The organism is Sediminicola arcticus (assembly GCF_040566695.1).
Lineage (GTDB): Bacteria > Bacteroidota > Bacteroidia > Flavobacteriales > Flavobacteriaceae > Sediminicola > Sediminicola arcticus.
Genome location: NZ_JBEXAE010000001.1, coordinates 230686 through 287850 on the forward strand (window position 1 = coordinate 230686; position 57165 = coordinate 287850).

The window sequence follows — 57165 nt, forward strand, 5'->3', positions numbered from 1 at the left end:
CTCCAATGGCATAGATACCAGGAATATTTGTTTGATAGTCCAGCGTATTATCAACCTTAATGGCATTCTTTTCTATTTCCAAGCCCCAATCACCAATGGGTCCCAATTTTGGAGAAAGTCCAAACAAAGGGATATAATCATCCACCTTCAAAACAACCTCTTGACCCCCTGTTTTTTGGATGACCACAGCTTCCAAGGAATCTTCTCCCTTTAAACCAATAATTTCCCCAGGCGTTATCAGATTGATTTTTCCCTGATTCTTAAGATGCCTTACTTTTTCTACGGAATCCAAGGCTCCCCTGAACTCATTTCTACGATGTACCAAGGTGACCTCAGATGCCACATCGGTAAGGAAAATACTCCAGTCTAAGGCAGAATCACCACCTCCGGCTATGACCACTTTCCTATTTCGGTATACCTCTGGATCTTTGATCATGTAAGCTACCCCTTTATCCTCATATTTAGAGAGGTTATCCAATAAGGGTTTTCTTGGTTCAAAACTTCCCAAGCCACCTGCAATGGCCACTATGGGAGCTTGATGTTTTGTCCCCTTGTTCGTGGTCACAATAAAAGAACCATCAGGTTGCTTTTCAATGGTTTGTGCCCGTTCCCCTAAGGTAAATCCTGGCTGAAAGGGTTTGATCTGCTCCATAAGATTGGAAACCAAATCCCCTGCCAAAACCTCTGGAAATCCAGGAATATCGTAAATGGGCTTTTTAGGATAAATTTCAGAACATTGTCCTCCTGCCTGTGGTAAGGCATCTATCAAGTGGCATTTTAACTGAAGTAATCCTGCTTCAAAAACGGCAAAAAGACCCGTAGGTCCCGCGCCAATTATTAATATGTCTGTTTTAATCATGTAATCGAATTCTTAAAAACCTAAAACTAAGAAAGGGCTCGTGGATCATTTATTAAACCACATTCACTACTTCCTCAATTTGTGGTGCGTACTTTTTTATGGTCATTTCTACCCCGCTTTTTAGGGTCATTTGGTTCACAGTGCATCCAACACAGGCGCCTTCCAATTTTACTTTTACAGAAGTGTCGTTATCTATAGAGATTAGGGAGATATCTCCTCCATCACTTTGTAAAAAAGGACGTATCTCTTCCAAGGCTTTCTCCACGTTGATTTTAAGTTCTTCTGATGTCATAGTTATTTCTTTTTAACGGCCGAGCAACCTGCCATTGTAGTTATTTTGATTGCTTCTGTAGGTGGTATACTCTTGTTTCTACTTACCACTTCCTGAACAACATTCCTTGTCAATTTCTCAAAAGCTTCTTCTGTAGGGGTTGCTGTTTGCAATGCTGCAGGCCTTCCTATATCTCCAGCCTCACGAATGCTTTGTACCAAGGGAATTTCTCCCAAAAATGGCACGTTTAAATCTTCAGCTAAATGTTTGGCACCCTCTTTACCAAAGATATAATACTTGTTATTTGGTAACTCTTCCGGAGTAAAGTAGGCCATATTTTCAACAATTCCCAAAACGGGTACGTTAATGGCTTCTTGTTGAAACATGGCAACCCCTTTGCGGGCATCCGCCAGAGCAACCTCCTGGGGAGTGCTTACTACAACCGCTCCAGTTACAGGAAGGGATTGCATAATACTCAAATGTATGTCTCCTGTTCCTGGAGGAAGATCTAACAACATAAAATCTAGTTCTCCCCAATGGGCATCAAAAATCATTTGGTTCAGTGCTTTTGCGGCCATAGGCCCCCTCCAAATCACAGCTTGATTGGGCTGGGTGAAAAATCCAATAGATAGTATCTTTACCCCATAACTCTCCACGGGTTTCATCTTAGATTTTCCATCAATAGTTACAGCCATGGGTTTCTCGTTGACGACATCGAACATGATGGGAGCCGAAGGCCCATAAATATCAGCATCCAACAGACCTACCTTAAAGCCCATCTTGGCTAAGGTTACTGCCAAATTAGCTGTGACAGTAGATTTTCCAACCCCACCCTTGCCTGAAGCAACAGCAATAATATTTTGTATACCCGGTATAGCCTTCCCTTTTATCTCATTTACTTTAGGCTTTGAAGGAGCATCTACCTTAATGTTTATTTTGATCTTGGCCTTTTCATAGACCTTAGCATGAATAATCTTAAGAATTTCTACCTCTGTTTTCTTCCGTGCCTGTAAGGTTGGATTGCTAATGGTTATATCTACCTCTACCTCATCTCCAAATACCATGACATTGGTTACCGCACCACTTTCCACCATGTTCTTCCCTTCTCCTGGTACAGTAATATGTTCAAGTGCGGCAAGAATATCTTTCTTATTTAATTTCATTATAACGATTTGCTTTACAGCATTAATTAAATTGATTCTAAATTACAAAGATACGGTATAGGTATGAGATTAGAAAAGGGCATTAACTTAAAAGTAACATAGAGCGATAAAGATTTTTTATAGCAAAAAATAAGTCTCAAGACCTCCAAAATTTATCTACTGATAGTATTCACCAAGCTCTCTTGTTGGATCCCAAAAGAGCTTTTCAAAATCTATTATTTGATGCTCCTGTACCTGAATTCCTTCATTCTCCAATAATTGTTGCATTAGATTAGTGCCATCAAAATGGTGTTTACCCGTCAACAATCCTTTTCTATTGACCACTCTATGTGCCGGAATGTCTTCCATAGTGTGCGATGCATTCATGGCCCACCCTACCATACGAGCACTCCTGGCAGCGCCCAGATATTTGGCTATAGCCCCATAGGAAGTCACTCTCCCGAACGGAATTAATCGTGCCACTTCGTAGACTTTTTGAAAAAAATTTTGGTTCTCTGTGACCATATCAATTGTAGAAAAATCGGATAACCGTTATTATCAATAGTACGATCATCAGGGCACTCAAAATATAATTGGAATTCTTCGAAAATCCACTTGAGTTAGCGTCTAACTTATAAAAATAAACAGTGTATAAGTACAAGACTGCAAAGGTTCCTGATCCTGCGGCTATAATGAAGATTATAATGTCTTGCGCTTGGAACTTGATCCACCCTGAAGCGTTCCACATGGCATTGACTCCACTGTAATAGGGGATAGTCAACAAATTTAGGGCAGCCAGTAAAACGCCCTTGAAAAAACTATTCTTTTTACTGACATTAACAACCTTGACCATGTTTTTCTTATTCCTTTTTCCAGCCACATAAAAGTAAATAGCAAAAAACGCGAATACCAACAGGGCTATTTGAAGCAAAATATTAATTACCGATGGATTGTTATGAAGAAATTTGGATACGTAGACCGAAATATAAGCCTGCACCATAATCATGGATGAGACTCCAAGGCTAAAGATGATTCCATTTAGCTTACCCTTTTCAACACTGGTCTTGGCTGCATTCATATTAAGCAGTCCTGGTGGAACTGTTGCCATAAAAGCCGCAGAAAAGGTGGCAAAAAAAAGAATTATTAAATGTGTCATAGGTTATGAAACCCTAAACTTGGTATAGGTGATTGGTTTTCCCTTGCCAAGATACTGTTTTTCATAAAAAGTCTGTATTTCCAAAACTTCTTTTGGGCTTCCTTCGTTTTTATACACATCGTGGTTGGCATAAACCACCTCCAATCCCAAGCCATGTAAAAGGCCAAGGGTATATCCGTGCATAAACTCGCTATCAGTCTTAAGGTTTACCACCCCATCCTCTTTAAGGATGGATTTATATTTTTCTAAAAACTTCTGATTAGTCAGTCGATGTTTAGTGCGTTTGTATTTGATTTGTGGATCGGGGAAAGTGATCCAAATTTCAGAGATCTCATTTTCATCAAAAATCTGATCGATCAACTCAATTTGCGTCCTTATGAATGCCACATTGTTTAACTCTTCCTGCACGGCGGTCTTGGCGCCTCTCCAAAAACGTGCCCCTTTAATATCTACTCCAATAAAGTTCTTTTCAGGATCTAGTTTTGCTAAACCGAGGGTATATTCGCCCTTACCACAGCCCAATTCCAAGATAATGGGATTGTCGTTTTCAAAAAACGAGGCCCACTTGCCCTTCAGTTCAAACGTACCGTTCTCTATTTCTTCTCTACTGGGTTGAATCACATTATTAAATGATTCATTCTCCTTAAATCGCTTTAGCTTGTTTTTACTTCCCACGGAACTAAAATTTAATGATTTGGCAAAGCTAAGGAAATCTTACAATGTTTTAGATTGTGTTCTTTTGTAAATATGAAAACGTTAAAACGAATATGAATTGCCCCTCGACCTTGAATTAGGGACGAACCCAACAAGCGTATTATTCCTCTTTTCTTTTAGCCTTTTCCAGCGTAAATGAAAATTCTGAACCTACATCCAAAACACTTTCTACATAAATTTTTTCATTGTGTGCCTCTATAATGTGCTTTACTATGGCTAAACCAAGTCCAGAGCCTCCCTCACTGCGGCTTCCGCTCTTATCCACACGATAAAACCGCTCAAAGAGTCTTGGAATGTGTTGTTTAGCAATTCCCTCCCCATTATCTGTTACCCTTACAATCACCTTATTTTTTATAAGGTTTTCTACACTTACCTCCGTGGTACCGTTCTCATGACCGTACTTAATGGAATTTACGATGAGGTTGGTCACTACTTGCTGTATTTTTTCCCTGTCTGCATGCACATAAACAGAGCCTTGGTCCTCTATATCAAATGTTAGCGTTATATTTTTCTTTTCGGCCTTCATCTCCAAAAGATCAAACACTCCTTGAATAACCTCAACAATATCAAAATCTTCCAATTCTAAATGTAGGTCACCCACCTCTAATTTGGTGATCAAATCCAAATCCTTAACAATGTAAATAAGGCGTTCTACCCCTTTATTTGCCCTTTGTAAATATTTTTTTCTGACATTTTTGTCATTAACGGCCCCATCTAATAACGTTAATATGTATCCTTGAACTGTAAACAATGGCGTCTTTAATTCGTGAGACACATTGCCCAGAAAGTCCTTACGGTATTCTTCTCTTATTTTTAAAGTATCTATTTCCACTTTTTTATCCTTCGCAAATTTTTCTATTTCTTGGGTAAGGGTGCCCATATCTGTAGTGATAGTTCTGGAAGTAAGGGAAGATGATTCCAACAAAGAAACGTCATCGTAGATTTTTTTCACCCTCTTGTAGATAAATTTTTCTACCCTTAACTGTATAACAAAAAAAGAAATAAAAAAGGTAGACATTACAAAAATGAACAAAAATAGCCAATCCTGGGATTCCTTTGCCATCATGTAGGCTTCCATTAAGACTGCCAGCAAAAAAGCAACTATTAGGGCCGACCTAAAGGCAAATTTGTACGATTTTTTAAGCTTTATGGCCATTACAATACAAACTTATACCCCACTCCTTTAACAGTTTTAAAATGATCGTCCCCTATTTTTTCGCGCAGTTTTCTTATATGTACATCAATGGTGCGGCCTCCAACCACAACTTCGTTGCCCCATACCCGGTCTAAGATTACCTCCCTTTTAAAGACTTTGTTAGGTTTAGAGGTTAAGAGAGCTAAAAGTTCAAATTCCTTTCTAGGCAAAATAATCTCCTCCCCATTATTTACAATTTTATATTCTTCCCTGTTGATTACAATGTTACCTACTTTAGTAATATCATCAACTGTGTCTTCCTCATCTTTTAATCGTCTGAGTAAGGCTTTTATTTTGCTCACCAACACTTTGGGTTTAATTGGCTTGGTAATATAGTCATCTGCCCCTGCCTCAAAACCGGCCACTTGGGAATAATCTTCCCCCCTCGCAGTAAGAAATGTAATAATGACATTCTCAAGACCTGGAGTTTCGCGAATGATACCACATGCTTCTATCCCATCCATTTCTGGCATCATTACATCCATGATAATAAGATGTGGATTCTTTTTCTTTGCCTTACTTATAGCCTCAATCCCATTTTTGGCAGTATAAACCTCATATCCTTCGGCCGAAAGATTATAACTGACAATCTCCAGAATATCAGGCTCATCGTCCACTAACAGAATCCTAATGTCATTTTTTTTCATCGGTGTTGAAATTGGTTATACGCTCAAAAGTAAAGATAATCTTTGTAAAGGAATTCCAGTTAACATTGATTTAATATGGTAACCTTAATGTAACACTAACAATATAAATCTTTAACGTGGTGGTAACACCAATATTACAACATCTAGGTTTCTTTGCCACAACTTAAGAACATGAATTAATGAAATTAATACTATTATATTTTTGCTTGCTTTTTGCACTACAGATAAGTGCACAAGAAACTACAGGGAGTATTGTAGGAACCTTGACAGACAAAGAATTAAACAACGAACCTTTGCCCTTTGCAAACGTTTTAATAAAAGGAACCACTAAAGGGACCACCTCAGATTTTGATGGTCTATATGAATTGGCCAGATTGCAACCAGGCACCTATACTTTATCTTTTAGCTATTTAGGATACGAAACCGTAGAAATACCTAACGTAGAGGTAGTTGTAGGGAAAGTAACCACGGTAAATGTACCAATGGGAGCCAGTGAAGGAATGACCTTGGACGAGGTTGTCGTTACCGTTTCAGCCAAAAAAGATTCAGAGACAGCATTGTTGCTGGATCAAAAGAAAGCGGTTGAAATAAAAACGTCCATTGGAGCCCAAGAGTTGGCAAGAAAAGGAGTTTCTGATGCTGCAGGTGCTGTTGCGCAAATTTCTGGAATCTCGAAACAAGAAGGGAGCAACAACGTTTATGTGCGCGGTTTGGGAGATAGATACTTAAGCACTACTATGAATGGGTTATCCTTGCCTTCCAATAATATTAATAATAAAAATATTGATCTCAACCTTTTCTCTTCTGATATTATTGAAAGCGTAGGAGTAAGTAAAGCCTATACAAGTAAGTTTTATGGGGATTTTTCTGCTGGAAATGTAGATATTTCCTCCAAAGAATACACAGGGACAGGTTTTTTCGACGCCTCTGTAAGTACAGGTGTAAATTCTAGGGCTGCGGGACAAGATTTTGTAAAAAATGAAGGAACAGGTTATTTCGGATTTTATAACCGATATGATCACAATCCTTTTGCCGTTATTCTTTCACATGGTGTAGATCCTGTTCAGAATAACAAAATAGCCCCAGTTAATACGGGTATCGCTTTATCTTTTGGTAAATCGTATCGGGTGTTCGGTGAAGACTCAGAATCATTACTTAGCTTTTTTGGAAATGTTTCCTTTGACTCCAAGTATAGGTATTTGGAAGGAAGCCAAGCGAATTACGGCACCAACTTGGACGTTCTGTTCCCTACTGTAGAGCGCTATATTCAATCTACCACTTCTACAGCTCTTGCCAATGTTATTTTTAAGATTGACAATGATAATAAACTAAAATTCAACTCCCTTGCCGTAAATAGTTCTAGTGATGAAGTAGGTTACTATGGTACTAACGGACTAGGATTTAGTCAAGACCTAAACTCAGATAAGGGATACTTTCAATTGAACTCACAATTTAACCAAGATTTAATACTTGTAAATCAGCTTACAGGAGAACACACCTTTGATAACATTTATTTGGATTATGGTGTAGGCTACAACAGAGTATTTGCCTATGAGCCAGATCGTAAAAGGATAACTTTGAATAATTACGACCTATTGTTCGACAATGATCCTAATACTTCTCCTGATTTTGGACAACAAAATAACTTTAACAATCAGCGGTATTTCCAAAATATTGAGGATGAAGAACTCAATAGCAGAATAAATCTTTCCTACCAGATTACGCCAGCAACCAAATTAAATGTTGGATATAATGGAAGAACAAAGGAAAGGTCTTTTGACAACCAACGTTACGGTTACAAAAACATTAGTAATAATTTTAATATTACAGATGTTAATAACCTGAACTCCATTTTTAACTTGGACAACTTTGTACTTGGCCAAGGAAATGAAGGTGAGGGTTATCAAACACATGTTTTTAGACCTTTAGATCCTGTAAATACGGGATTATCTCAAACAAGTGCACCAGGAGAATTAGAAAACACCTATACTGGTAAATTGGATGTTTCTGCTGGATACGTTTCTGCTGAATTCAATTTAAATGACAAATGGTTATTTATACCAGGAATCCGTGTTGAATCCATCAACCAGAATATAGCTTATGACGTAATTAACCTTAGACCCGACTTAAATCCTGGTTCTAACGAGGTTACCGAATCTATTTATTTACCTAACCTAAATATAAAGTATACTGTAAATGAGGACCAGAACATCAGATTGTCTGGAAGTCAAACTGTTTCTTTTCCTGAATTCAAAGAAATGGCGCCTTTTGTTTATGAAGGTGTTACACAAAGAATTGGTGGAAATCCAGATGTATTAGGAAGACAAGATATTGCTACTATCAATTACAATAATGTAAAAGATGTTTCCTATTCAAACATTTTAAACCTAGATCTTAAATACGAATGGTTTTTTAGTAGGAATGAAATCCTTTCCATAGGTGCTTTTGCCAAACAAATACAAGACCCTATCAACTTGGTAGTCGCAAATGATGCAACTGGAACACAACGTTATTTTAGAACAGGTAAAAAAGCAGATGTTTTTGGAGCGGAGCTAGAATTGCGTAAAAATATCCTAATGGATGATGAGGAACAACCAGAGCTAACCTTTGGATTAAATGTTTCCTATATCCATACTAAACAGGACCTCTACAGTGAAATCAGCGGCTCTTATAGCACCACCTTTAATAGGCAAAGCGATGAATTACAAGGGTCTTCTCCCTTGATTGCCAATGCTGATTTTAATTGGAGTCCCACATTTGGGAATTATAGCCCAGTAATTAACTTGGTGGGTAATTATTTTTCCGATCGAATTTTCGCCTTGGGCTCTGGACAATTGGGTAATATCATTGAAAAAGGCATCCCCACATTGGATCTTGTTTGGAAAAATAGCTTCGGGGAACATTTAGAAGTAACCTTAAATGCCAAAAATATTTTAGATCCCACTTTCGAAATTAATAGAGAAATTGTTAATGGTGAGCGAATTATTCTCCAAGACTTTAAGCGTGGAGTAGATTTGGGGCTTTCTGTAAAATATTCCTTTTAAACCATAACACACTGATTAAAATAAAAATTAAAATTGAACAAAATGAAAACTAAATTATTTTTAAGTATTACAGTTCTTTCCGCCTTATTCATGTCTTGTGCGGAAGATGATACTTCTGATATCATCATCAACACTACTATCAACAACTCCGGAGGCCAAGGTCCTACAAATACTGAGACTATCTTGTTGAGTGGTAGTTATACAAGCGACTTGTCTTTGGATAATGCAAATACATACGTGCTAAACGGACCAGTCATCATGGAATCTGGAACTACACTTACCATTCCAGCTGGGATGACCATTAGAGCATCCGCTAATGGATCTGATGTCTATTTGGCCATTGCCCAAGGCGCACAAATAATCGCAAACGGCACTCAAAATGCACCTATAGTTTTTACTTCGGCATCTGAAAATCCGAAGGCAGGTGATTGGGGTGGACTTATCTTATTAGGTAAGGCACCAGTGAACTCTGTTTCTGGAACTGCCACATCTACCTCCGAAATTGCAGGTTTACCTTACGGAGGAACGGATATAGCTGATAATTCTGGATCTTTAAGATATGTTAGGGTACAATATTCAGGTGGTTCTGCGGACGGTCAATCTGAAAATAACGGTTTCTCATTTTACGGAGTAGGAAACGGAACTGTTGTAGAATATGTACAAATGTATGAAGGTAAAGATGACGGATTTGAATTTTTTGGTGGTACGGTGAATCTTGATTTCGTTTCTATAATTAATGCTCAAGATGATTCTTTGGATTGGACAGAGGGATGGTCTGGTACCATGAGTAATGTATACATAGAACACAATGGTGTAGCATGGGACAAAGCCATAGAGGCAGATGGATATAATACCGATATAGGTAATAACTCAAATCCTTTAACTTGGTCTTCGCCAACAGTTAATAACATCACTATTAATGGAAAAGGATCAGCAAATACTATCCAAGATGGGACTTCTGTTAGTGCTGGTAGTTACGAAGCGGTAAGATTAAGAGCTGGAACACAAGGAATCTTCAACAATATGGTGATCAATGGTTTTGGAGAAGCATTTGATTTGGACGGTGATACTGGTGCAAATCCAACTGGAACACAAGTTTCTAATGGTTTCTTAAAAGTGAACGATATTACCTTCAACGATGTAACTACTAAATTCAAGAATGATACAGGTGTTGCTTTTACAGAAGGAGAATTTATCACGGGAGATGGCAACGGAACAGGTACCGATTACAACTCATGGCGCACAGGGTGGACTTTAAGCAATTAAGCCCTTCTGTCATATAAACAAGTAAAAACGCCCCTATATGGGGCGTTTTTTGCTTTTCATCGATTATTTTTAATTTTCCCCTACAGTTACCTTATGCAAGTCGGCAAAATTAGTACCTTTAAATTATATCCCTTAAATGAAGCACTTCTACCTAATTCTTCTTTTTTTTACTACTACACTGGCCTTAAGCCAACAAAACACTAGTGCGGGTGAAATTGAAGGTCTAAGTATTTATCCCAATCCAGTGACCAACGGAAAGGTCTTCATTAAAACCAAGGATAACGCACCTAAGAAAATCATGATTTTTGATGTTTTCGGTGGGAATTTATTAGAAACTACGATCTTAGGTTCTGAATTGAACCTTACCAATTTAGATGCAGGGGTATATATGATCCGTATTTTTGAAAAAGATAAAGTTGCTACTCGAAAATTGATTGTAAAATAACAGACAACTTTTTCTAAATTTTAATTTTAATATGCTATAAATCTGATTTTTTGCACTTTGTTGTACTACTAAAAGTTAAAATACCCTCTTCACCTACAAATTTTGGCATTTCACAACAAATAGTATCCGAAATTATTCTCTTTAGCTAAATTTACAAAGCTCATCCCAAACTGGCATGTATGAAAAGAATTTACCTTACTATATTATTAACCTTTAGCTTTTTGCTTTCAGCACAAGACATGGTTGATATTAAAACTCCCAAGAATGCGGAAATCACTGGATTTAAACTTTATCCAAATCCAGCCTTTGATAACGTAGTCTATGTAACAACCAAACTAAACGACACTAAGGATATTGTAGTTTATGACGTCTTTGGGGCCGTAGTCCTAAAGGAAAGAATACTTACAAACTCTTTAAACATAGCCCGATTGATCCCTGGAGTATATGTACTTCAAATCACGGAGAATAACCAAACAATGACAAGAAAATTAGTCGTAAAATAAATAACCCCATGTAACTTAATCAATGAAGCTCCTAGAAAAGGAGCTTTTTTTATGTTACAACAACAACGGTATCCTTACTTTTGTCTTTTCAATAGTATAAATGAAATTCCGTAGTATCTTCGAAATAAAAACTTCAGACGAATTTCAGGCAAAAGCCTTAGAAGTTTTTGGCTACCAATATCAAAACAATTCTGTGTATCGTGAATTTTGTTCGCTTTTGAGTAAAAGTCAGGATAACGTGAAACATTTAAAAGACATTCCCTTTCTGCCTATTGATTTTTTTAAATCTAAAAAAATAGTCCCCCCTTCTGAACCTCCAAAAACTATTTTTACAAGTAGTGGTACCACGGGCAGTGTTACTAGTAAACATTTTGTTTTAGACACTAAAATTTACGAAGACAGCTACACCAAGGCCTTTGACCTTTTTTATGGTGACATTACCAACTATTGCGTGTTGGCGCTATTGCCTTCATATTTGGAGCGAAAGGGGTCCTCTTTAATTTATATGGTAGATGACCTTATCAAAAAAAGCAACCATCCCGAGAGTGGCTTTTATTTACATGATATTGATCTACTCAAGTCAAAAATAGAGGACATGGATAAAAAGGGGATCAAAATTCTACTTATTGGTGTTTCTTTTGCGCTCTTGGATATGGTTGAAAAATATTCTTTTCAATTAAAGCATACCATCGTAATGGAAACTGGAGGCATGAAAGGTAGGAGAAAGGAAATGATCCGGGAAGAACTGCAGGGTATATTGAAGCAAGGGTTCGGGGTAGACCATATACATTCTGAATATGGCATGACAGAGCTTTTGTCCCAAGGATATTCAAAAGGAGAAGGAATATTTAATACCCCCCCTTGGATGAAAATACTTATTAGAGATCCTGAAGATCCCATGGCCTATCTTTCTCCGGGAAAAACAGGAGGGGTTAATGTCATTGATCTTGCTAACATACACTCTTGTGCATTTATTGCCACCCAAGATTTAGGGAAGGCATATGCAGATGGGGGTTTTGAAATTTTAGGCCGCTTTGATAATTCCGATATCAGGGGATGTAATCTAATGGTGCTATAATAATGTGCCAATTCCCAACCATTAACTAACTATTGACCACCAGATGTAAACAAAGTCATGGAAATTTGTGTTCGTCAAGGGATTTCCTTTCTTAACTAATAAGAATCAAAAAACCGGTATTGAACAATAATCAATACCGGTTTTTTTTAAAGTAAATTATTGCTTCTAGTTGACCACGAGCACAAAATAATTTTTCTTCCCACGCTGCAAAAGCACGTACTTTCCATTGATCAAATCTGCAGTGGTTATAGTATAATCTTCTTTTACCTTTTCTTTGTTTACCGAAATAGAGTTTTGCTTCAATTCACGCCTTGCCTCCCCATTAGATCCTAAAAATCCTGTTTTGTCAGCGAGTGCCCCTATCATATCCAAGCCTTCCTCTATATCCTTTAAGGTTACTTCTGCCTGGGGAACACCTTCAAATACATCCAAAAATGTCTTCTCATTCAATCCTTTAAGATCTGCAGAAGTAGATTTACCAAATAAAATCTCACTGGCCTTGATGGCATTGTCTAAATCATCTTGGGAATGGACCATTAACGTAATCTCTTCTGCCAACCTTTTTTGAAGCACCCTTAAATGCGGTGCCTCCTTGTGTTCAGTTGCCAGAACTTCAATTTCCACTTTGGTCAAAAAGGTAAATATCTTTATGTACTTCTCTGCATCCTCATCAGAGGTGTTCAACCAATATTGATAAAACTTGTAGGGAGATGTCCTATTAGCATCCAACCAAATATTACCTCCTTCGGTCTTTCCGAATTTAGTTCCATCGGCCTTGGTGATCAAAGGACAGGTCAAGGCATATCCCTTACCCCCTGCAATCCTGCGAATAAGTTCCGTACCTGTGGTAATATTACCCCATTGATCGCTTCCCCCCATCTGTAAGGTACAGTTGTGTTTTTGATATAGATGCAAGAAATCATATCCTTGTACCAATTGGTAGGTAAACTCCGTAAAGGACATCCCTTCTTTGGCTTCAGCTGAAAGTCGTTTTTTAACAGAGTCTTTCGCCATCATATAGTTCACAGTGATATGCTTCCCAACATCCCTAATGAAATCCAAGAAAGAAAAGTCTTTCATCCAATCATAATTATTTACTAGGATGGCAGCATTGTCCTCATTACTCTTAAAATCCAAAAAACGAGATAATTGTTCTTTCAACGCATTTTGGTTATGACGTAATGTAGCCTCATCTAAGAGATTTCTTTCCACTGACTTTCCCGAAGGATCCCCAATCATTCCTGTGGCACCACCAACCAGAGCAAAGGGCTTATGCCCTGCCAATTGAAAATGTCGTAAAAGCATCACCCCTACAAGATGTCCAATGTGCAAGGAATCGGCCGTGGGATCAATGCCCACATAGGCAGACTGCATGCCACTTAACAAATGTTCCTCAGTTCCGGGCATTACATCATGCAACATTCCCCTCCATTTTATTTCCTCTATAAAATTTAAAGCCATGCTTGTCTCTTATTTTTTTAACAATAGCTGCAAATATAAAGGGTATCAACTTCTTTTAATAGGTATTAGGTTCAAAAAATAGAGAACAACTAAAAATGTAACCCTCTATCTGTACTGCTACCAGCACACTTATTATTGAAGTAAGAAATTAAAAGCTTTGTGGATTATTGCCTAAATTTGGATTATGGTGTTAGTTACAGGAGGAACGGGCTTGGTAGGTTCCCATTTATTGCTCAAATTATTGGAACAAGGGGTTAAGGTAAGAGCAATCCACCGAGTGGAAAGCGATCTTTCTAGAGTAGAAAAAATATTTTCATATTACGATAGCCCATCCTCGAAGTTCTTCGATAAAATTGAATGGGTAGTCGCAGATATTAATACTATTCCCGATCTAGAAAAAGCTTTTGAAGGGGTTTCCCAGGTGTACCATTGCGCAGCATTAATCTCCTTTGATCCCAATGATTATGAACAGTTGCACAAGGTAAATGTAGAAGGAACCGCAAATATCGTTAACCTTTGCATTTCAAATAATATTGAAAAATTATGCTATGTCAGTTCTATCGCTGCAATTGGAAAAAGCATCGATAATCATGAGGCTACGGAAGAAAACGACTGGTACCAGCCACATGCAAGTGTATATTCCATAACTAAAACAGCTGCCGAATTAGAAGTATGGAGAGGTTCTCAAGAAAATGTTCCTGTAGTGATCATCAATCCCGGAATAATCCTAGGGCCTGGTTTTTGGAAGTCAGGAAGCGGGACGTTGTTCCAAAGAGCGAGTAAAGCGCCAAAATACTTTCCTCCGGGCGGATCTGGTTTTATAGCTGTTTCTGATGTAGTTAACATTATGACAAATTTGATGAAATCGGACACACAAAACGAACGCTTCATTGTCATCTCAAAAAATTTAAGCTATCAAGAAATCTTACAAAAACTAACCCATGCCATAAAAAAAGATCCTCCAAATAAACAAATTCCCTTTTGGACATTGGAAATCCTTTGGCGATTAGATTGGTTTTGGTGCCTCATTGCAAATAGGAAAAGACAGGTAACAAGCGCTTCTGTATACTCCCTAAAAAACAGGGAGTTTTATTCTAATACCAAGTTGGTGGAGCGTCTGGATTATACCTTTGCATCCTTGGAGGAGACCATTCTGTTCTCTACCAAAATCTTTAACGAAGAGCATCCTGTTCCTTAGGCATTACATCTGAAGTAGGTTTATTTTGTAGGTCTTTCGCTTTATCATTTGCCTTCCTTATACTATCTGCCTTTATCTTTTGAACTTCTTCCATTTTTTTCTGGACAGATTCCAGTCGGGAATCTACTTCAGCATAAATGGCCACATAATCTGCTGGCATAGAAGCATAGTATAGATTGTTCTCTACAAATTGAATGCTATCTACACTGTATTTGGTGTAAAGATACTCCATGGTCTCTATCTTATTTTTAACCAAAATAGCCGTACTTGTATTCTTTGCCGCTGTGAGAATAGCAAGATCATAAAGTATATCAGCCATTTTTTCCTTAGAGATCAATTGCTCTGGTTCCTGGACGACCTTTTCTCCACAAGAGATAAGGCACACACAAAAAATATATAATACCGCTTTCTTCATCACTACCTATCAAAGGTTAATCGTTGTGCATTTTTTAACTCTGAAAAATTGCCTTGCTCATAGGCCAAATGGCCATTAACAAAAGTATGGGTTATTTTAGAGCTGAAGGTTTCCCCTTCAAATGGTGACCAACCACATTTATAAACAATATTTTCTTTCTTCACCTTCCATGGATCATGAAGATCAACCACCACCAGATCAGCAAAATATCCTTCTCTTAGGAAGCCTCTTTTTTTCAATTGGAACAATTTTGCTGGATTGTGACACATCTTTTCTACCATTTTTTCCAAAGAAATTATTCCCCTATGATAATTTTCTAACATAGCAGGAAGGGCGTGTTGTACCAAAGGCCCGCCAGATGGGGCATTGGCATAAACATTATCTTTTTCCTCCATGGTATGCGGCGCATGATCTGTTGCTATCACATCTATTCTGTCATCCAAAAGAGCTTCCCATAATTGTGTCCTATCCCCTTCTGTTTTTACAGCGGGATTCCATTTGATAAAGGATCCTTTTTTATCATAATCTTTATCATTAAACCAAAGATGATGAATACAAACTTCTGCTGTAATTTTCTTTTGTTCTAACGGTATATCATTACGGAAAAGTGATATTTCAATCCCAGTGGATAAATGAAAAACGTGTAATCTTGCACCAGTTTCTTTGGCCAACTTAATGGCCTTGGAAGATGAGAGGTAACAGGCCTCTGCACTTCTAATCACCGGATGATACTTCATGGGGATATCATCCCCATATTCCTCCTTGTATCTAGCTAAATTAGCTCTTATGGTTCCCTCATCCTCACAATGAGCAGAGATGACCATTTCGGTGTTTCTAAATATTTTCTCTAAGACCAATTCGTTATCTACCAACATATTCCCAGTAGATGATCCCAGAAACAACTTTACACCCGAACAGGCATTTTTATCAAGCCTTTTGAGTTCCTCTAAATTATCATTTGTTCCTCCAAATAAAAAAGAATAGTTGGCATAGGCGGAATTGGCCGCTATAGCAAATTTCTTTTCGAGCTCTTCAATGGTAGTTGTCTGTGGATTGGTGTTTGGCTGTTCCATAAAGGAGGTAATCCCTCCAGCTATTGCAGCCCTACTTTCCGTAGCTATATTTCCCTTATGTGTCAGTCCTGGTTCCCTAAAATGTACCTGATCATCAATAATTCCAGGAAATAGATACTTGCCCTTCAAGTCAATTACCTTGGCATTTGGCTCGCTAATATCTCCGCTTATTTTTAGGATGAACTGACCTTCCAATAATAAATCACCTTCCATGATGGCATTTTCATTTACCATCTTCACATTCTTCAAAAGCGTCTTACCCATACTAAAATTTATGTGGTTGAAATATACTTCTTAGCTTCATTTTTAAAACCCCGGAAATAGCTTCCCCTACTATAGATGAGCTCATTTTTGATTTTCCCTTTACCCTATCTGTAAAAATAATGGAGATCTCTTCTATTTTATATTTTTTAAGGTGTGCCCTAAATTTCATTTCTATCTGAAAGGCATACCCAACGAACTTTACTGCATCCAAATCTATAGTTTCCAAGACTTTACGTCTATAGCAAACAAAACCAGCTGTAGGATCGTGCACCTGCATCCCCGTTATCAGTTTTACATAAAATGATGCTCCATAGGACAGCAACATTCTATACAATGGCCAGTTCACTACGTTTACTCCCTTTTTATATCGGGAACCCACCACTACATCTGCTCCATTGACACAGGCCCTATACAATCGGGGAAGGTCATCTGGACGATGCGAAAAATCTGCATCCATTTCAAAAATAAAATCGTATTTGTGGGCAATTGCCCATTTAAATCCGTGAATATACGCCGTTCCTAGTCCGGATTTCTCTTTCCTCACCTCCAAAAAAAGCCTATTTTGAAATTGCTCTTTCAATTCTCTGACCTTATCTGCCGTGCCATCCGGAGAATTATCATCTACAATTAATACATGAAATTTTTTTTCAAGCGCAAAAACAGCTTTTATAATCGCTTCAATGTTTTCTATTTCATTGAAAGTGGGTATGATAACTAAACTGTCTTCCATTAATTACGGTAATTTGGACAAAAATAGTATTTTAAACCCTCATAAGAAATCCCTGATGTGTTTTATGATATTTTTAAATCCATTGAACAATGTAATAATTTGTAATTTTGAACCGTTTAAAAATTGGAATGATACCGAAGCTACCTAAAACTCTTCTTTATTTATTAATTGCCCTGTTTGCCATCAACATGGCTCAGAGCTATTTTACGGAACTCATTTTTGACGAGGCATATTACTGGTACTATGCTCAAAATATGGCATGGGGTTACTTTGATCACCCTCCCATGGTAGCCCTAATGATTAAATTAAGCAGTTTCTTTTTTAATGATGAACTTGGTGTTCGCTTTGTAAGTTGCCTCCTATCCGTTGCTACTTTTTTGATCTTATGGCAATTGATAGATCATCCAAAAAAAGAGCGGTATGGGGTTCAGTTTTTTGTTCTGGTATTTTCAATGACTCTGATCAATGCCTATGGCTTTTTTACATTACCTGACACCCCTTTTCTTTTTTTTACCGCTTTGTTCTTGCTTGTTTATAAAAAATTTATAAACAAACCATCCGTTTTATTAGCGTTAGGACTGGGTATAGTCATGGCGGCATTAATGTACAGTAAATACCATGCCGTATTGGTTATTATTTTTACGTTACTCTCCAATATGAAGCTGGTGTTTAATAAATATGCATGGTTATCTGTGGTAGTTGCCCTTATTTGTTATACCCCACATTTTTTATGGTTGTATGAAAACGAATTTGTTTCCATAAAATATCATCTGTATGAACGCCCTAACAGGGCGTATGAATTTGGAGATTTCACCTTAGGGTACTTTGTTAACTTGGTGGCTCTATTTGGACTGACCTTTCCTTGGATCTATAAATCCCTTTTTAAAACTAGAGCCAAAGACCAATTCACCAAAGCACTATTATATTTAACGTATGGTGTCTTGGTATTCTTTTTCGTTTCTAGTTTTAATCGAAGAATACAGACACAATGGATCATTGTCATTTCTATACCTATGGCCATTATGGCATTTAATTATCTGTTGGAAAACGAGAATGCAAAAAAATGGATCTATCGTATGGGTATGGCTAATATTGCTATACTCTTGTTTTTAAGAGTTGGTTTGATATACGAGCCGTTATTCCCAATTGTTTATGAAACCCACGGTAATTCGAAATGGGTGAGCGAAATTAAATCTCAGATTGGAGATATGTCAGTAGTTTTTGAAAATTCCTATAGAAATGCGCCTATGTATGCCTTTTATTCAGGAAGTGAAACCTATTCCCTCAACAATATTATGTATCGCCAAAACCAATACAGTATTGATAATTCCGAATCCAAGATTCAACACAAAAAAATACTTTATGTTTCCAAATACACCGATAACGGTGATATTTCATTCCAATGGGCAGATGGAACAAAAAGTTACGGAAATTTTATAGACAACTTTGAATCTTTTCGAAAATTAAGAAGTTATGTAACCGAAAAGGATATTAAAATTAAAGAAGATAAGGAGCTTACATTAAAAGTTTTCAATCCTTATGAAATGAACATACCTCTTGAAAAAATAAAGTTAGGGATAGCCTACCTTAATGATTACAGACAAGTCATGGAAACGTTACCTTTACTTACAACGCAAAGAGGAGAGAAAACCGTTTTTATAAAGGCCAAGGATACCACAAGGTTTATATTTAAACTGCCCAAATCCAAAATGGAAGATCCTGGATTCTTCAAAATCACCATCTCAGAGAATGGACTTTATATGGGAATCAACGGTGATAATATTAAATTAGATTAATGGAACCAACACTACGACTTATAGACACCACCGATTGGATCACCTTGGTCCTTTTTACCAGTGTTTTTTTTGTAGTAATAGGGAAGAGTTTTTTTTATAATAGGTTCATTAATTTTATCATACTTCCCTTTAATAATAAGTACGTGATCATGTACAATAAAAAGGACAGACTGATCAATTGGTTTCACATATTCCTGACGCTTTTCCAACTTTTTAATTTCGCCCTATTTATATACTTTTCCCGAAGAATCGTCTTTCAATTGGACAACGGCGCCTATCCTTTTATTTATGTTTTAATTTTAGGAATGTTAGGACTCTTCTTGCTTATAAAAGTACTCCTACAACTATTCAATGCCTTTATCTTTAATATTACATCGACAATTAGCGAATTGATATTTAAAAAACTTACTTACCTCAATTATAGCGGAATTATCATGTTTCTTGCCAACGTTATTTTGACATATGCCCTGAAAGACTCAAAAACTGTTATTTATGTAAGCATGGCCCTTGTCTTGCTAATTAATTTAATAGGATGGATCACCATAATAAGAAATCATCAATTTTACATTACTAGCAATATTTTCTATTTTATTTTGTACCTTTGCACTCTCGAAATTGCACCTTTTGTGATAATTGGAAGCTACCTAAAAGATTGATGCTTATGAAAGTAAAGACGATTTTGGTTTCGCAGCCAGAACCGAAAATGGAGAACTCCCCATATTCACGACTTATTGAAAAAGAAAAAGTTAAGGTCGATTTTAGACCTTTCATCCACGTGGAAGGAGTTGATGCTAAAAGTGTTAGGCAACAAAAAATTGATTTAAATAGTTTTTCTGCCATCATACTTACAAGCCGAAACTCAGTTGATCATTTTTTTCGGATAGCCGATGAAATGCGTTTCAAAGTTCCGGATACGATGAAGTATTTTTGCCAATCTGAAGCCGTTGCGTACTACTTGCAAAAATATGTTGTTTATAGAAAACGAAAAATATATGTTGGCAAAATGAATTTTGTGGACATAACCCCATTGTTAAAAAAATACAAAAACGAAAATTTTTTACTTCCATCATCTGATGTATTAAAACCAATTGTCCCTGAACTCATGAATAGCATGGAGTTAAACTGGACAAGAGGGATTTTTTACAAAACAGTCATCAGCGATCTTTCAGACCTTAGGGACGTTTACTATGATATATTAGTATTCTTTAGCCCTTCAGGAATTGAATCGCTTTTAAAGAATTTTCCGGATTTCAAACAAAACGAAACAAGAATCGCCGTTTTTGGAAATTCAACTGTAAATGCTGCAACAGAAGCAGGTCTAAGGATAGACATAAAGGCACCTACGCCCGAAACACCTTCCATGACCATGGCATTGCAGAAGTATATCACTACAATAAACAAGAAATAAAAAAAGCCTCATTTCTGAGGCTTTTTTTATTTATAATGCATATCGTTGTGGTCCGCCGCGCCTAATCTCCTCATTAGCACTGGACTCAAATTTCTTAAAATTTTCTCTAAACGCATTAGCCAATTTAAACGCTGTTTTATAATAAGACTGATCATTGTTCCAAGTTGTCCTAGGACTTAATACGGAGGCTGGCACTCCTGGACATTCCCTAGGCTGGGCCACACCAAAAATAGAATGTATGTGGTACGTATCATAGCTGTACATACCCAACTCTCCATTTAAGGCAGCTTGGATCATAGCCCGCGTATATTTCAATTTCATACGAGTACCCACACCATAAGGACCACCGGTCCAACCTGTATTTACTAACCACACATTAACTCCTGACTCCTGCATCTTATTACTCAACATTTCGGCATACTTGGCCGGGTGCAAAGGCATAAAAGGAGCACCAAAACAGGCAGAAAATGATGGAATTGGTTCGACCACCCCATCTTCTGTACCTGCAACCTTAGCCGTATAACCAGACATAAAGTGGTACGCAGCCTGACTTGGAGTTAATTTTGAAATCGGGGGTAAAACACCAAAGGCATCCGCTGTTAAAAAAAATATATTTTTTGGGTTATGACCAATAGAAGGCTCTTGGATATTATCAATATGGTAGATAGGATAACTTACACGGGTGTTTTGTGTAATGGAAATATCATCAAAGTCTACCTCCCCATTACTATTCATAACTACATTTTCTAGTAAGGCTCCTTTTTTGATCGCTCTAAAAATATCTGGCTCATTTTCCTCTGAAAGATTGATGACTTTGGCATAGCATCCTCCTTCAAAATTAAAAACGGTATTTCCAGCAGTCCAACCATGCTCATCATCTCCTATAAGCTTTCTATTGGGATCTGCCGATAATGTTGTTTTTCCAGTACCAGACAATCCAAAAAAGATAGCGGTATCTCCGTCCTCACCAACATTTGAAGAACAGTGCATAGGCATGGTGTTCTTGTCGACAGGAAGAATAAAGTTCAATGCAGAAAATATGCCTTTCTTAATTTCTCCTGTATATCCAGTACCACCAATCAAGGCTATTTTTTTTGTAAAGTTTAAAATAGCAAAATTATGTTGACGAGTACCATCTACTTCAGCATCAGCCATAAATCCAGGAGCATTAATCACGGTCCACTCAGGAGTAAACCCAACAAGATCTTTTTCTTCTGGTCTAAGGAACATGTTGTAAGCAAACAAACTAGACCAAGGGTATTCTGCTATAACTCTAATATTTGTTCTGTAATCTGTATCTGCGCAAGCATAACAATCCCTAACGTATAGTTCCTTTTTGTTTAAATATGAAATAACCTTGTTATATAAAGCATCAAATTTATCAGAATCAAAAGGAATATTGATATTTCCCCACCACACTTTTTCTTCGGTAATGGCATCTTTAACAATAAAACGGTCCATGGGAGACCTCCCAGTAAATTCCCCGGTATTTATTGCAAGAGCCCCTGAGGATGCCTCTTCCCCCATTCCCTTTTCCAAGGAGATGGCATGAAGTTTTGAAGGAGATAATTGATAGTAAATATGATCACTTTCAATCCCATAATCTTTTAACGAAATCGATTTCGTCAATTGGTCAGAACTATTCATAATTTTTTTGGTAGTTTATAAACTTACGCAAAGCTATAAAAAATTAAAACGAAAGTCCTGTAAATCAACTTTTATTCAATCCCTTTGTCGAAAAATACGAATCCCTAATAGAATCCATCCAAAAATTAATAAACTCCCACCTATTGGTGTTAAAAATGCTATTTTTTTGAAATCAAACGCGGTTAACTCATTTGTTGCTAAAGAATAAATAGAACCGGAAAACAATAGTACACCTCCAATTATAAGATAAAAAATAGCTTTTTTAGAAGAAGAAGTAATAAAATTAGTACTACCCAAAAACAATAAGAGCAAGGCATGGTACATTTGATAGGTAACCCCTGTTGAAAATGTTTCCACATTTTCCTTTGACACTAACTTTTCTAAGCCGTGAGCCCCAAATGCACCTAAGATTACAGCAGTTAAACCCAAAATAACCCCCACTACTAAAATTGTTTTGTTCATAACTTATTTCTGTATATTTGTTGTTTTTATAACAAATCAATACTTTAGTATCCATACTAATTTACAAAAGTAAGGAAACAGATGTTGAGAAAGATACTTGTAATTGGAGCTGGCAAATCTACCTCCTATTTATTGGATTATTTATTGGAAAAAGCAGAAAGTGAAAAACTTCAGATAACTATTGGAGACCTGCATCCAGAACATATAAATGAAGCAGTAAAAAACCATCCACATTGTACGGTTGTAACCTTGGATATATTTCAAGAAGATGAGCGGCACAAAGCCATAAAAAATGCAGATATTGTGATTTCTATGTTACCTGCCAGGTATCATATAAAAGTGGCCGAAGATTGTTTGAACTTTGGAAAACATTTAGTAACTGCATCCTATATAAGTGATGAGCTCCTAAAACTAGATCAGCAGGTAAAAGACAAAGGTCTTGTATTTATGAACGAGATTGGACTTGATCCCGGCGTTGACCATATGAGCGCCATGCAAGTAATTGACCGTATACGGAACAAAGGAGGCAAGCTCTTATTATTCGAATCCTTTTGTGGAGGATTAGTTGCCCCTGAAAGTGATACCAATTTGTGGAATTACAAATTTACATGGAACCCACGAAATGTAGTGGTTGCCGGACAGGGAGGTACTGCCAAATTTATCCAAGAAGGCACCTATAAATACATTCCCTATCATAAATTGTTCAGAAGAACTGAGTTTATGAACATAGAAGGGTACGGTAAATTTGAAGCCTACGCTAATAGGGACTCTCTTAAGTATCGGGAAATTTACAGCCTAAACGATGTACTTACACTTTACCGAGGCACTATACGAAGGGTAGGTTTTTCTAGAGCCTGGAATATGTTCGTGCAATTGGGAATGACCGATGACAGTTACACTATTGAGGATTCCAAAGGGATGTCTTATCGCGAATTTATAAATTTATTTTTACCCTACTCTCCCACAGATACGGTAGAGTTAAAACTTAGACTCTATTTGAAAATAGATCAAGACGATATTATGTGGAACAAGCTTTTGGAATTGAACATATTTGACAGTACTAGGACTATTCCTTTAAAAAATGCCACCCCAGCAGAAATCTTACAATATATTTTAGAAGACAGGTGGACGTTAGGCAATGAGGATAAAGACATGATCGTGATGTACCATAAATTTGGATACGAAATAGACGGAGTAAAGAGACAGATAGATTCCAATATGGTGGTGTTGGGCGAAAATAGAACGCATACCGCCATGGCAAAAACTGTTGGACTGCCCGTAGCGATGGCTACCCTCTTAATTTTAAATAAAAAAATCACAACTCCCGGGGTACAGATACCTATTAATAAAGAAGTGTATGAACCCATTTTAGATGAATTGACGAAATACGGTATCAATTTTAAAGAGCACGACGTCTCCTACCTAGGCTATAATCCAGATTCCATAGCAGGTTAGGATCTATAACTAAATAGTTATATTTACCATCATATTGAAACTAAAAAATGAAATCTACCGAAGAGAATATAAAAATTGATGGTATTGACAAAAAGATACTTCGGTTCCTCATGGACGATGCCCGCAAACCCATTTTAGAAATTGCACGGCATATTGGTATATCCGGGGCGGCTATCCATCAGCGCCTAAGAAAATTGGAAGCCTCAGGACTCATCGCTGGATCAAAATTTATCGTAAACCCTAAAGTTTTGGGATATACCACTATGGCATACATTGGCATTTATCTGGACAAGGCCATGAGCAACCCCTTGGCAGTAAAAGAATTAGAGAAGATTCCAGAAGTGTTGGAATGTCACTACACTACAGGTAATTGGTCTATTCTCATAAAAGTACTATGCAGGGACAACGAACATTTAATGAACGTTCTCAATAGGGATATCCAACAAATTGAAGGGGTATCACGGACGGAGACTTTCATATCTTTGAACCAACAGATAGACAGACAAATAACCATATAAAAAAAGACGCTGAAACAGCGTCTTTTTAAGTTTTACAATTGGATAGGAACTATTAATCCCGTCCACCAAGAACTTGAAGTCCCCAATAGACTAAGGTTGCCAAAGATCCAATAGCAGCAACTAAATACGTGCGTGCTGCCCATTTTAAGGCATCCTCTGAGCCCTTATATTCTTCTTGACTCAACATATTCTTATTCTTTAACCAAGCAAGGGCACGGTTACTAGCATCATACTCAACAGGCAAGGTTATAAAACTGAACACGGTGGCGAAACCCATCATCACCAATCCAGCAACGGCCACCCAATATCCAAAACCTATACCGGCAGCGGCGCCCAACATAATTCCTCCAAAAACCACCCAAGTAGACATACCAGAAGTAACACTTACAACAGGCACCAGTTTAGACCGCATGGTTAACCATTCATAGGCCGTGGCGTGCTGCACAGCATGGCCACATTCGTGGGCTGCAACAGCAGCAGCAGAAGCATTTCTCTGATTATATACACTTTCGCTCAAATTCACTGTTTTATTGGCCGGATTGTAATGATCAGTTAACATTCCTGGGGTGGAAATAACTTTTACATCTCTTATACCATGATCGGCCAACATTTTTTCTGCAATTTCTGCACCACTCATTCCATTGCGCAAATGCACTTTGGAATAATACTTAAATTTTTTCTTTAGTTTATTACTTACCAACCAGCTCACCAAGGCAATAGCACCCAAAATAATATAATACATCAACATACTTCTGTCTTTTTAATGATAAATATAGTAAAGATTCCTTTTCCTAATATCAGTTAATACTTCTTTATCTATAATCAAAAACCCCGCCAATTAATGACGGGGTTCAAATTCTGACAAAATGTACTTTCTATACCTCAACCGCTTGCCAATTAAAGGCTTCAATAATCTCCTTATACATCACTTTCCCTTCTACAATATTCAACCCTTTTTGGAGAGAAATATCCCTTCTGCAAGCCTCTTCCCAACCTAAATTGGCCAATTTTAAGATGTAGGGCAAAGTAACATTGGTCAAGGCCATGGTTGACGTATAGGGAACTGCGCCGGGCATGTTGGCCACGCAGTAATGTACTACATCATCTATAATATATATTGGATTCTCATGGGTTGTTGGCCTGGTAGTCTCTACACATCCTCCTTGGTCTACGGCAACATCCACAATTACAGTGCCTGGACGCATTTCCTTAAGCATATCCCTAGTTATAAGGTACGGGGCCTTAGCACCTCTAAGCAGGACTCCCCCGATAATTAGATCATGATCCTTTATATGTTTTCTAATATTAAATTCGTTTGAAAATTCCGTTACCACATGGCTAGGCATTACATCATTGACATAACGCAAACGTTTCATATTAACATCCAAAATAGTAACATGCGCTCCTAATCCGGCTGCCATTTTAGCAGCCTGTATCCCCACAACACCAGCACCAAGCACCAAAACTCTTCCCGGTGCCACTCCAGGAACTCCGCCTAGTAGCACACCACGACCTTTTTCTGGTTTCTCAAGGTATTTTGCGCCTTGTTGAATAGCCATTCTACCGGCAACTTCAGACATGGGTGTCAACAATGGTAATGTACCATCTTCATCTTCCACGGTTTCATAAGCAATGCAAATTCCCTTACGATCTATCATCGCTTGAGTAAGTTTTTCGCTGGACGCAAAGTGAAAATAGGTAAATATAACCTGCCCCTTACGAATAAGACTATACTCCTCTTTTATAGGCTCTTTAACCTTAACAATCATATCACTCATGGCATATACCTGACCAATGGTATCCAAAACAATAGCTCCTGCATGCTGATAATCCGCATTAAAAAAACCACTTCCATCACCAGCACCTGATTGTACATAGACTGTATGGTTGTTTTTTACCAATTCGAAAACCCCGGCTGGTGTTATTCCCACTCTGCTTTCGTTATTTTTGATTTCTTTTGGAATACCTACTTTCATTTTTCTATTATTTTATAACAATTAGGAAAAAAATAAGCTGGTAAGTAAAGGGCTTTATTCTTTCCAATCAATTATGATTATTATACTCCCAAAAATGGAACAATTAATTAACATATAAAAAGAAAATCGATTAAATAAGGGGGTTGTATGCCAAATAACATAAATATATAATCATATACCCCTAAAAGATAGGGGGTGTATATTATATATATAATAAATAATTCGAATTTTATTTAAAATAAGGGGGTTACTTGTATTTTAATTTTAATATAATAACTATAAAAACCAATAGACCAGTCACACTATTTGCCAAGATGATTGAAAGGCTTTCAATTTGGATTCCGTAAATGAACCATAGAACTACCCCCATAAAAAAACTGAGGTACATGGTAAGCGAAATATCCTTAGTTGCTTTCTGATTCCATGCCTTATAGACTTGTGGTACAAAAGAAGTGGTGGTCAATACAGCTGCAGCCAATCCTATTATTTCAATTTTATCGATCATAATATTAGTATACTTTGAATATACAAAAGAGTTTTATCCATTGGCGTTCTCCCATGGATAAAATTAATTGCACGTACAGACCAATCGCTGTCTTACAACAAGAGGCTACCCTACAACATTGACTATTTTTCCTGGAACTATTATTACTTTCTTAGGAGTGCGACCTTGCAGTTGTTCTTTTGTTTTTTCATGTGCCATAACGGCCAACTCAATATCGGCTGTAGACATATCTGTGGGAAGCTCCATTTTAAAACGCATCTTCCCATTGAAGGAGATTGGATATTCCTTACTGCTCTCTACCAGGTATTTTCCTTCATATATTGGAAAAGCTGTTGTTGCAATAGATACTGTATGCCCTAATTTGCTCCATAATTCTTCTGCAATGTGGGGTGCGTATGGAGAAATTAAAATGGACAAAGGTTCCAATATTGACCTACTTGTACATTTTTGGAAAGTCAACTCATTTACGCAGATCATAAAACTGGAAACTGAAGTGTTGAAAGAGAAATTTTCAATATCCTCCTCTACTTTTTTAATGGTCTTGTGCAACGTCTTTAAACTTTCTGCTGTTGCCTCTTCTTCAGTTACATTGAATGCTCCTTCTGCACCCGTATGGTGTAGTCGCCACATTTTTTTCAAAAAGCTATGCACCCCAGTTATACCGGCCGTATTCCAGGGCTTTGACTGTTCCAAAGGCCCTAGAAACATTTCGTACAAACGAAGGGAGTCTGCCCCATAATCTTCACATATACTATCTGGACTGATTACGTTATATTTAGATTTAGACATTTTTTCAACCTCTCTACCAACAATGTAGACACCGTCTTCCAAAAGAAATTTAGCGTCTTTAAAGTCGGCATAAAGCAGATTTTCCTTGAACTTTATCAAATCTAATTCATCTGAAGGGTTCACTAAGGAAACATCTACATGAAGTGGCTGCACCACCCTGTCACCAATTAAATTTTTTGATACCAGAGTATTCTCACCTTCAACCCTATAAACAAAGGCACTGGTGCCTGTAATCATTCCTTGGTTAATGAGTTTCTGTGCAAATTCTTCTTTGGGTACCACCCCCTTATCAAAAAGAAATTTTTGCCAAAAACGGGAATATAATAAATGTCCGGTAGCATGTTCACTTCCGCCTATATAAAGATCCACATCCTGCCAATAGTTGATGGCATCCTGTGAGAATATCTCATTTTTATTATTGGGATCCATATAACGATTAAAATAGAAAGAGCTCCCAGCCCAACCAGGCATGGTATTCAATTCTAAAGGGAACACCGTCTTATGGTCTATCATCTTATTGCTAACTACCGTATTTTCTTCTTTGTTCCATGCCCAAGTAGTAGCGTTACCCAATGGTGGTTCTCCAGTTTCTGTGGGTAGGTATTTTACAACTTCAGGTAGTTGTATGGGTAGGTGTTTTGTTTCAATCATTTGTGGCATTCCATCTACATAGTATACTGGAAATGGTTCACCCCAATACCGCTGACGGCTAAAAACAGCATCACGCAACCTATAATTAATCTTTCCTTTGCCCTGTCCTAACTTCTCCAATTCGTAAATGGCCAGTTTTGCCGCTTTTTTATAGGGTAAACCGTTCAAAAAATTAGAGTTTGTAATAACAGTCTTTTCCTTATCCGCAAAGGCTTCTTCAGAAATATCGACCCCTTCAAAAATATTGGGAATAGGGATATTCAAGTGTTTAGCAAAGTCATAATCACGCTGATCCCCACAAGGGACAGACATTACCGCTCCAGTTCCATAGCCTGCCAACACATAATCCCCTATCCATATGGGAACAGGCTCTTTAGTGAATGGATGTGCTGCATAGGCTCCGGTAAAAGCCCCTGAAATAGTCTTTACATCTGCCATACGATCACGTTCCGAGCGTTTTGCAGACGCCTCCACATAGGCAGTTACTTCATCCTCTTGTTCCGGTGTAGTAATTTGAGACACCAATTCGTGCTCTGGTGCCAAGGTCATAAAACTAGCCCCAAAAATGGTATCGGGTCTTGTCGTAAAGACCTCAATTGGAAATGACTTTTTTACGTCTCCTGAAAGAATCGTATAAAAGATAACCGAAGCTCCTTCCGAACGACCTATCCAATTGATCTGAGAATCTTTTAGAGGCTGTGGCCAATCTACTTTTTGCAAATCATCCAGCAAGCGTTGGGCATATGCAGATATCCTCATGCTCCATTGTGTCATCTTTTTACGGATCACCATGTGTCCGCCGCGTTCCGATACCCCATTAACAATTTCGTCATTTGCCAATACTGTTCCTAAGGAAGGGCACCAATTGACCTCCGTTTCCGCCAAATAGGTCAGCCTATATTGCAGTAAGATTTTTTGTTGTTCCTTTTTTGAAAAACTTTTCCATTGATCTGCCGAAAAAACAACCACATCTTCATCGCATACTGCTTTTACACCGCTATTACCCCCTTTTTCAAATAAGGCCATCAACGTGTTGATATCTTCAGCCCTATTGGTTTCCTTATTGTACCAAGAATTAAAAAGTTGAATAAAAATCCATTGGGTCCATTTGTAATAATCAGGATTAGAGGTGCGCACCTCCCTACTCCAATCGAAAGAAAACCCTATTTTATCCAATTGCTCCCTATATCTCTTAATATTGGCTGCCGTGGTAATGGCCGGATGCTGTCCTGTCTGTATAGCATATTGTTCTGCTGGCAATCCAAAAGAATCATATCCCATTGGATGCAATACATTAAAGCCCTTATGCCTTTTGTAACGGGCGTAAATATCACTGGCTATATATCCTAGCGGATGTCCTACATGTAACCCTGCGCCAGAAGGGTAAGGAAACATATCCAACACATAATATTTTGGTTTATCAGAATCATTTTTCGCTTCAAAGGTGCCTTTTTCGGCCCACTCTTTCTGCCATTTATCCTCAATCTTTCTGAAATCGTAGCTCATATCAAAATATTTCTATAGTCCTGTCGTTTTAAAGTAACAACAGTATGGTATATCGGGCAAAAATAAGTTTAATCATTGAAAGGGGAAAAGATATTATCAACTTACAAAACGGAGATCAAAATCAATTGTACGTAAACCCCGCAAAACAAATCGATATTACAAGTGGCATTAGGCTGTACTGTTTTTATGAAAAAATCTTGAGTTAAAAATTGATAAGTGCAAAATAATAATAACCAACGATACATAATCCTATTTTTAATAATGGGCTTTTTTGGCTTCCAAGTACAGGCTCAGTTGGGTTTTTGTCCAGGCACCTCTGGTGATCCTATTTTTGAGGAAGATTTTGGAACCGGAACCACCAATGGCCCACAATTACCAGCAGGCACCACTACCTATACTTTTACAACATCCACACCTGCAGATGGGTTTTACACGGTTTCTAGTAGGACAGATTTTTATGCAAGTTGGCACAACACCCAAGACCATACCCCCAATGACACTGACGGAAAAGCGTTTATTGTAAATGCGGACTTTACAGCAGGCACATTTTACGAAAGAAGAGTGGATGTGCTATGCGAAAGCACCACCTATGAATTTTCCGCTTGGTTATTGAGTCTTATGCCCTTATCTGGTTGTGATAATGCAAGCATCCCAGTAAATGTGGGTTTTGAAATTACAGATTTACAAGGTAATATATTAAATTCTGGAAATACGGGCGACATCAACGGAACCACTTCACCCCAATGGAACCAATACGGCTTGGTTTTCCAAACACCTCCCGGGGAAACATCTGTGATTCTTAAAATGATCAATAATTCGCCTGGAGGCTGCGGTAATGATCTTGCTATCGACGATATTTCGTTTCGGACTTGTGGAGATTTAGTTGAGATTACAGATTTGATGGATGAAACCGAAATTTCCGTTTGTGAGGCAGATGCACCCGTAACCATTTCTGAGCTGACCGCTACACCCGATTTTTCAGTATACAGCACCCATGCTTTCCAATGGCAGTCCTCCACCTCTAGCAGCAATTGGACAGATATTCCCAATGCAACAAATCCAACCTATACTCCAGGACCTATTTCCAGCTCCACCTTTTTTCGGGTAAAAGTTGCGGAAGATCCCATCAACCTCAGCAGTCCTCTTTGTAGTTCCGTTTCAGAAGTGTTTAGCGTACTAGTGGTCAATACGCCAGCCGCACCAACCAGAAATAGAGACGTACTGGCTTGCGCTAACGAGCCTACTCCTTTAGAGGTTAGCACGCTATTTGGCATTAAGGTAAATTGGTACGATGCCCCTTCAGGAGGGAATCTACTCCTAGCGGATAGTCGAACCTACCAACCTACGACAAATGGCACCTACTATGCCGAAGCAGAAACCAGCGTAGCGGGGTGCATTTCTGATACGAGAACTGCGGTGTCCATTTCCTTTTACCAATTACCAGAAGTAGAAGATGAATCTATTCCCTTTTGTGAAGATTCTCAGACCATCTTATATGCCAATTATATGGGTACAGACACGGTGACCTATGAATGGAACACTGGGGAGACCACATCCCAAATTATAGCCAATACTCCAGGCATCTATATCGTAGGGGTTACCAACCCCGATGGATGCACAAACATTAAAACCATTACTTTAGAGCAAATAGACGCCCCTATCATTTCCAATATTACCTCAGATGAGTATTCTATTTTGATCACCACTACTTTTAATGGGGATTTTGAATACTCCATTAATGGAACATATTATCAAGACAATCCTGAATTTGAAAATATACAAGGAGGACGGTATACCATCTATGTAAGGGAAAAAAATGGCTGTGGGGAAGTTTCAATGCAATATACCCATTTTGTAATCCCAAAATTCTTTACCCCAAATGGAGACCCTTTTAACAATACCTTTGATCTTATCGGCATAGAAAATTACGGTTCATCCGAGGTCAACATTTTTGACCGCTATGGGAAACTTATAAAAAATTCTAGAAATTCTGCATTCTCTTGGGACGGCACTTTTAATAGTAGGGATTTGCCCTCAGGAGATTATTGGTATTTCATACAGATTGAGGAGACTACTTTTAAGGGACATTTTTCCTTAAAACGATAGCACCTTATTCACCTTCTTTAATTCCATTTACTAAATTACCCCTGAAAAAAAAATGGGTCATTCCATATCCAATTTACTTTATTACTTTTACGTCATGATTTTTGGCTATGAGCAAATCTTTTGAACGCTATCAAAAAAGAAAACTGATCTCCTCCTATTTCTCAGTGGTACTTAGTATAGGCCTTGTGCTTTTTTTATTGGGTATTTTGGGCCTTTTGGTATTGAATACTAAAAAAATGGGGGATCATTTCAAAGAACAGATATCCATTTCTGTCTTTTTAAAAGACAGCGCTAAACCTGTAGAGGTTGACCAATTACAAAAAAGTTTGGCTTTGGCCGAATATACACGGTCTGCAACCTATGTTTCCAAAGAGGAAGCGGCGGAGCAGCACAGTGAGGAGATTGGTGAGAATTTTATTGAATTTTTAGGATATAATCCTTTAAAAAACTCCATTGATGTAAAGCTGAAGGCAGATTTTGTATCCTCAGAACAAATAGCGGATATTGCTTCCAACTTGGCATCCAAGGGATATGTGGAAGAGGTCAGCTATGACCAACCTTTAATAACCTTATTGAATGAAAACGTAAAACGCATAAGTTTTTGGATTTTAGTGGCTAGTGCCATTTTTACCTTTATTGCTGTATTACTCATAAACAGTTCTATCCGTTTATCCATTTACTCTAAAAGATTTATAATTAAAACCATGCAAATGGTGGGCGCCACAAAAAAATTTATTCGACGTCCCTTTATTTATACCAATATTAAATTAGGCATGTTAGGAGCATTGCTGGCTCTAGTAGCCTTGGGTGGTACCTTATATTATGTAAACGATCAATTTCCCGAGCTGAATCTTATGGAAGATCCTATGGTCTTGGGCTTCCTTTTTATAGGAGTTTTTGTTTTAGGCGTGTTCATATCTGTATTCAGTACCTTTTTTGCCACACAGCGTTTTCTAAATCTTAGGACAGACGATTTATATTATTAAATTTGCAACATGAAGAAAAACAACACAAATCAGAATCAAGGTCCGAAACCTGAATTTATCTTTCAAAAAAAGAACTATCTTTTTATGTTCATCGGCTTGGCCTGTATAACGTTGGGATTTATATTAATGAGCGGAGGTGGTAGTGATGATCCTACTGTTTTTAATCCAGAGATATATAGCTTTAGGCGAATCCGATTGGCTCCTACCTTGGTGCTTTTGGGTTTAGGAATTGAAATCTACGCCATATTATTGAACCCGCACAAGAATAAATAACAATTGGATATACTACAAGCTATTATACTTGCCATCATTGAAGGCCTTACCGAGTTTTTACCGGTGTCATCAACTGGGCATATGATTATCGTTTCTTCTTTTTTTGGAATTGCCCAGGAAGATTTCACTAAATTATTCACTATTGTCATCCAATTAGGGACCATCCTTTCTGTGGTAGTCCTTTATTTTAAAAGGTTTTTTCAAAGTTTGGATTTCTACTACAAACTATTTGTCGCCTTTATTCCGGCGGTGGTATTTGGATTGCTTTTAAGTGATGTAATTGATTCTTTGTTAGAAAATCCATTAACGGTGGCCGTATCCTTAGTCCTTGGAGGATTTATCCTATTAAAAGTTGACGATTGGTTTGGAGACGCTAAAGAAACAGAGATCTCTTATAGTACCGCTTTTAAAATTGGCCTTTTTCAATGTCTTGCAATGATTCCGGGTGTCTCCAGAAGTGGCGCTAGTATTGTAGGTGGTATGACACAAAAGCTTTCCAGAACAGTTGCAGCAGAATTTTCTTTCTTCTTGGCGGTGCCTACCATGTTGGGCGCTACCCTAAAGAAGAGCTACGATTATTACAATGCCGGGTTTACCCTCACCAGTGAACAGATCAATTTTTTAATCATCGGCAATGTCGTTGGATTTTTGGTGGCCCTAATCGCCATTAAAACTTTTATTGGGTATTTGAGCAAGCACGGCTTTAAAATGTTTGGTTACTACCGAATCATCGTTGGGTTCGCCATCCTGATCATACATTTCTTCATTAGACCCCTAACCGTGATCTAATGACAAAAGAAGACTACTTGGAAGGACAACTATTGCTGATAGACAAACCACTCACCTGGACCTCTTTTCAAGCAGTAAACGCCTTAAAGTGGGCCATTCGAAGAAAATTTGAACTCAAGAAAATAAAGATTGGCCATGCTGGCACCTTAGACCCCCTTGCTACCGGTCTTCTTTTGGTCTGTACGGGAAAATTCACCAAAAGAATAAGCGAGCTACAGGGACAGGTGAAAGAATATACGGGTACCATTACATTAGGGGCCTCCACACCTTCCTATGATCTTGAAACTGAATTTGACCATACATATCCCACCAGTCATATTACCAAAGACCTAATTCATCTTACCACAGAACAGTTCGTTGGGGAAATCCAACAGTTCCCTCCGGTATTTTCCGCACTAAAGAAAGATGGAAAAAGATTGTACGAATATGCCCGGGAAGGCAAAGATGTTGACATAAAATCGAGGACTGTAGAAATCCTTACCTTTGAAATTACAGAAATCAGCATGCCTATAATTACCTTTCGCGTAATATGCAGCAAAGGCACTTATATCAGGTCTTTGGCCAATGATTTTGGCAAGGCACTGCATTCTGGAGGATATCTTTCTTCATTAAGAAGAACCAAAATAGGTGATTTCAACGTAGATAATGCTGTAACACCTCTTGACTTTCAGGATGCACTGCTTCCTAATCGTTTAAATAACTAATGGCAAAAGGGCTTGACCCCTTTGTCAATCAATGATGTGAAATCTAAAAACAACAAGAGGTTTTAGATATATGAAATTGAATAGAAGTCAACTTTCCTTTTTGATTACATTCTTTTCCATGTCCCTTATAGTGTTGGCCCTTTACAACATTCATTTAGGAGCCAAGGAGCAAGGAGAGTATGTAGTTGAGCTAACATTGCTCAATGACGAGGAATTGGAAAAGTTACTGGAGGAAGAAAAAAAAGCAGAAAAGGAACTAGATCAATCAAGTCAGAGTAAAAGTAATCTCGCGGTAAACGAAGCATCGAAACCAAGCTTTGGAAAGCCCGAACCTTTAAAAACCTTGGAAGAACTCATGGAAAATGATGAAACTTCATCCACTAGTGATGAAGAATCAGATTATCTAAATTCTACAAACGGTTATGGTGCTAGTCTTAAAAAACTTTCCAAACAACGAGAAGATGCCAAACAAAAACTTGGAGAGCTAGAAGCCAAGAAAACAAAAAGCACCAGTTACTCCAAAAGAAACACCACCGTTTCCTATTCCCTTGTAGACCGCAATCATTACGAACTTCCCATCCCTGTTTATACTTGTATTGAAGGAGGAAAAATTGTAATTAATATTCTTGTTGATGCAAGTGGTTATGTTATCCAGGCAGAAGTAAACAAAAAAAGCTCCAATACGTTAAACGGGTGTCTTGTGGAAAATGCCATTACCTATGCTCTATTGGCCAGGTTTAATTCTGGTAGTGAATTACAACAAAAAGGAACCATTACCTATCTATTCCAAGGAAAGTAATTTCATTAGGTCTACAACGGTATTTTTTCCTTTATCTGTATTATACCAAACTTGTAGAATTTCTTTGAAATGTGGCGTGAGCTCCCCGTGTTCTTTTTTATACTCCTCAGCTAAAAGCGCGGCCTCACTAGGTCTTGGGCCCCAGGTCCATAAAACTGTATTAGAAATAGGATCTATTGCCAACAGTTTAGGAATAGACCTTGACCCTTTAGTTAAAAAACAATCCATCAGTTCTAAATGCTCATCCCTTTGAATTATTTTAAGAAAAATATTTTCATTTAATAGGGCTAACTTATGGATCACAGGAATTGTTTGTGCCGCATCCCCGCACCAACTCTCTGTTAGGACCAACCATATCATTTTATAAGGGATTTCACCAATCCTGATTTTTACATCCTCAGACAACTTTATCGTTTTGTCTAAACGCTTCATCCGTTGCTGGTTCAATTTCGTATAATCAATATACATTTGGGACTGTTCAACTCCAGTTGTTCCAGACTTTAAAACCAATTGGTCTAACAATACTCTATATTCATTATAGGAAAAGGATCTAGAAATAGCATTATATATAAGTTCTTTAATTACTTTTTCACTTATTTTATGTTCCAATATCTTTATTTTTTTGACGAAAATATCCTATCGCCTCCCTTTATATCGTGACAAGTGTCATCTTTGAAAGTTATCCCTGGAAACTTAAAAATGTTTCTTTTTTATCATACCCCCTCGAGTATCATTGATACTATTCATTACCACAAAGGCATTTTCATCTATCTTAGCAATCTCTATATTCAATTTTCGAATTTCCAAACGGGTAATTACGGTATAAATCACATCATACTCGTTTTGTATACCAAGTTCTCCATACCCGCCCTTGGCTCTGTAAATGGTAAGACCACGCCCTAATTTTTCGGTAACCATAATTCTAATTTCCTCACTTTTTACGGAGATGATGGTCACGCCGGTATATTCTTCAATACCATCCACTACAAAATCTAAGGTTTTGGAAGCTGCCAAATAGGTTAACATGGAATAAAGGGCTGTTTCAACAGAAAGTAGGTAGGCGGCCGCAAGAAATATAATAATATTGATAAGAATAATGATATCCCCAATAGTAGTTCCCAACTTTTTACTCAAAAAAATGGCTAATACCTCTGTTCCATCCAAAACACCACCCCCTCTTATGGACAATCCTATTCCCGCACCTAAAAAAAATCCCCCAAAAACAGCAACCAATAATTTATCTTGGGTAACCTCTGGAAAGTGAATCGTAGCCAGTACTAAGGCCAGACCAAGTATGGCCAAGGATGCCTTTATGGCGAATGTCTTTCCGATCACCTGGTACCCAAGAATCAGAAAAGGTATGTTTACCAATATGATTATAAGATATAATGGTAAAAATAATATTTCCGTTGCTAACAATGAAATACCTGTAGCTCCACCATCTATAAATCTATTGGGCAAAAGGAAACTTTCCAAGCCAAATGCTGCTGAGAAAATTCCTGCCACAATAAAAAAGGTATCCTTAACAAAGGAATTGAAAGTAATACGGAGTTTACGGGAGCGTTTTAAATAGGCACCTGCATGGCTAATTATCCTATAACCCTTATTGATTCTACCGCCCATATGGTCTATCTTTATGATTACAGGTTGAAATTAATCTTTTCTTTAAATTTTTAAAGATACTACCTACTGTCTTATAAGTTTTCTGGATTTACTGCCAAACTGTTGAATAGTTTGGCCTTAATTGTGAAAAATTTATTTTGAACTTCGTTTTTCTTGAGCTCTGAATCTATAAGTTTACTCTCCCTAGCGTTTATTAAAAATATAGAGCTTTCACCAAAGCTAAATTTACGCTCTTCGGCCTTAAGAAGTGCCTCATAATTTTGAACAATATCTGCTATTAATTTATTTTGAATCTCAAACGATTCCAATTCCCTGTAAATCGCAACAATTTTATTCTTTAACTCAATTTGGGTATTATCCAATTCATACTGTGCGTCCTGTAACTTGAACTTTGCCAACTTCAAATCGCCCCTTTCCTTTCTCAAAAACAGAGGTAACTGGAAATTAATTCCTCCTTTATAATTTTGTGTTTCCAAAGAGTTGACCAGTTCAGGGGTCTCTGTGATAAAATTATACTCCAGATCAATTTTGGGCAGCAGCTTATTCGCCTTATATCGTTTATCCACTTCCAGCCCTTCTATTTTATAGTTAAGGGATTTTAGTTTAGGGTGTTTTTCTATCGAAAAGCTATCCAAGGGCATGCCCATAATTTCAAAGGCAACATCTATATCCCCATCCAAATCCTTATCAGGCACAACATTACTCTGCAATTCCACTGGGATATTGTTGTTTAACCAAAGGAAATTTGATAGCTCCAAAGACTTATTCATCAACCTTACTTTGGCCTGCTCCAAATTAAGACCTCTATCCTGTACCACTATTTTTGCCTCCACCGTGTCTATTGCCGCAATCTCCCCTGCAAGAGCGCTCTGTCGGATACCTTCAAATCTAATCTGTGCATTGGCATAAAAATTTTTAAAGATCTCAATTTCATTATGTACCTGCAACCAATCAAAATAGGCCAAAGAGGCGTTATAAAGGATTTGATTAATAAGAAGATCACGGTCGGCTTTACTCTGCTCTCGGAAAAGCTTAGCTTGTTTCAACGTCGCCATTCTTTCATTAATCCAAAACCCCTGTCCTAAGGCAAAGGAAATTCCAGCGCTATAAAGACCATCGTCTGGTACATTATTTTCAGGATTTAAAAAGGTCCCTTCATTCTGTTCAAACGTTCCTTTAAGCTCCAAACCATACCATGTAGGAATTTTAAAGGCGGCATTGAGGTTGTCATAATAGGTTGTCCCTTTAAAATCTTTCTGATCAAAATTGACCTCAATTTTGGGATCAAAACCACCCCGAGCACGCATAAGGTTTGCTTGTCCTGTTGCCAAGGCAAGTTCTGCCTGCTTAGCGATGGGATGGTATTTTTTTACATATCCTAAATACTCCTTAAATTTTAATACAAGAGTATCCGGTTCCTGCGCACTGGATAAGAAAAAGGCAAAAAAGATGAGACTTAGGATGCTGTTCTTCATTACTTCATGCTTTTGGAGGCTGTAGTATTGGGCTGATAATAGTTAGGAGGGAAGCCGTTTAGCTGACGCCAAAGTTCAAACCAAATTGGAACGTCCTCCAACAAAGCCAGCGTATTTGCTCCAGAACCCACACGTATATCTTTGGGCCAAGGATGATCATTTGGATCAGGAGCTAATAGCACCCTATATTTCCCGTTATCACTAATGAAAGTTTCTATGGCAACAACTTTAGCCCCATACGTACCATACGAAAGATTTGGCCAACCGCTAAACACAATGGCGGGCCATCCATCGAATTGAATTCTAACTTCTTCCCCTAAATGTACTAGAGGAAGATCTATTGGCTCTACGAATGTTTCAACGGCCAATTCATACTCGGATGGCATTATACCTACCAAACGATCCCCTTCCTTAAAGGTCTCTCCAATTCCACCCTGAATGGCCTTATTGATGTATCCCGTTTGTGGCGCACGAATATAGTACATTTCATTTCGCATCTCATAGTTGGTATAGTCGCTTTCCAATTTGGATACCTGTACTTCAGAATCGAACTGATTGGATTGGGCGGTATACATCTCGCTCTGGGCCTTGGAAAGCTTATCAGTATACTCTGCACGTACCCGGTTAATTTCCATCTCAGAGTTTAGCACTTCATTGATGGCTGCCAAGAGCTTGTTTTCCTGAGAAATTAATTTAGCCTGTGTTTCCTGCAACTTTAAACGCTTTTCTTCCACATCAGTAATCGCTTTCAAACCTTCCTTTTCCAATTGCACCACCCTTTCAAACTGCCTTTGGGCAATACTGATATTGGTTTTAGCTGCCTCTAGGTCAATACTATCACTCTTTACCTTTAGTTTGGATTGAATCAGTTTGTTTTCCGCCTGCCTTAATTTAAGAGTTCTTTCCTGAGAAACGGCACCGATCTGATTGTTCAGGGCCTTTACCTTTTCCCCGTAAGAGGTTACAGCCATAGATTTTGACTTAATCTGTTGACCGGTTCTTTGAACCAAATTGGGATCAAAATACTCGTTCTTGATCTCTGATATAAATAATATAGTATCCCCCTTATTTACAAAATCACCTTCTTGTACATACCATTTTTCAATCCTACCAGGAATTGGGGATTGTATGGTCTGTGGTCTTTGGCCTGGCTTTAAAGTGGTGAGAAATCCAAGTGCTCTAATATTTTGAGTCCATGGGAGAAACAACACTATAAGTCCAAAAATAGCGGATGTCATTAGAAACCTATTAAAGTGCTTATAGTGTCTTTTATGAAAAACGCGTTGGGCCGATTTATACACTGATAGATCTACCTTCTTGTTAAGCTCGTTTTTAGATATGTTCAGCATTTTTACCTAGTTTACACTTATAATTTTTCCTTGTTCTACCACAATTTTCCTATCGCACCTGCTTAACCAATTTGGATCTTGACTCACTACCACTAATGCCCATGGCCTGTCCTTATGCGTTAAAAAATCCATAATTTCTAATGCCTCTGCCTCATTTAATTGATCCAACGGATCTTTTAATATCAGAAGCTTCGGCTTTCTAACAATACTCCTTGCCAAGACAATTTTTTTGGAAATAGTATACGGTATTTGTTGTCCTTCCGGATATAAAAAGGTATTTACCCCTTTTGGCTGCTCCTTAACAAATTGTGACAACCCAACTTTCTCCAATGCCCAAGTCAGATCCTTTTGTTGGATACTTTCATCACCAAAAGTAATATTGTTCAAAATGGTACCTTCAAATGGACTTTCCTCCGTCAGAGATTGACCCAAAAATGATCTGTAATGGTTTGGTAAAATATTGTTCAAAGAAACATCATTAACAAAAATTGTTCCTTCAGTAGGCGTGAGAAGACCTGAAATTAATCTAAGTAAAGTAGATTTACCTGAACTGTTGGGTCCAACGATCAACGTTTTTGTTTTTGGTAAAATCTTTAGTGAAACCTCATCAATGATATTTCTGTTGCTTCCTTCAACACTAAAGGATACGTTATCCAATTCTAAGGTCAATTCCATTTCAGCCGTGAGTGGAGTCTCCCCATCCTGTGGGTCCAATTCCTTATCCACTACCTGTCCCAATTTTTCAATAGAAGTTAATAAATCATAGATGGTTTCCAATCCTCGAATCAATTTTTCAACTGAATTGATGACCAATAGAATAATAATTTCTGCAGCTACAAACTGACCAATATTCATTTCTTGATTCAACACCAGCAGACCTCCGATCAGCAACAAACCGCCCGTCACCAGAACTTTAAAGCCAATCATTTGAATAAATTGAATCACTAAAATTCTGAAATGATTTTCCCTTGCTACCAAATAATCTTCTACTAATTCGTCATTTTTTGTAAGGGCGTGGCTGGTCATTCCAGATAGTTTAAAGCTCACCAATGATCTGGCTACCTCTTGTATCCAATGCGCTACCTTGTATTTATATTTTGACTCTTCCAAGCTAGTATCCATTCCTTTCTGGGCGGTAAACTTAAATACTACGTAAATTAGCACTAACAACAATAGCCCATATAAGATGAAGAAGGGATGGTAAAATGAAAGAAGTATCAGCCCAAATAAAATTTGCAAAATAGACGCGGGAAAATCAATGAGGATCTTTGCTAAGCCTTTTTGAATGTTTAAGGTATCAAAAAAACGATTAGCCAATTCCGGCGGGTAGTAATCCCGTAATTCGCTCATTTTTATTTTTGGAAAGCGATAGGAAAATTCAAAGGAAGCCCTTGTAAATATTTTTTGCTGTACATTTTCAATGATCCTGATCTGCATCAACTGTAAAACCCCCGCAAAAGCTACCCCTCCTGTAACTAATATTACCAAAATAATCCACGAGGTACTAATTTGAGCCCCTTGTATAAGATTGATGATTGCCTGTATACCAAGTGGAAGAGACAGGTTGACCAAGCCAGCAAAGATGGCGTAATAAAAGGTCTGCAGAATATCTCTTTTATCCAATTTCAACAACCCCATTAAACGCTGCCAAGAGGTTTGAACATTTTTAGCCATTTTTTTATGTATTTAAGGAGTTGAAAACCAAATCGGTAAAGTAGACCGTTACAGAATTTGATCTTTTACATTCTGTCAAAGAAGTGAAATGGTCTCTCAGAAAATATTGATGCAAGGATCCTTCCAACAAAGTACTTGCAAGACTAGTTGGAAAACTATAATTAGGATTAACCGATTTTATCATTTTGCTCAATCGATCTGCCAACCTTTTATATATGACAAAGTATCCTTCCTTATTCTCCTTATCCACTTCTTTGGTCAAGTAAGATTTAGAATACTCCGCAATAATAATTTTATTTAAAAGCACCTCGTTGATGTAAGAGAAGGAAGAATCTTCTTCAATTTCTCTTGTAATTACCTCAATCGCCGTTTTGAGCTTTTCGGTATTGTTTTGAATACTGTTAGTAGAAAACACCAATTGATACTCTAACCATCCCCAGTACCATGATGTCAGGTACAATAATAGCTTATGCTTGTTTTCAAAATAACGGTAAATAGAACTTTCATTTGAACTTATCTGAACACCTAACTTTTTAAACGTAAAGTTCTCAAAACCCAACTCTTGAATCATAATAATGCTATGCTCAATAATCTTCTTCCCGAGATCTGAGGACTGAGGATCCTTTAGATAGATATTTTGGTTGATCTCAATTTTTATGGATTGCAATAACCTGTCCATTTTCTAATTTTAGGATAATATTCCGCAAATATAATAGTATTACTATCGTATATTGAGATATTAACTACTATTTAACATTAGCAATACTTCTACTATTGTAGAAAATAAATAAATTTGTTGGGCAAAAATTTAGCAATCATGAAAGCACTTTTATTAGTATTATTCTTATTTAGCAGTTTTAACTATGTATTAGGGCAGGAAAATGATAAAGTAATTTCTAAAGGAACAACTTATACCCTAAGTGAGCCTATGGGACATACTTATAAATATATAGATTTCCCTAGGAGAAACATCATTATAAAAAGGGGCGCTATAGCCGATTACAATTCTCTAATTGGCTTGGAAATAGTAGTTAAAGATTTAAAAAAGGATAAGAACGGCTCTACCAAGGCGATATTGGAACGAAAGGACGGGCGTCCATTTTTTAGGTTCTTCCCAACCGTGGAGGCTAATTTAGAAAAGGCAATAGCCGTTGGAGAATTAAAAAAGTAAGAGTTGGGACTATACCCTAATATTCTTCAAACCACTTAAATTTTTGTTGGATAATTGTCTCCTTTGAGGCAGTAACATGTTCCAAAAAAGCCAATGCAGCTGGAGATAATTTTTTGGAAGGCAACCACACCAAGTTCCAATTGGTCACAATTGGCAGTCCGGTAACTGGTAGTATCTGCAATTCTCCTGTCCTCAGTTCGTTTTTGATCCCAATTAATGGCATTATAGAATATCCCAAACCTGCAATAATGGCCTGTTTAACGGCTTCATTTGAAGTCAATTCTATTTTCTTACGAACAGAAAATGCATTCCCTTTAATAAAATTTTCCATGGCATTACGAGTAGCAGATCCCTGCTCGCGGTAAATAAGGGGCAATTCTTCGAACTGTTTCTTTTTAATAAGGCCTTTCAATTTCTTATGTTGCATACCGCCCACAAAAAAGAGTTTGTTTTGCATTAATTCCACGCTTTCCGTTTTAATTTGTTTAGGCAAAACAGAAACCATTGCAAAATCGACCTCATTGGCCTCCAAACTTGCCACTACCCCCGACTTGTTAGTCACATCCATGATCAAATCCACACCTTTATTTAATGTCATAAAATCGGCTAAAAAATAGGGCATTACATACTTTGCCGTTGAAACTACGGAAATTTTTAGCCTTCCAGTTAGTTCACCTGCAAAGGCCATGGTCCTATAATTTATTGCGTGTACCTCGTTTAGAATTTTCTCAGCTGCCTTAGCAATTTCCTCACCAAAATCAGTGATAAACAATTTTCTACCTACCACCTCGGTCAATGGGATTGAAAACTGTTCCTGAAAATTTTTTAATTGTATGGACACGGCTGGCTGGCTCAAAAATAATTCCTCAGCGGCCTTGGTGATACTTTTGGTTTCAGAAACCTTGAAGAAGATCTGTAATTGATGTAACGTATAATTCATTAGTAATATTTATATATACCATACTAAATATAAATAAAAATTAATGAATACTTTATCTAATACTTACATGTCTCTTCCACTAAATACTTATCCCTTGAAATTTGTCCGATAAAATTAAAAATGCCCCTACCACTTATAACTTCTACCCTTTCGTTCTCCTAAGTACTTTTCATAGGATACATAAATTTATAAGGGTTACATTTGTTCACTAACAACCTAACCAACACTACTCTTTTATATTTCTTTCTTGAGATATTGGCAGTCCAACAGCAATGAGATGTAAAGCTCCTAATGTCAATTCACGCCTTTACACTCAGATAGCAATGCCTATTACCCTTCCTTTTAATAGTACCTTGGGAAAACCTATTTACCTTTTTATCATTCAGTCATTTTAAATATTCCCATATCTTTATTCCTAATAGATGAGACTACAATGAGTAAATACAGATGTGCATGGTGTCTTGGAGACCCTCTATATGAAGCTTATCATGATAAGGAATGGGGCGTTCCCTTAAAAGATGATGATGCCCTTTTTGAGTTTTTGATCTTGGAAACTTTTCAGGCTGGTTTGAGCTGGATCACTATTCTACGAAAGCGTGAAAATTTCCGTGAAGCCTTAGATGGATTTGATTATCAAAAGATTTCAAAATACGATCTAGAAAAAATAGCCTCTTTATTAAAAAATACGGGAATTGTGCGCAATAAATTAAAGATACATGCTACCATTACCAATGCACGGTCTTTTCTTAAAATACAGGAAGAATTTGGCAGTTTCAATGCCTATATTTGGAAATTTGTGGATGGGGTACCCATTAAAAATACTGTTACATCAGCCAAAGACATTCCGGCAAACACAGCGCTTTCCGATGCCATAAGCAAAGATTTAAAAAAACGTGGGTTTAAGTTTGTAGGTAGTACGGTTGTTTATGCCCATATGCAAGCTACGGGTATGGTTAATGATCATGAAATAAAATGTTTTAGATACCATGAAGTATAAATTAGTTCTTTTAATTTTAGCATTTTTTTCCCTCCATATGGTCATAGGACAAAACAAGATGGAAAGAGAATACCGTATTAAAAAGTCCCAGTTTCCAAAAACGAGTTTAGACATTCTGAAAACTGAATTGGGAAAGGTAAAAAAACTCCGTTTTTATAAGGAACGAGATAGCAACAAGATTAGCTATGAGGCCAAATTTAAAAAAGACAGATTGTGGTATAGCGTAGAGTTTTCCGAAACAGGAGATTTGGAAGACATTGAGATTACGATAAAACAGGTTGATCTTCCTAATGATAGTTGGCAAGAAGTGAACTCCTACTTACAGGAAAACTTTACCCAATTTAGAATTAAAAAAATGCAACAACAATACCTGCCCCTTAAGAAACAACCAACATCTAAAACATTTAAACAAGCCTTTCAAAATTTGATGCTCCCTGACATCAACTATGAAATTATCGTTTCTGGAAAAACAGAAAAGGGCTTTGAAGACTTTGAAATTCTTTTTGATGCCAAAGGCAATTTTAAAACTGTCAGAAAATCGCTGCCACCAAACTATGACCATATCCTTTATTAAAAGACTGGCATGGACTATGGGTCTGCTATTTACCAACGGCATACTTTTTTGCCAAGGGCAAATGGTCTCATTCTGGGAACCCCAAGTATCTCTAAATTATAAGGTCACCTCTACATATTCGCATAATTTCTCCATTGTAAATCGCAATTACGTTTACGAAACCAACAAGTTACAACTAAGGACACGACATTTTGAATTAGCGCACTTCTCTACCTTAAAAACAAGGGACAACCAGAGTTGGAGCTTGGGAATAATGTACAGATTTAGAAATATTTTTGAAGAAGAAAGGAATAACGAATTGCGGCTTACCCAACAATATAATATTACCCACAGAGCCTATAGAATTCGTTTTGGCCATAGATTCAGATCAGAACAACGCTTAGGAAATGAATATCTTATTCAGCGTTTTCGATATCGGTTTGCCATGGACCTCCCTTTAGAAGGTGACAAACTAGATATTGGGGAATCCTTTCTTGTAGGATCTACAGAAAGTGTTTTAAGTATGAGCAGCTCTGACAGGCCCTCCTATGACCAGCGCATATCGTTGGCCGTAGGTTGGTTATTGAAAGATAGGGTCACCTTCCAAACTGGGATTGAATATAGGATAGAAGATTATACTCAGGAAAGTAATAACTTGTTTTTTCTAAATTCGTCTTTAGTTTTCTCCCTTTAAGATCTTAATGAATTTATCCCTAGTAATTTCTTCTGCCCCTAAACTTTCCAGGTGAGGAGTATACACTTGACAATCAATTAATTTATACTTCTTTTCTCCCAGTTCTTGTGCCAATTTTATAAATGCAAATTTTGAAGCATTGTTTACCTTACTAAACATGCTTTCCCCGCAAAATACATGACCAAGATCTATTCCGTACAATCCACCAACCAATTCGTTCCCTTCCCATACCTCATAGGATTTGGCAAAGCCAAGTTTGTGTAATTTCATATAGGCTTTCTTCATGGATTGGGTGATCCATGTTCCTATTTGATCTTTTCTGGGACTTAACGCACATTGATCAATAATGGACTCAAAATGGGTGTTTTTGGTTAATCTAAATTGATCACTTTCCAAAATTTTCCGCATGCTTTTGGATACTTTTATACTACTAGGGTATAATATCATTCTGGGATTAGGGCTCCACCATAGAATTAGGGAATCCTCATTGAACCATGGAAAGATGCCACTTTCATAAGCCAATAACAGTCGTTCTGCTGATAAATCCCCTCCTACCGCCAACATGCCTTCTTCACTAGCATTCGCTAAGGGGGGAAATTTTAATTCTTCCGTCACAAAGAACAATGGGTAATTTCCGCTATTCTTTTTCACGTTACTATATTTTATATAAAACTAGTGAAAACAAAACGACCTACCCAATTTTCAAAAAGGATAGGTCGCATATTCTTTATACGTGTTGATAAAGTATCTAATCTATTAAAAAGGTAAATCGTCGTGATCTTCCTCATTTAAATTATCAGCTGGCTCAAAAGCGTCCATTGGTGGAACTGGAGGCATTCCGGCACCGCCTTGCTCAGACTGCACACCTTCTATTCTCCATCCTTGGATTGAGTTAAAGTATTTTGTCTCCCCTTGTGGGTTCACCCATTCGCGACCCCTTAAATTGATGCTTACCTTAACTTCCTGACCTGCGGCATAATTATTTAATAGGTCGCACTTATCCTGAACAAATTCAACCATGATGTGCTGTGGATATTGCTCCTCGGTGGTAATTACCATTTCTCTTTTTCTAAAACCGTTGTTTCCAAAAGTTTTGGTCTCATCGACCATTTTAATTTTTCCTTGTATTTCCATTATTTATTTATTTGCTAACAATACCTTCCATGCAGAATGTACCTCGTTATTATGTAAAAATTCCTGTGCTTTTTTATGTAATTCTTCTTTATTATCCCCACTTAAAATTGACCTAATTGTAACATTAGCGCCTATAAATTCTTTTATCTCTTCTGACGTTGGTATATGCTCCACATTACCCAGCATGCCTAAATCATTACCCGTTAAAACAGAACTAAGCCTTATTTCCTCCGGAATATTATCTATTCCTATTCCTAAGGAAGATAAGGGTTTTGGCACTTCGAACATTCCCATATTAGCCCTAGAATACCAATTGCCACCCATACGTGCAACTTGATCAATTTTATGTTGATCTATGCCTCCTGATGCGTCCAAAATGGATTCATCCACATGAATCTTTACCACTTCTGAAAAAACAAGGTTCCCTGCGCCTCCTTCTATTCCCAAGGCTTCTACTTTTATGACTTTGCATTCGAACTGTACTGGGGATTCGGCCACACGAAAAGGCTTTACGATATCCGATCTCAACATGGTGAGGCCCGCTTTTAAAAACTCATTCTCCCCTTCTTTATATTCCGTACTTGACAGCGACATTTGCTGTACCATATCATAATTTACAATATTTATAACTACTTCCTTCGTCTTTAATACATTTTCTAAGGTATGCTTTGTTGTGTTGTCCCTAACCCTCCTGGCCGGTGAAAAGATCATAATTGGAGGATTGGCGCTAAAGACATTAAAGAAGCTAAATGGAGAAAGGTTAGGCCTTCCATTTTCATCAATAGTACTCGCAAATGCTATAGGCCTAGGGCCAACAGCACCTAAAAGATAACCATGTAATTTGGCTGTGGGAATCTCTGAAGGAGTAATAGAAAGCAATTTTTTCATAGTACTGCAAAGGTAAGTAAATTGTATGCACAAATGAAACAATCATCCTTTTTGGAAATAGAATAACTTTTGTGAAATTACGTTATCTTTAAAACTAATTAATAATTTGGATGACCCTAAATCCCAAAAAAACGTCTAACATTTTACTGCTAATAGGTTCCTTCGTTATCGTTAGCCTTATTCTCTGGAACACGAATAGTTTTTTTAAAAAGTTCAAAGAGGAAGAGCGATTAAAAATGGAGATTTGGGCTACTGCACAGTCAGAGCTATTACAATCTTCAGAGGATCGTGATTTGGGAAACCTACATGTTAAAATTTTCCAGAACAATACCTCCTCTCCCATGATTTTGGTAAATAAGGACCATTCTATTAAGGTGAACAATATCAGCGAGGAAAAAGCTGAAGATTCCTTTTACCTCACCAAAAAAATTGTTCAGTTCCAAGCAGAAAACACTCCAATTTCCATAGATTACAAAGGGGAAGAATTGGCAACCCTTTATTACGGAAATTCCGAAGTCTTAAATCGTTTAAAATACTACCCCATAGCCCTCTTGCTCATTATCTTTTTGTTTGGTGCCGTTATTTTCTTTTTTTTTAAAACTAACAAAGCTTCAGAACAGAATAAATTGTGGGCAGGAATGGCCAAAGAGACCGCGCATCAAATAGGCACTCCCCTAACTTCCCTATTAGGTTGGAATGAGCTTCTAAAAGCGGAAAATATTAGTACTACTATTACCGATGAAATTGAAAAGGATATCATGAGACTGCAAACGATAACGGAACGCTTTTCTAAAATTGGCTCGTTACCAAAACTAAAAGAATACGATATCGTGGAGGAAACCAAAGATGCCTATGACTACCTAAAATTAAGAAGCTCCAAATTAATACGGTTTTCTTTTGATAGCAAAATAGAATACCTGCCTGTTCTTCTGAACCGTGAACTGTATCATTGGACTATAGAGAATCTCGTTAAGAATGGTATTGATGCCATGAGGGGAAAAGGAAGTATTTCTATAGAGATTATCCCTGATGGAAATTTTGTTACTATTTTGGTGTCAGACTCTGGACAAGGAATTCCAAAGAGCAATTTTAACAACATTTTTAATCCTGGGGTTACCTCTAAAAAACGAGGATGGGGGTTAGGGCTTTCTTTGGTAAAAAGGATTGTAGAAGAGTACCACCAAGGAAGAATAAAAGTATTGTCTTCTAGTAAAGAGGGGACCATTATGAAAATTTCGTTAAAAGTAAATGCATAATATGGCCAAAGAAGAATTGAAAATCATCAAGGAAGCAGAACTGACGAATAATTGCCCAGAATGTTTCAACCAAGAGTTAAAGCTCACCTTTTACCAAAAGCACAAATTTGCCATACTTTATCATAAAACGTCTGGTGAGGTAACCCACGAAATTAAATGTAAAACCTGTCATTCCATTATCTACCCTGTCTCTTGGACAGAAGATATAGAACGCGTATTTGATTTTTATAGAAAAATGGTTACCCCGAATAGGGCTGCCATAAAATTTACCATGTTATTTTATATCCTGATCTTGATTTTAATAGTACTCGTAGCTGGGGGCATCTATGGCTATTTACAAGAATTTATTTGATATTTTGACTTATTTTTGCCGCAATCCTTTCAAACTCCTCTTTAGACAATGATACCTTTTGTTGAAAGGTTGCATCTCTCATTTCATTTAAGGGGATAAGATGCACATGTACATGGGGTACCTCCAATCCAATAACCGTCATCCCTACCCGTTTGCAATCTATTGAAGCCTCCATTGCCTTGCCTACTTTTCTAGCGAAACTCATGAGCCCCAAATAAGCTGTCTCGTCCAGATCAAATATTTTATTTACTTCTTTTTTGGGAACGCAAAGTGTATGTCCTTTTGCGTTTGGATTTACATCAAGAAAAGCTATAAAATTATCGTCTTCCGCTATTTTGTAACAGGGTATTTCTCCATTGATGATTTTTGTAAAGACACTTGCCATATTCCCAATTGATATTTAAAAAAAAGTCCTATCAAATAGTTGATAGGACTAAATATAACTAATAATTTTTTTTAGGATCTCGTAATTTCCATTATTTCAAAGTTAATGGTCCCATTGGGAATCGTTATTTCTGCCACATCCCCTACCTTTTTTCCTAAAAGTCCTTTGCCGATAGGAGAGCTTACAGATATTTTTCCAGACTTAAGGTTTGCCTCACTTTCCGCAACCAGCGTATATTTCAATTCCATGCCGTTAGCTTGGTTCTTTAACTTTACTGTTGACAATACCAACACTTTGGAGGTGTCTAATTGGGATTCGTCTATTAGACGAGCATTAGATACAATTTCCTCTAGTTTGGATATCTTAAGCTCCAACAACCCTTGTGCTTCTTTGGCAGCATCATATTCCGCATTTTCAGAAAGGTCACCCTTATCCCTAGCCTCTGCAATAGCTTGGGAAGACTTAGGACGCTCCACATCTTTAAGTTGGTTCAGCTCTGCTTTGAGTTTTTTTAACCCCTCAGCTGTGTAATAAGATATGTTACTCATAAATTCTTTACTTTAAGATTCTAAAACATTTTCTATGTTTCTTTCCATCAATTTCCTCATCAGAAACAATCAATTCGCTATTTCAATTGATTTCAGCATTTTACAAATAGGAAAATCCTCTTTTTATAGAGGATTTAAGACAAATATACATAATTTTTGTTCAATTTTGTAGTTGTTATTGGAAATAGATATAGTGTTATGAAACGTATTTTTTGTTTGATTTTTATTGGTTTATTTCTCTCCTGTAGTACCGATAGAGTGAGCAACAATCCATTTTTACAGGATATTGGATTTAGGTTTGACTTAGACCTTAATCTACCCCTTTACAGTCCTTTAACCAATATAGGAAGTGCGGTTTTTATAGAAAATAAAACTGCCGGACTAAGAGGTGTTTTTGTTATTAATACTGGATTTGATACATTTATGGCATGGGAAGCGAGTTGTCCTAACCATGTGCCTAATGAGTGCTCTACAATGATCCTTAAGGGCCAAACAGTGACCTGTTCCTGTGAAGGTTATGAATATAGCTTATATACAGGCCAATTGCTCAACAGACCTGAGGATAGTGGCAGATATTATGACCTTCTCTTCTATCGGAGTACCTTCAATGGAAACGTAATTTCTGTGTTCAACTAAGGAACAATGATCCAAATAATTTAACCGTTTACATTTTCTTTCTTTGACCCATCCAACGTTTTTTCAATACGTGAATCAGGGATGAACCAAATGATGGCCACAATAACATAACAGGTTAGCGCTGCCCACGTATTTAAGAATGAAATTAAGACCCCAAAAGTATAGAGCGTAATAGATATTTTTCCCTTTAAATCTCTACCTACGGCAGTTCGCAGAATAAAATTCTCTTCGTGGCCTTTTATAATACTACGTTGCAGTATGAAAAATGCGACCGCACTCATCATTAAAATAAAACCATATAATGCAACGGGCACATGGGCCTTATAATTTTCACCAATCCAGGTAGTGGCAAACGGGATTAAGGACAACCAAAAAAGCAAATGTAAATTGCTCCATAATATCCTTCCATTTATCTTTTGAGTAATCTGAAATAAATGATGATGATTGTTCCAATAAATACCAATATATATGAAGCTAAAAAGATAACTTACAAATGTTGGAATTATAGGGATCAATGATTCCAATGTAACTTGTTCCGGAGATATTAACTCCAATACCATAATAGTGATAATGATGGCAAGAACCCCATCACTGAAAGCTTCCAATCTATTTGAAGTCATAGCATAATGGTCTATACTCCAAAGTTAACTTAAAAATGAAGTATGTTTTAAAGTTTGAAAAATAATCCAACTATTTATATACCCTAAAATTAAGAATACTTCCTTCTGAAAGGCAAACCGGTTAGGTGCCTCTATAATTCTCAGACTCTTCTCTACTTAGTTCCCTATTTAAATAATTTAGAAGAACAGAATAAACTTGATTGAAAAATCTTTACAACCATAAAAAAGGGCCATCATGTGGAACAACACAATGACCCTCTTCATTCAGGTTTAACCGATGGCTTGAACAGGGACCACTAAAAATTAAATGTGGCTCCCACTAAAAAGTTGATTCCAGCTTGTGGATAATATCCAGCCCCTTCTACTGTAGTAATTGTACCTGGGGTAGAAAAATCATCGTCGAAGGTAAAGAAATAGCCATTGGACACATATAACGAATCAAATATGTTATTTACCAATCCGGACAGAACAATACTTTTAATAAACGAATTGGTCCTGATTTCATATTGAACATTAAAGTCGGTCTGTGAATATTCACTTAAAGTAGAATTTTCAGAATCGATATTGCCCATATATTGTTTGCCGACAAACTTGGTCAATACACTAAACTGAAGGTTTTCTTTAGGTAAATAGGTTAATACATTACCAAAAATAACATTTGGGGAAAAGGAAATATTAGTATTTCCTAATTCCTGCAAGACCCCATCTCTTTCAAAAACAAAATCTCTATTCTTATTGGAGCTCAAGGCAACATTTGGACTTATCCTGAAATGATCTCCGAGGGCTATGGCGGCATCTATCTCCAAGCCCATCCTATAGCTATCCCCAACATTGGCACGTAACGGGGCGCCAACATCGTTCAGTTCTCCCGTTAGCACCAATTGATCTTTATAGTTCATATAATAAACATTGGTGTTCAGCTGCACCTCTTGGGACACATAACGCCATCCAAGTTCAAAATCGTTGAGCTTTTCTGGCCTTGGACTACCACTTTCATAATCATTCCGGTTAGGCTCCCGATTAGCCCTAGCATAGGACAAGTAAAAATTATTGTTTTGGTTTAGGTCATAGGTTATTCCTGCCTTAGGATTAAAAAAATCAAAGGAATCATCTACCAAACCAGTATCTTCTCCATTGGCCATGTAGGACACCCTTCTATATTGCAGATCCCCGTAAAGGCTCCATTGGTTATCAAAAGCGTAATTCATCTTAGAGAAGAAATTAAAGTCGGTTTTTGTTGACGTATCGTCATAATAACGATCCCTGTAATCACTATCACCGGTATAGCGGGCCCAAATAATTTCTCCAAAGTGGTCCCCTTCATATTTGTTCCAACCCCCACCAAGTATCAGGTTGATTTTATCATCTGTATAATTAGCAGAAAAGGTGGTTCCGTAAAAATCATTATCCAACCAGCGCCTTCTAATAAGATCTGTGGTATCCACTAATTCACCATTAACAGTGATGGGGTCAAAACCATAATCTGCAAAATCCTCATCCTCCCTAAACTGTTCAAAGTAACCTCTACCTCTGGTATAATGCACTGCTAGGTTGGTATTCCATTGTTGGGAGATTTGTTCGTTCCAAAGTAATTGAAAATGGTCTTGTTTATAATTATCCACTTCATTATCATAGAATTGGGTATTTCCATTTTCATCGGTATAAATTCCAGAAGGATTAAAGGTCCTATCCGATTCTAAAGTAGCCTTGTCTATCCCATACCAAGATTGATAGGTAATCTCATGGCCTCCAAACAGTAGGGCTTTTACTAGGGTATTATCATCCTTATAGGCTCCTTGCAAAAAATAAGATTCTAATTCGGAAGATGCCCTATCCACGTAGCCATCGGAAGTAATCCTTGACAACCGCCCAGAAACCTCTACATGATCATTCATAAGGCCGGTGCTGAACTTTAGGTTGTTCCTTAGCGTACCAAAGCTCCCCACAGAAGAAGATATTTGCGCATAGCCTTCTTCACTAATAGCATCTGTCAATAAATTTAAACTGGCCCCAAAAGCTCCTGCTCCATTGGTAGAGGTACCTACTCCGCGCTGCAATTGTAAACTTTCTATTGAGGAGGCAAAGTCTGGCATATTCACCCAAAAAGTACCATGGGATTCCGAATCGTTGTAGGGAATTCCGTTGATGGTAACGTTGACCCTTGTGGCATCACTTCCACGGACACGAATACCAGTATACCCTACCCCGGCACCGGCATCGGATGTGGTCACCACGGAAGGCAAAAAATTCATTAGGATGGGAATGTCTTGTCCTAAATTTCTAGGCCTGATCTGCTCCTTAGTTAGATTGGAAAAGGTGACTGGTGATTCCTTGGTCACACGAATGGCAGATACAAAGACCTCGTCCAACGTAATTTTTTTACCCTCCAAAGAATCGATGGGTTGTTCTTGGCCAAAGACCGACAAGGCGGCACCAAACATGGCAACTGTTGTGAATAAAGTTTTCATTCGTAATACTTAGTTACGAATAAAAGGGGCTATTATTCTTGTTAAAAATTGATTTTTTATTCTTTTCGATCACATTACTGCGTCGAAAATAAACGTTGGAAATTCCAAATAGCGATTTTCGCATCCCTTGGCAGCATTACCTGCCCAGGTTCCTTGGGTATAATCTCAGCCTGCCTAAACAAGCACCCCTTTGAGACGATGCAAATTTACATGTAGGCATTCATATATCATAATAAAAACAAGAATATTTACAGAACCCATTTTACCTGTAAAAAATACATAATTAAGATCCCTATTTTTATGCCACTTCTTACTTCACATATACAAGATTGATCAGGACTATTTATTTTACCTGGTGGGTAGGTTTTAACAAGTCATTTACGGTTTTAACAGGATTGAAGGTTACCAAGGGCACCTCCACAAAAATGGTATTCCAAAAAGCCATGGCCCCATTCCACAATCCTGGAAGTTCCAAGGCTTTTAAGTTCTTTCCATCCTTGGTCTTTTCAGTAATAAACCCTTGCTTATGGTCAACAAAATTTAAAAGATTAAATTTTTCGCCTTTGTAGTTCTTCACACCACAGACCAAATCTACAGGATTAAAGTGGGTAGAATTTTTAAAAATCGCTACTTGACTGTCATTGGACATATCAACCTGAGCGCTTTCTATTATTTGAAGCGAAATATGATCTGATTTATCCTTTATCCAAAAAGGACCACCGCCAGGCTCGCCTTCATTTTTTACCATTCCACAAATACGGATGGGTCTATTGATCTTGTCCTTTACTATTTCCAATTGTTGTGCTATGGTAAAGCTATCGAAATTAGAAACAAATCTCACATTCAGATGATCTTCTAAAAAGGATTTTATCTCCTTCACCTTTTCCAAGGTCGCTTCATCTTTGTCCAAAAAAGCGGCATAGGCGAATGTCTTTTCCTGTAATTTCAAGAGTAAGCCTGATAAGACCATTTTGCTTTTGGCAACCTGATCAACAACATCGTCTACCACAACATTATCAATGTTTTTAATGAATATGATATCGGCATCCTGTTCATTTAGGTTCTCTATTAATGCTCCATGACCCCCAGGTCGAAAGAGCAAGGAACCGTCCGAATTTCGGAATAGTTCGTTTTCCATGGTTACCGCTATGGTATCCGTAGCTGGCTTTTGGTAGGAGTAACTAACATGGAACTCCGTTCCTGTAGCTTTGGAGACCATTTCCTTCACTGCTTTAAATTCTTCCTTGAACATGGTATCGTGTTGTTCGGAAATGGTAAAGTGAAGGTGTGCTGCACCATCAACCTTGGCGTAAAGGGAACCCTCTTTCAAATGTTCTTCAAAAGGGGTAGCCCCATGTTGACCATATTTATGAAAGGGCAAAAGACCTTTGGGATAAAACCCATAGTTTAATTTGTCCTCGGCCAACATTTCCTGAACAAAAAGATACACCTCCTCATCTTTAGTCTTGGTGGCACCCGCTATTCTTTTTTCAATTTTGTCGTAAAAAGGAAAGTTTTTCATTCCTTCAACAAGTGCCTTTATGTCTTTATCTGCGGTCTTGTCCAAGTATCTTTTTAAAGTATCCTTTATTGGATCAAAAGATTCCAAAAAGCTAAACAGGGCCTTGAACATTCTAGATGCTGCACCTGATGCGGGTACGAATTTCAAAAGGAACTTTTTGGATTTTAGTGTATTAAAAATAGATATCAACTCCATTTCCTCGACAGGGCTAAACTTTAATATCCCGTCCGAAATTATGGATGCCTTTTCTAAATGAACAAAGGGAATACCTTCTTTGAAGGTTTCAATTTGGTCCAGTACTTTGCCCTCCTTGATTCCTTTATCTACAAGTTGCTGTTGATCTTTTGATGAAAATGTTCTCATTTTTTAAGTAATTTATCTATGTGTTCCACGGCCTTGGCCAACCGGGTTTTTTTATCACCCTTTAAAATAACAAAATTCCGATCGTATTCTTCTAAAGTATCCTTGAAATATAAAAACATTTGCTCTCTTTCATCGGGCTTATCCCTTAAATCGTCCTCTTCCCAAGGAATATCTATATAGGTCAATAAGTAAAGATCATAGGTGTTTGCCAACGCATACTTTTCCAATACAGGATCACAATACCCCAAATAATAAGCTTCAGAATATACCTTGGTCTCAAGGAGATCCGTATCACAAATCAAAATAGTATTGGCCTTCTTTGATAGGGTATTTTCTAAGCGCATTTGACCTTCAGCAATGGGCAATAAATCCTTTGGCTCACAGGTATTTCGTTCATTATTCCATTTGTTTTGCAGGTATTCACGCGCATATTCTGGGACCCATACAGAATTGTAGTGTCTTGCCAATTGCTCTGACAGGGTCGTTTTGCCCGTAGATTCCGGACCGAACAAAACTATTTTAATAATGTCTGTGGGCTCTTGTTTAAACTTTTCTTCCATGCGAGATACCCAAAAATGGCTATTATAGTGAATAAAAAATACTGAAAAGAGGTAAATATAAGTCCTTTGTATAAATATAAAGGGACCGATATAATATCTCCTATGATCCAATAAATCCAGTTTTCT

At 37.4% G+C, this 57165-nt stretch carries 60 protein-coding genes (2 of these 60 cut by a window edge); 25 read left to right on the forward strand and 35 right to left on the reverse strand.

Annotated features, from left to right (window positions below; all coding sequences use genetic code 11):
• The 8 genes from ABXZ36_RS00960 to ABXZ36_RS00995 form a co-directional block, all read right to left on the reverse strand.
• Positions 1 to 859, reverse strand: the 5' portion of a protein-coding gene (locus tag ABXZ36_RS00960; RefSeq protein WP_354613579.1) for an NAD(P)/FAD-dependent oxidoreductase. 197 nt of this gene lie to the left of the window's left edge; 859 of the gene's 1056 nt are visible here — the first part of the coding sequence; the start codon lies at positions 857 to 859; its stop codon lies off the left edge, out of view.
• 52 nt (positions 860 to 911) lie between these two features.
• Positions 912 to 1151 (reverse strand): NifU family protein, encoded by a 240-nt coding sequence (locus ABXZ36_RS00965; RefSeq protein ID WP_354613580.1) that lies wholly within the window; start codon positions 1149 to 1151, stop codon positions 912 to 914.
• A 2-nt stretch (positions 1152 to 1153) separates the two neighbouring features.
• Positions 1154 to 2293, reverse strand: coding sequence for an Mrp/NBP35 family ATP-binding protein (locus ABXZ36_RS00970; RefSeq protein ID WP_354613581.1), 1140 nt, complete (start codon positions 2291 to 2293; stop codon positions 1154 to 1156).
• Between the two features lie 156 nt (positions 2294 to 2449).
• Positions 2450 to 2797, reverse strand: coding sequence for an MGMT family protein (locus ABXZ36_RS00975; protein ID WP_354613582.1), 348 nt, complete (start codon positions 2795 to 2797; stop codon positions 2450 to 2452).
• A gap of 1 nt (position 2798) precedes the next feature.
• A complete protein-coding gene (locus ABXZ36_RS00980; RefSeq protein WP_354613583.1) occupies positions 2799 to 3428 on the reverse strand; it encodes a LysE family transporter in 630 nt (209 codons plus the stop codon).
• Between the two features lie 3 nt (positions 3429 to 3431).
• Entirely contained in the window at positions 3432 to 4103 is a 672-nt protein-coding gene (gene trmB, locus ABXZ36_RS00985; RefSeq protein ID WP_354613584.1) for a tRNA (guanosine(46)-N7)-methyltransferase TrmB, read from the reverse strand.
• A 139-nt stretch (positions 4104 to 4242) separates the two neighbouring features.
• Complete coding sequence (locus tag ABXZ36_RS00990) at positions 4243 to 5298, reverse strand: sensor histidine kinase (protein WP_354613585.1); 1056 nt, start codon at positions 5296 to 5298, stop codon at positions 4243 to 4245.
• Entirely contained in the window at positions 5298 to 5984 is a 687-nt protein-coding gene (locus tag ABXZ36_RS00995) for a response regulator transcription factor (RefSeq protein WP_354613586.1), read from the reverse strand. The genes ABXZ36_RS00990 and ABXZ36_RS00995 overlap by 1 nt, the downstream gene beginning before the upstream one ends.
• A 179-nt stretch (positions 5985 to 6163) precedes the next feature.
• On the opposite strand from ABXZ36_RS00995, the gene ABXZ36_RS01000 reads away from it, so the two are divergent.
• The 5 genes from ABXZ36_RS01000 to ABXZ36_RS01020 all read left to right on the forward strand — a co-directional run bounded on the left by ABXZ36_RS01000 (position 6164) and on the right by ABXZ36_RS01020 (position 12320).
• On the forward strand, positions 6164 to 9028 hold the full coding sequence (locus ABXZ36_RS01000; RefSeq protein WP_354613587.1) for a TonB-dependent receptor: 2865 nt from the start codon (positions 6164 to 6166) through the stop codon (positions 9026 to 9028).
• A 42-nt stretch (positions 9029 to 9070) separates the two neighbouring features.
• Complete coding sequence (locus ABXZ36_RS01005) at positions 9071 to 10294, forward strand: beta-helix domain-containing protein (RefSeq protein WP_354613588.1); 1224 nt, start codon at positions 9071 to 9073, stop codon at positions 10292 to 10294.
• A gap of 136 nt (positions 10295 to 10430) precedes the next feature.
• On the forward strand, positions 10431 to 10739 hold the full coding sequence (locus ABXZ36_RS01010; RefSeq protein WP_354613589.1) for a T9SS type A sorting domain-containing protein: 309 nt from the start codon (positions 10431 to 10433) through the stop codon (positions 10737 to 10739).
• 179 nt (positions 10740 to 10918) lie between these two features.
• The gene (locus tag ABXZ36_RS01015; protein ID WP_354613590.1) at positions 10919 to 11242 is read left to right on the forward strand and encodes a T9SS type A sorting domain-containing protein; all 324 of its coding nucleotides are present in this window, start codon (positions 10919 to 10921) and stop codon (positions 11240 to 11242) included.
• A gap of 100 nt (positions 11243 to 11342) precedes the next feature.
• A complete protein-coding gene (locus ABXZ36_RS01020; protein ID WP_354613591.1) occupies positions 11343 to 12320 on the forward strand; it encodes a LuxE/PaaK family acyltransferase in 978 nt (325 codons plus the stop codon).
• 165 nt (positions 12321 to 12485) lie between these two features.
• On the opposite strand, the gene tyrS is transcribed toward ABXZ36_RS01020, so the two are convergent.
• Positions 12486 to 13781: a tyrosine--tRNA ligase gene (tyrS, locus tag ABXZ36_RS01025; RefSeq protein WP_354613592.1), complete on the reverse strand. Its 1296-nt coding sequence runs from the start codon at positions 13779 to 13781 to the stop codon at positions 12486 to 12488.
• A gap of 184 nt (positions 13782 to 13965) precedes the next feature.
• Here tyrS and ABXZ36_RS01030 point away from each other — a divergent pair, with 184 nt between their 5' ends.
• Positions 13966 to 14979: an NAD-dependent epimerase/dehydratase family protein gene (locus ABXZ36_RS01030; RefSeq protein ID WP_354613593.1), complete on the forward strand. Its 1014-nt coding sequence runs from the start codon at positions 13966 to 13968 to the stop codon at positions 14977 to 14979.
• On the opposite strand, the gene ABXZ36_RS01035 is transcribed toward ABXZ36_RS01030, so the two are convergent.
• From ABXZ36_RS01035 to ABXZ36_RS01045, 3 genes are read right to left on the reverse strand one after another with little or no spacing between them, the layout of a single operon-like run.
• On the reverse strand, positions 14954 to 15394 hold the full coding sequence (locus ABXZ36_RS01035; RefSeq protein ID WP_354613594.1) for a DUF4296 domain-containing protein: 441 nt from the start codon (positions 15392 to 15394) through the stop codon (positions 14954 to 14956). The two genes, ABXZ36_RS01030 and ABXZ36_RS01035, sit on opposite strands and share 26 nt — an antisense overlap.
• A 2-nt stretch (positions 15395 to 15396) precedes the next feature.
• Entirely contained in the window at positions 15397 to 16731 is a 1335-nt protein-coding gene (locus tag ABXZ36_RS01040) for a dihydroorotase (RefSeq protein WP_354613595.1), read from the reverse strand.
• Position 16732: 1 nt separating this feature from the next.
• Entirely contained in the window at positions 16733 to 17461 is a 729-nt protein-coding gene (locus ABXZ36_RS01045; RefSeq protein ID WP_354613596.1) for a polyprenol monophosphomannose synthase, read from the reverse strand.
• Positions 17462 to 17589: 128 nt separating this feature from the next.
• On the opposite strand from ABXZ36_RS01045, the gene ABXZ36_RS01050 reads away from it, so the two are divergent.
• Genes ABXZ36_RS01050 through ABXZ36_RS01060 form a run of 3 tightly spaced genes read left to right on the forward strand, consistent with a single transcriptional unit; the run spans position 17590 to position 20665 of the window.
• A complete protein-coding gene (locus ABXZ36_RS01050) occupies positions 17590 to 19257 on the forward strand; it encodes an ArnT family glycosyltransferase (RefSeq protein WP_354613597.1) in 1668 nt (555 codons plus the stop codon).
• Entirely contained in the window at positions 19257 to 19913 is a 657-nt protein-coding gene (locus ABXZ36_RS01055; protein ID WP_354613598.1) for a DUF4271 domain-containing protein, read from the forward strand. Before ABXZ36_RS01050 ends, ABXZ36_RS01055 begins: the two co-directional genes overlap by 1 nt.
• A 5-nt stretch (positions 19914 to 19918) precedes the next feature.
• Positions 19919 to 20665, forward strand: coding sequence for a uroporphyrinogen-III synthase (locus tag ABXZ36_RS01060; protein WP_354613599.1), 747 nt, complete (start codon positions 19919 to 19921; stop codon positions 20663 to 20665).
• A 30-nt stretch (positions 20666 to 20695) separates the two neighbouring features.
• On the opposite strand, the gene pckA is transcribed toward ABXZ36_RS01060, so the two are convergent.
• Both pckA and ABXZ36_RS01070 read right to left on the reverse strand, forming a co-directional pair.
• Positions 20696 to 22312, reverse strand: a complete 1617-nt coding sequence (pckA, locus tag ABXZ36_RS01065; RefSeq protein ID WP_354613600.1) for a phosphoenolpyruvate carboxykinase (ATP) — start codon at positions 22310 to 22312, stop codon at positions 20696 to 20698.
• 75 nt (positions 22313 to 22387) lie between these two features.
• The gene (locus ABXZ36_RS01070; protein WP_354613601.1) at positions 22388 to 22774 is read right to left on the reverse strand and encodes a DUF423 domain-containing protein; all 387 of its coding nucleotides are present in this window, start codon (positions 22772 to 22774) and stop codon (positions 22388 to 22390) included.
• 81 nt (positions 22775 to 22855) lie between these two features.
• Between ABXZ36_RS01070 and ABXZ36_RS01075 the strand changes: the two genes are divergently transcribed.
• Positions 22856 to 24229 carry a saccharopine dehydrogenase family protein gene (locus ABXZ36_RS01075; RefSeq protein ID WP_354613602.1) on the forward strand — a complete coding sequence of 458 codons (1374 nt, stop codon included), beginning with the start codon at positions 22856 to 22858 and terminating at the stop codon, positions 24227 to 24229.
• 47 nt (positions 24230 to 24276) lie between these two features.
• Positions 24277 to 24747 (forward strand): Lrp/AsnC ligand binding domain-containing protein, encoded by a 471-nt coding sequence (locus ABXZ36_RS01080; RefSeq protein ID WP_354613603.1) that lies wholly within the window; start codon positions 24277 to 24279, stop codon positions 24745 to 24747.
• 52 nt (positions 24748 to 24799) lie between these two features.
• On the opposite strand, the gene ABXZ36_RS01085 is transcribed toward ABXZ36_RS01080, so the two are convergent.
• From ABXZ36_RS01085 to leuS, 4 genes are all read right to left on the reverse strand, one after another.
• Positions 24800 to 25495: a zinc metallopeptidase gene (locus ABXZ36_RS01085; protein WP_354613604.1), complete on the reverse strand. Its 696-nt coding sequence runs from the start codon at positions 25493 to 25495 to the stop codon at positions 24800 to 24802.
• Positions 25496 to 25622: 127 nt separating this feature from the next.
• Positions 25623 to 26723, reverse strand: a complete 1101-nt coding sequence (gene ald, locus ABXZ36_RS01090; RefSeq protein ID WP_354613605.1) for an alanine dehydrogenase — start codon at positions 26721 to 26723, stop codon at positions 25623 to 25625.
• A gap of 247 nt (positions 26724 to 26970) precedes the next feature.
• On the reverse strand, positions 26971 to 27228 hold the full coding sequence (locus ABXZ36_RS01095; protein WP_354613606.1) for a SemiSWEET family sugar transporter: 258 nt from the start codon (positions 27226 to 27228) through the stop codon (positions 26971 to 26973).
• Positions 27229 to 27333: 105 nt separating this feature from the next.
• Complete coding sequence (leuS, locus tag ABXZ36_RS01100; protein WP_354613607.1) at positions 27334 to 30174, reverse strand: leucine--tRNA ligase; 2841 nt, start codon at positions 30172 to 30174, stop codon at positions 27334 to 27336.
• Between the two features lie 216 nt (positions 30175 to 30390).
• On the opposite strand from leuS, the gene ABXZ36_RS01105 reads away from it, so the two are divergent.
• From ABXZ36_RS01105 to ABXZ36_RS01130, 6 genes are all read left to right on the forward strand, one after another.
• Entirely contained in the window at positions 30391 to 32280 is a 1890-nt protein-coding gene (locus ABXZ36_RS01105) for a T9SS type B sorting domain-containing protein (protein ID WP_354613608.1), read from the forward strand.
• 107 nt (positions 32281 to 32387) lie between these two features.
• On the forward strand, positions 32388 to 33266 hold the full coding sequence (locus tag ABXZ36_RS01110; protein WP_354613609.1) for a cell division protein FtsX: 879 nt from the start codon (positions 32388 to 32390) through the stop codon (positions 33264 to 33266).
• Between the two features lie 9 nt (positions 33267 to 33275).
• A complete protein-coding gene (locus tag ABXZ36_RS01115; RefSeq protein WP_354613610.1) occupies positions 33276 to 33539 on the forward strand; it encodes a DUF3098 domain-containing protein in 264 nt (87 codons plus the stop codon).
• A 3-nt stretch (positions 33540 to 33542) separates the two neighbouring features.
• Positions 33543 to 34328 carry an undecaprenyl-diphosphate phosphatase gene (locus ABXZ36_RS01120; RefSeq protein ID WP_354613611.1) on the forward strand — a complete coding sequence of 262 codons (786 nt, stop codon included), beginning with the start codon at positions 33543 to 33545 and terminating at the stop codon, positions 34326 to 34328.
• Positions 34328 to 35032, forward strand: coding sequence for a tRNA pseudouridine(55) synthase TruB (gene truB / locus ABXZ36_RS01125; RefSeq protein WP_354613612.1), 705 nt, complete (start codon positions 34328 to 34330; stop codon positions 35030 to 35032). The genes ABXZ36_RS01120 and truB overlap by 1 nt, the downstream gene beginning before the upstream one ends.
• Before the next feature lie 70 nt (positions 35033 to 35102).
• Entirely contained in the window at positions 35103 to 35831 is a 729-nt protein-coding gene (locus ABXZ36_RS01130; protein WP_354613613.1) for a hypothetical protein, read from the forward strand.
• Here ABXZ36_RS01130 and ABXZ36_RS01135 read toward each other — a convergent pair.
• The 6 genes from ABXZ36_RS01135 to ABXZ36_RS01160 form a co-directional block, all read right to left on the reverse strand.
• Complete coding sequence (locus tag ABXZ36_RS01135; RefSeq protein ID WP_354613614.1) at positions 35814 to 36440, reverse strand: thioredoxin family protein; 627 nt, start codon at positions 36438 to 36440, stop codon at positions 35814 to 35816. The genes ABXZ36_RS01130 and ABXZ36_RS01135 overlap by 18 nt on opposite strands.
• An 84-nt stretch (positions 36441 to 36524) precedes the next feature.
• Positions 36525 to 37454: a YitT family protein gene (locus ABXZ36_RS01140; RefSeq protein WP_354613615.1), complete on the reverse strand. Its 930-nt coding sequence runs from the start codon at positions 37452 to 37454 to the stop codon at positions 36525 to 36527.
• Positions 37455 to 37525: 71 nt separating this feature from the next.
• Positions 37526 to 38929 (reverse strand): TolC family protein, encoded by a 1404-nt coding sequence (locus ABXZ36_RS01145; protein WP_354613616.1) that lies wholly within the window; start codon positions 38927 to 38929, stop codon positions 37526 to 37528.
• Positions 38929 to 40278 (reverse strand): HlyD family secretion protein, encoded by a 1350-nt coding sequence (locus ABXZ36_RS01150; protein WP_354613617.1) that lies wholly within the window; start codon positions 40276 to 40278, stop codon positions 38929 to 38931. Before ABXZ36_RS01150 ends, ABXZ36_RS01145 begins: the two co-directional genes overlap by 1 nt.
• 6 nt (positions 40279 to 40284) lie before the next feature.
• Positions 40285 to 41952, reverse strand: coding sequence for a peptidase domain-containing ABC transporter (locus ABXZ36_RS01155; protein ID WP_354613618.1), 1668 nt, complete (start codon positions 41950 to 41952; stop codon positions 40285 to 40287).
• A 4-nt stretch (positions 41953 to 41956) separates the two neighbouring features.
• A complete protein-coding gene (locus ABXZ36_RS01160) occupies positions 41957 to 42631 on the reverse strand; it encodes a TetR/AcrR family transcriptional regulator (protein ID WP_354613619.1) in 675 nt (224 codons plus the stop codon).
• A 138-nt stretch (positions 42632 to 42769) separates the two neighbouring features.
• Here ABXZ36_RS01160 and ABXZ36_RS01165 point away from each other — a divergent pair, with 138 nt between their 5' ends.
• On the forward strand, positions 42770 to 43123 hold the full coding sequence (locus ABXZ36_RS01165; RefSeq protein WP_354613620.1) for a hypothetical protein: 354 nt from the start codon (positions 42770 to 42772) through the stop codon (positions 43121 to 43123).
• Positions 43124 to 43139: 16 nt separating this feature from the next.
• Here the strand turns inward: ABXZ36_RS01165 and ABXZ36_RS01170 are convergent, their stop codons facing one another.
• On the reverse strand, positions 43140 to 44063 hold the full coding sequence (locus ABXZ36_RS01170) for a LysR family transcriptional regulator (protein WP_354613621.1): 924 nt from the start codon (positions 44061 to 44063) through the stop codon (positions 43140 to 43142).
• Positions 44064 to 44317: 254 nt separating this feature from the next.
• Here ABXZ36_RS01170 and ABXZ36_RS01175 point away from each other — a divergent pair, with 254 nt between their 5' ends.
• From ABXZ36_RS01175 to ABXZ36_RS01190, 4 genes are read left to right on the forward strand one after another with little or no spacing between them, the layout of a single operon-like run.
• The gene (locus tag ABXZ36_RS01175) at positions 44318 to 44458 is read left to right on the forward strand and encodes a sodium-dependent bicarbonate transport family permease (RefSeq protein ID WP_354614130.1); all 141 of its coding nucleotides are present in this window, start codon (positions 44318 to 44320) and stop codon (positions 44456 to 44458) included.
• 38 nt (positions 44459 to 44496) lie between these two features.
• Positions 44497 to 45060: a DNA-3-methyladenine glycosylase I gene (locus tag ABXZ36_RS01180; RefSeq protein WP_354613622.1), complete on the forward strand. Its 564-nt coding sequence runs from the start codon at positions 44497 to 44499 to the stop codon at positions 45058 to 45060.
• Entirely contained in the window at positions 45050 to 45634 is a 585-nt protein-coding gene (locus ABXZ36_RS01185; protein ID WP_354613623.1) for a hypothetical protein, read from the forward strand. Before ABXZ36_RS01180 ends, ABXZ36_RS01185 begins: the two co-directional genes overlap by 11 nt.
• A complete protein-coding gene (locus ABXZ36_RS01190; RefSeq protein ID WP_354613624.1) occupies positions 45615 to 46307 on the forward strand; it encodes a DUF2490 domain-containing protein in 693 nt (230 codons plus the stop codon). The genes ABXZ36_RS01185 and ABXZ36_RS01190 overlap by 20 nt, the downstream gene beginning before the upstream one ends.
• Here the strand turns inward: ABXZ36_RS01190 and aat are convergent.
• The 3 genes from aat to ABXZ36_RS01205 all read right to left on the reverse strand — a co-directional run bounded on the left by aat (position 46290) and on the right by ABXZ36_RS01205 (position 48329).
• Positions 46290 to 46931, reverse strand: a complete 642-nt coding sequence (gene aat / locus ABXZ36_RS01195) for a leucyl/phenylalanyl-tRNA--protein transferase (protein ID WP_354614131.1) — start codon at positions 46929 to 46931, stop codon at positions 46290 to 46292. The genes ABXZ36_RS01190 and aat overlap by 18 nt on opposite strands.
• A 132-nt stretch (positions 46932 to 47063) precedes the next feature.
• Positions 47064 to 47441: a DUF3127 domain-containing protein gene (locus ABXZ36_RS01200; protein ID WP_354613625.1), complete on the reverse strand. Its 378-nt coding sequence runs from the start codon at positions 47439 to 47441 to the stop codon at positions 47064 to 47066.
• Between the two features lie 3 nt (positions 47442 to 47444).
• Complete coding sequence (locus ABXZ36_RS01205; protein ID WP_354613626.1) at positions 47445 to 48329, reverse strand: flavin reductase family protein; 885 nt, start codon at positions 48327 to 48329, stop codon at positions 47445 to 47447.
• A 110-nt stretch (positions 48330 to 48439) separates the two neighbouring features.
• Here ABXZ36_RS01205 and ABXZ36_RS01210 point away from each other — a divergent pair, with 110 nt between their 5' ends.
• Together ABXZ36_RS01210 and ABXZ36_RS01215 are read left to right on the forward strand one after the other, a co-directional pair.
• Positions 48440 to 49585 carry a sensor histidine kinase gene (locus ABXZ36_RS01210; protein ID WP_354613627.1) on the forward strand — a complete coding sequence of 382 codons (1146 nt, stop codon included), beginning with the start codon at positions 48440 to 48442 and terminating at the stop codon, positions 49583 to 49585.
• A 1-nt stretch (position 49586) separates the two neighbouring features.
• A complete protein-coding gene (locus ABXZ36_RS01215) occupies positions 49587 to 49937 on the forward strand; it encodes a hypothetical protein (protein ID WP_354613628.1) in 351 nt (116 codons plus the stop codon).
• On the opposite strand, the gene ABXZ36_RS01220 is transcribed toward ABXZ36_RS01215, so the two are convergent.
• Positions 49930 to 50322 carry an HIT family protein gene (locus ABXZ36_RS01220; RefSeq protein ID WP_354613629.1) on the reverse strand — a complete coding sequence of 131 codons (393 nt, stop codon included), beginning with the start codon at positions 50320 to 50322 and terminating at the stop codon, positions 49930 to 49932. The two genes, ABXZ36_RS01215 and ABXZ36_RS01220, sit on opposite strands and share 8 nt — an antisense overlap.
• 71 nt (positions 50323 to 50393) lie before the next feature.
• On the reverse strand, positions 50394 to 50870 hold the full coding sequence (gene greA / locus ABXZ36_RS01225; RefSeq protein WP_354613630.1) for a transcription elongation factor GreA: 477 nt from the start codon (positions 50868 to 50870) through the stop codon (positions 50394 to 50396).
• A gap of 198 nt (positions 50871 to 51068) precedes the next feature.
• Here greA and ABXZ36_RS01230 point away from each other — a divergent pair, with 198 nt between their 5' ends.
• On the forward strand, positions 51069 to 51506 hold the full coding sequence (locus ABXZ36_RS01230) for a Rieske (2Fe-2S) protein (protein ID WP_354613631.1): 438 nt from the start codon (positions 51069 to 51071) through the stop codon (positions 51504 to 51506).
• 20 nt (positions 51507 to 51526) lie between these two features.
• On the opposite strand, the gene ABXZ36_RS01235 is transcribed toward ABXZ36_RS01230, so the two are convergent.
• The 5 genes from ABXZ36_RS01235 to pnuC form a co-directional block, all read right to left on the reverse strand.
• The gene (locus ABXZ36_RS01235) at positions 51527 to 52126 is read right to left on the reverse strand and encodes a TMEM175 family protein (protein WP_354613632.1); all 600 of its coding nucleotides are present in this window, start codon (positions 52124 to 52126) and stop codon (positions 51527 to 51529) included.
• 296 nt (positions 52127 to 52422) lie between these two features.
• A complete protein-coding gene (locus ABXZ36_RS01240; RefSeq protein WP_354613633.1) occupies positions 52423 to 54594 on the reverse strand; it encodes a TonB-dependent receptor in 2172 nt (723 codons plus the stop codon).
• 343 nt (positions 54595 to 54937) lie between these two features.
• Positions 54938 to 56479 (reverse strand): DUF4301 family protein, encoded by a 1542-nt coding sequence (locus ABXZ36_RS01245; RefSeq protein ID WP_354613634.1) that lies wholly within the window; start codon positions 56477 to 56479, stop codon positions 54938 to 54940.
• Positions 56476 to 57039: an AAA family ATPase gene (locus ABXZ36_RS01250; protein WP_354613635.1), complete on the reverse strand. Its 564-nt coding sequence runs from the start codon at positions 57037 to 57039 to the stop codon at positions 56476 to 56478. The genes ABXZ36_RS01245 and ABXZ36_RS01250 overlap by 4 nt, the downstream gene beginning before the upstream one ends.
• A protein-coding gene (gene pnuC, locus ABXZ36_RS01255) for a nicotinamide riboside transporter PnuC (RefSeq protein ID WP_354613636.1) crosses the window boundary here: on the reverse strand, positions 56994 to 57165 show its final stretch. Its footprint extends 467 nt past the window's final position; only the last 172 of its 639 coding nucleotides appear in the window; its start codon lies off the right edge, out of view — the gene reads right to left on this strand; it ends in the stop codon at positions 56994 to 56996. Before pnuC ends, ABXZ36_RS01250 begins: the two co-directional genes overlap by 46 nt.

Excerpts from the sequence above, each read along its gene's own strand:
- ABXZ36_RS00965 (WP_354613580.1), bottom strand. The coding sequence starts at position 1,151 with ATGACATCAGAAGAACTTAAAATCAACGTGGAGAAAGCCTTGGAAGAG.
- ABXZ36_RS00970 (WP_354613581.1), bottom strand. The coding sequence starts at position 2,293 with ATGAAATTAAATAAGAAAGATATTCTTGCCGCACTTGAACATATTACT.
- ABXZ36_RS00975 (WP_354613582.1), bottom strand. The coding sequence starts at position 2,797 with ATGGTCACAGAGAACCAAAATTTTTTTCAAAAAGTCTACGAAGTGGCA.
- ABXZ36_RS00980 (WP_354613583.1), bottom strand. The coding sequence starts at position 3,428 with ATGACACATTTAATAATTCTTTTTTTTGCCACCTTTTCTGCGGCTTTT.
- ABXZ36_RS00990 (WP_354613585.1), bottom strand. The coding sequence starts at position 5,298 with ATGGCCATAAAGCTTAAAAAATCGTACAAATTTGCCTTTAGGTCGGCC.
- ABXZ36_RS00995 (WP_354613586.1), bottom strand. The coding sequence starts at position 5,984 with ATGAAAAAAAATGACATTAGGATTCTGTTAGTGGACGATGAGCCTGAT.
- ABXZ36_RS01000 (WP_354613587.1), top strand. The coding sequence starts at position 6,164 with ATGAAATTAATACTATTATATTTTTGCTTGCTTTTTGCACTACAGATA.
- ABXZ36_RS01005 (WP_354613588.1), top strand. The coding sequence starts at position 9,071 with ATGAAAACTAAATTATTTTTAAGTATTACAGTTCTTTCCGCCTTATTC.
- ABXZ36_RS01010 (WP_354613589.1), top strand. The coding sequence starts at position 10,431 with ATGAAGCACTTCTACCTAATTCTTCTTTTTTTTACTACTACACTGGCC.
- ABXZ36_RS01015 (WP_354613590.1), top strand. The coding sequence starts at position 10,919 with ATGAAAAGAATTTACCTTACTATATTATTAACCTTTAGCTTTTTGCTT.
- ABXZ36_RS01020 (WP_354613591.1), top strand. The coding sequence starts at position 11,343 with ATGAAATTCCGTAGTATCTTCGAAATAAAAACTTCAGACGAATTTCAG.
- tyrS (WP_354613592.1), bottom strand. The coding sequence starts at position 13,781 with ATGGCTTTAAATTTTATAGAGGAAATAAAATGGAGGGGAATGTTGCAT.
- ABXZ36_RS01030 (WP_354613593.1), top strand. The coding sequence starts at position 13,966 with ATGGTGTTAGTTACAGGAGGAACGGGCTTGGTAGGTTCCCATTTATTG.
- ABXZ36_RS01035 (WP_354613594.1), bottom strand. The coding sequence starts at position 15,394 with ATGAAGAAAGCGGTATTATATATTTTTTGTGTGTGCCTTATCTCTTGT.
- ABXZ36_RS01040 (WP_354613595.1), bottom strand. The coding sequence starts at position 16,731 with ATGGGTAAGACGCTTTTGAAGAATGTGAAGATGGTAAATGAAAATGCC.
- ABXZ36_RS01045 (WP_354613596.1), bottom strand. The coding sequence starts at position 17,461 with ATGGAAGACAGTTTAGTTATCATACCCACTTTCAATGAAATAGAAAAC.
- ABXZ36_RS01050 (WP_354613597.1), top strand. The coding sequence starts at position 17,590 with ATGATACCGAAGCTACCTAAAACTCTTCTTTATTTATTAATTGCCCTG.
- ABXZ36_RS01055 (WP_354613598.1), top strand. The coding sequence starts at position 19,257 with ATGGAACCAACACTACGACTTATAGACACCACCGATTGGATCACCTTG.
- ABXZ36_RS01060 (WP_354613599.1), top strand. The coding sequence starts at position 19,919 with ATGAAAGTAAAGACGATTTTGGTTTCGCAGCCAGAACCGAAAATGGAG.
- pckA (WP_354613600.1), bottom strand. The coding sequence starts at position 22,312 with ATGAATAGTTCTGACCAATTGACGAAATCGATTTCGTTAAAAGATTAT.
- ABXZ36_RS01070 (WP_354613601.1), bottom strand. The coding sequence starts at position 22,774 with ATGAACAAAACAATTTTAGTAGTGGGGGTTATTTTGGGTTTAACTGCT.
- ABXZ36_RS01075 (WP_354613602.1), top strand. The coding sequence starts at position 22,856 with ATGTTGAGAAAGATACTTGTAATTGGAGCTGGCAAATCTACCTCCTAT.
- ABXZ36_RS01080 (WP_354613603.1), top strand. The coding sequence starts at position 24,277 with ATGAAATCTACCGAAGAGAATATAAAAATTGATGGTATTGACAAAAAG.
- ABXZ36_RS01085 (WP_354613604.1), bottom strand. The coding sequence starts at position 25,495 with ATGTTGATGTATTATATTATTTTGGGTGCTATTGCCTTGGTGAGCTGG.
- ald (WP_354613605.1), bottom strand. The coding sequence starts at position 26,723 with ATGAAAGTAGGTATTCCAAAAGAAATCAAAAATAACGAAAGCAGAGTG.
- ABXZ36_RS01095 (WP_354613606.1), bottom strand. The coding sequence starts at position 27,228 with ATGATCGATAAAATTGAAATAATAGGATTGGCTGCAGCTGTATTGACC.
- leuS (WP_354613607.1), bottom strand. The coding sequence starts at position 30,174 with ATGAGCTACGATTTCAGAAAGATTGAGGATAAATGGCAGAAAGAGTGG.
- ABXZ36_RS01110 (WP_354613609.1), top strand. The coding sequence starts at position 32,388 with ATGAGCAAATCTTTTGAACGCTATCAAAAAAGAAAACTGATCTCCTCC.
- ABXZ36_RS01115 (WP_354613610.1), top strand. The coding sequence starts at position 33,276 with ATGAAGAAAAACAACACAAATCAGAATCAAGGTCCGAAACCTGAATTT.
- truB (WP_354613612.1), top strand. The coding sequence starts at position 34,328 with ATGACAAAAGAAGACTACTTGGAAGGACAACTATTGCTGATAGACAAA.
- ABXZ36_RS01130 (WP_354613613.1), top strand. The coding sequence starts at position 35,103 with ATGAAATTGAATAGAAGTCAACTTTCCTTTTTGATTACATTCTTTTCC.
- ABXZ36_RS01140 (WP_354613615.1), bottom strand. The coding sequence starts at position 37,454 with ATGGGCGGTAGAATCAATAAGGGTTATAGGATAATTAGCCATGCAGGT.
- ABXZ36_RS01145 (WP_354613616.1), bottom strand. The coding sequence starts at position 38,929 with ATGAAGAACAGCATCCTAAGTCTCATCTTTTTTGCCTTTTTCTTATCC.
- ABXZ36_RS01150 (WP_354613617.1), bottom strand. The coding sequence starts at position 40,278 with ATGCTGAACATATCTAAAAACGAGCTTAACAAGAAGGTAGATCTATCA.
- ABXZ36_RS01155 (WP_354613618.1), bottom strand. The coding sequence starts at position 41,952 with ATGGCTAAAAATGTTCAAACCTCTTGGCAGCGTTTAATGGGGTTGTTG.
- ABXZ36_RS01160 (WP_354613619.1), bottom strand. The coding sequence starts at position 42,631 with ATGGACAGGTTATTGCAATCCATAAAAATTGAGATCAACCAAAATATC.
- ABXZ36_RS01165 (WP_354613620.1), top strand. The coding sequence starts at position 42,770 with ATGAAAGCACTTTTATTAGTATTATTCTTATTTAGCAGTTTTAACTAT.
- ABXZ36_RS01170 (WP_354613621.1), bottom strand. The coding sequence starts at position 44,063 with ATGAATTATACGTTACATCAATTACAGATCTTCTTCAAGGTTTCTGAA.
- ABXZ36_RS01180 (WP_354613622.1), top strand. The coding sequence starts at position 44,497 with ATGAGTAAATACAGATGTGCATGGTGTCTTGGAGACCCTCTATATGAA.
- ABXZ36_RS01185 (WP_354613623.1), top strand. The coding sequence starts at position 45,050 with ATGAAGTATAAATTAGTTCTTTTAATTTTAGCATTTTTTTCCCTCCAT.
- ABXZ36_RS01190 (WP_354613624.1), top strand. The coding sequence starts at position 45,615 with ATGACCATATCCTTTATTAAAAGACTGGCATGGACTATGGGTCTGCTA.
- ABXZ36_RS01200 (WP_354613625.1), bottom strand. The coding sequence starts at position 47,441 with ATGGAAATACAAGGAAAAATTAAAATGGTCGATGAGACCAAAACTTTT.
- ABXZ36_RS01205 (WP_354613626.1), bottom strand. The coding sequence starts at position 48,329 with ATGAAAAAATTGCTTTCTATTACTCCTTCAGAGATTCCCACAGCCAAA.
- ABXZ36_RS01210 (WP_354613627.1), top strand. The coding sequence starts at position 48,440 with ATGACCCTAAATCCCAAAAAAACGTCTAACATTTTACTGCTAATAGGT.
- ABXZ36_RS01215 (WP_354613628.1), top strand. The coding sequence starts at position 49,587 with ATGGCCAAAGAAGAATTGAAAATCATCAAGGAAGCAGAACTGACGAAT.
- ABXZ36_RS01220 (WP_354613629.1), bottom strand. The coding sequence starts at position 50,322 with ATGGCAAGTGTCTTTACAAAAATCATCAATGGAGAAATACCCTGTTAC.
- greA (WP_354613630.1), bottom strand. The coding sequence starts at position 50,870 with ATGAGTAACATATCTTATTACACAGCTGAGGGGTTAAAAAAACTCAAA.
- ABXZ36_RS01230 (WP_354613631.1), top strand. The coding sequence starts at position 51,069 with ATGAAACGTATTTTTTGTTTGATTTTTATTGGTTTATTTCTCTCCTGT.
- ABXZ36_RS01235 (WP_354613632.1), bottom strand. The coding sequence starts at position 52,126 with ATGACTTCAAATAGATTGGAAGCTTTCAGTGATGGGGTTCTTGCCATC.
- ABXZ36_RS01240 (WP_354613633.1), bottom strand. The coding sequence starts at position 54,594 with ATGAAAACTTTATTCACAACAGTTGCCATGTTTGGTGCCGCCTTGTCG.
- ABXZ36_RS01245 (WP_354613634.1), bottom strand. The coding sequence starts at position 56,479 with ATGAGAACATTTTCATCAAAAGATCAACAGCAACTTGTAGATAAAGGA.
- ABXZ36_RS01250 (WP_354613635.1), bottom strand. The coding sequence starts at position 57,039 with ATGGAAGAAAAGTTTAAACAAGAGCCCACAGACATTATTAAAATAGTT.